We start from the raw sequence: 55,059 nt of genomic DNA, 5'->3' as shown, positions 1-55,059 counted from the left end.
GGCCCCGGGTGGCTCGTCGGGACCGGCGTCGCGAGTTCACTGCACGAGACCGCGCCTCCGACCGAACACATCTCCGAGGCCTGGGTCACGCTCGGCGACGACCTGATCTACGAAGTGGCCGTGGGCACCGTCGAATTCGGGGAGGGTACATCGACCGCGCATGTCCAGATCGCGGCCAACCAGCTGGGGACGACACCGTCACGGATTCGCCTGGTGCAGTCCGACACCGACCGCACGGGATTCGATACGGGCGCCTTCGCGAGCGCCGGCCTCTTCGTATCGGGCAATGCGGTACTCGGAGCGGCCAATGCCGTGCGCGATCGCATTCTTGAATTCGCTGCCGCGCAGACGGGTGTCCATCTCGTCATGTGCTCGATGGACGACGAGGACGTCGTCTGCGGAGATCAGCGCATATCGTTGGCCGAACTCGTCGCACGGGCAGCAGCTCGCGGCATCCGGTTCACCGCCGCCCGCAAGGCCTACGGCTCGCCCCGCAGCGTCACCTCCAATACGCAAGGGTTCCGCATCGCCGTCCACCAGGTGACGGGTGAGATCCGTGTTCTCTACAGCGTGCAGGCGACCGACGCCGCCGTGGTCATCAATCCCGCGCAGGTCCGGGGACAGGTGGAGGGCGGCGTCGCCCAGGGAATCGGCTTCACGCTGACCGAGAATTTCCACGTGGACGCGAACGGTGCCATGGTCAACCCGAACTTCCGCAACTACCGCCTCCCCACGTACGCCGACACTCCCCGAACCGACGTGCTTCTGGTGAACTCGTCGGATTCCGTCGGGCCCATGCGGGCCAAGGGGATGGCGGAATGCTGTATCAATCCGGTGGCGCCCGCACTGGCGAATGCGCTTCATGACGCCACGGGCGTCCGTTCTCGCGCGCTGCCACTGACTCCGGAACGCATTTACAGCCGACTCGGCGAGAACCTGTCGGCGCCGACGAAGGCCTGAGCCCATGACCACCGAAAAGCTGGAGAACGCCGCGGCGACGGTCATCATCGGCCAGAAGGTGCTGCCCGGACGGGAGCGGGAGTTCGAGAAGTGGCAGGAGGGCCTCAACTCGGCTGCCTCCGAGTACGCCGGCTACCTCGGTTCCGACGTCTCCGCACCGACCACCTTGCAACCCGACTGGGTCGTCGTCTACCGATTCGACTCCATCGCCCATCTCCAGGCGTGGATCAACGGCGCGACGAGGCAGAGACTTCTCGAGACCGGCAGCAAGTACTTCGACGGTCCCGCGACCCAGCAGGTCGTCAGCGGCGGCACAGAGCCGATGGATCCGCTGGTGACCGTCGTGGTCACCCACCGCGTCCATCCGGATCATGTCGACGACTTTCTGGCATGGCAGCACCATATGAACGAGGAGGAGCGCAAGTTCGAGGGCTTTCGGGGAACGGAGCTCTTCCGCCCGGTCGAGGGACTTCAGGATGAATGGACCACGCTGTACCGGTTCGACAACGCCGACCATCTCGATGCCTGGCTGACGTCCGGCAAGAGGCAGGAAGTTCTCGCCGAAGGCAGGAAGTTCAGCGACTTCGAGCTGCGCACGATCGACAACTCGTTCGGCAGCTGGTTCGCCTTCGAGGAGAACGGCAAGGAGGCACCGCCGCCCTCGGAGACCAAGACCTCCATAGCGGTCTGGGTCGGCCTGTACCCGACGGTCGTTCTCCTGACCCTCGCCCTGTCCCCACTCGGCATGCCGTTCTGGATCGGACTGCTGGTGGGCAACCTGCTGTCCAGCTTCGTCATGAGCTTCGTGACCATGCCGTACTACGTGAACCCGTTGCTCAAGAAGTGGTTGCGGCCGCCGGTCGACGCGCCGGCGGCCAGGACCAACCTCCTGGGTCTCGGGATCGTCGCCGCGGCGATCGTGTTCTGGGCCGCCCTCTTCTACATCGTGACGACACAGATCTGGTCGCTGCCCTGACCCGGGGGCGTCCCGCCGCCGCGGCGTTCCGGACGCTCTGCCCCGGACCGCAGTACACCGCGTCAGCGCACGCGTCCCCGCGCCTTCAGGGGTGTCGGCGGCAGCGTGGGCGCGGGGAGCGGAGCTCCGTCGTAGCCCTTCACCTCACCGAAGCGGGCGCCCTCCATCCACCCCCGGCGGGCGTCCTCGATCTCCTGCTGGGACCGCCCGATGAAGTTCCACCACATGATGATCTCCTCCTCGAACGGCTCACCGCCGAGCAGCATCAGACCGGCGTCGGACTCGGCGCGCAGGGGGAGTTCGGTGCGGCCGCAGCCGAGATAGAGCATCGAGCCGGGCATGAGGGGCACACCGTCGACGTGAGCCTCGCCGGACATGGCGAGCACGGCGTACTCGAAGTCGGGGTCCAGCGGCAGGCTCGCCTCGGCGCCACGGGTGAGCGCCAGGTCCGCGCCGACGATCGGGCTGTACGTCGTGCCGGGCGAGGTGGCGCCGTCGAGGGAGCCGAGGACGACCGTGGCGGTGAGTCCGGGCGCGGTGACCGTGGGCAGGTCGGTGTAGTGCTCGAAGTCCGGCTCCACCTGGCGGTGGGCGTCCGGGAGCGCCACCCAGAGCTGGGCGCCGTGCAGAAAGCGGGCGTGCGGCCGGGGGCTCTCCTCGGAGTGGCTGATGGCCCGGCCCGAGGTCATCAGGCCCAGCTCGCGCGGCCGGATGGTGGCGAGGCTGCCGGTGCTGTCGCGGTGGAGCACCTCACCGTCGTGCAGCCAGCTGACGGTCTGGAGTCCCATGTGCGGGTGCGGAGGCACCTGCATCCCGGGTTCGTCGGCGATGTCATCGGGACCGTAGTGGTCCACGAAGGCCCACGCACCGACCATCCGGCGGCCGAGGTTGGGCAGCAGCCGGCGTACCTCGGTGGACTCGCCGAGCGGTACACGACGGGGGCTGAGGAGCTCACGGACGGGCTCGGCGACGACGAACCCGCGACCGCCGCAGACGGAGAGGGTGGCCTGACGATCGAGATTGCTCATGACGCTCAACCTATTCCTGTACGAGCGGTGGCGGTCTGCCCCCACGCATCCCAGAGTAGTGGAATGTTCAACCATCTTCGTCTGTTGATCCGACCACAGGCACACGACACAAGGCCCGAGGAGGAGAGCGGATGAACGACACCTACTACGAGTTCGGCACCGCCGCCGAGCGGTGGGACCGTGCGCAGCTGTTCTTCGGCGCCAAGGAGTACCTGACGGCCGCCCGGATCCTGCGGGGGCTCGTCGCCGAGGAGCCGCGGCAGATCGCGCAGCGGCTGCTGCTCGCGCGCTCCTACTACCACTCCGCCCAGCTGCAGCGCGCCGAGACCGAGCTGCGTGCCGTTCTGGAGCTCAACCCGGTGGAGCACTACGCACGGCTGATGCTGGGGCGGGCCCTGGAGCGCCAGGGACGGCCCGCGGACGCGGCCCCGCATCTGCGGATGGCGGCCGCGATGTCCGGGGAGTGAGCGCCCGGGCCCGGCAGGTCAGGCGAGCAGCCAGGTGATGAGGGACAGGGACGCCATCGACAGCAGTGTCGACAACAGGATGGCGTCCCTGGGCAGCTCGGTGTTCAGCCGGTACTCGGACGCGAAGATGAAGGCGTTCTGGGCGGTGGGCAGACCCGCGCACAGCACCACGGCGTACAGCTCGTGCCCGCCGAGCCCGAACACCCAGCGGGCGAGCACGTAGGCGACCAGCGGCTGGACCACGATCTTCAGCGCCACCAGGACCCGGCGTTCGGTCCGGGCGGTCGTGTCGGGCCCGTCCGCCCGGGTGGTGAGCGACATACCGAGAGCGAACAGCGCTGCGGGGACCGCCGCTCCGCCGAGCATCTGCACGGGAGTGATCAGCTGGTCGGGCAGCCGCCAGCCCAGGAGCGCGACGGTCACACCGGCCGCGGAAGCCGCGATGATCGGATTGCGCAGCGGCAGGCGCAGAATGCGCCGCCGGCGATCGCGCGCCCCGCTCCCTGCGTCGAGGTCTATCAGGACGAGGATCACCGGCGTCACGAACAGGGTCTGGAACAGCGCCGCGGCGATGAAGAACGAGGCATCGTCGAGGACGTGCACGGCGATCGGGATGCCGAGGTTCGCGGAGTTGACGTAGGCCCCGGCCATGGCGCCTATGGTCCGGTCGGCCCGGCGCCTGCGGAACACCCGGCGGCCGAGGAGCAGGCCGAGCGAGAACACGAGGACCAGGCTGAGCGCGAAGACGGCGACGCCGGGGCTCACGAGATCCGAGACCTGGGACCGCGAGAGGGTCAGGAACAGCAGCGCCGGCATGGCGAACGTGAACGCGAACCGTCCCAGCACGCTCTGCGCCTGGGTGCCGAGCACCTGGGTCCGACCGGCCGCCCAGCCGACGGCGGTGATCGCCCAGATGGGCAGAAAGCCGGAGAGCACGGTCACCGCGCCAGCATGCCCGACGACGATCACGGGCCCGAGGCCGCCCCCGGGACAGTGCGGGGCGGCCGGCGGCGTGGCACCCGAACCGTACGACGCGCTGGGCACACGGGGTCGAGGTGGGGCGGCGCCACGGGGCTCAGCTGCGGTGGCTGAGCACGTTGACCACCCGTCCGTTGGGATCGCGTACGAAGAAGCGGCGTACGCCCCACTCCTCGTCCCGCAGGGCGTGCACGATCTCCGCTCCCCGCTCGACCATCGCCGCGTGCACGGCGTCCACGTCGTCGACCTCGATGCTCATGTCGGCCTCGACCGGCGCGGTCTCGTCGTGGGTGGCGAACGAGATCTGGGCCGTGGGGTTGCCGGGTGACGCGAGCGTCATGACCCAGCCGAGGTTCATCACTTCTTCCAGGCCGATGAGGCCGTAGAAGTCCCGGCTCTCCGCGAGGGACGCGGTGTGGATGTCGGGCACCACGCGGCGTACGGACATGGGTGGTTCCTCCCTGGGACGAGGTGGGTGCCGGGGCCCGGGCCGGTCACTGGCGCCGGGCCACGTGAGGCGGCGCGCCCGCGACCGGAGGACGGACCGCGGTCGCGGAGCTCGGGCAGGGTCAGCCGCGATAGGTCTCCATCAGCCGCAGCCACACCTCGCTGATCGTGGGGTAGGCGGGCACCGCGTGCCACAGCCGGTCGAGCGGCACCTCCCCGACGACCACGACGGTCGCCGAGTGCAGCAGCTCCGTCACGCCGGGGCCCACGAACGTGACACCGAGAACGATCTCGCGGTCCAGGTCGACCACCATCCGGGCGCGGCCGCGGTATCCGTCGGCGAACAGGCCCGCGCCCGCGACATCGCCGATCTCGTAGTCGACGGCACGCACCCGGTGTCCGGCTGCCTCGGCCTCGGCGAGCGAGAGCCCGACGGCCGCGGCTTCGGGGTGGGTGAACACGACCTGCGGGGCGCCCGCCACGTCGGCGGTGGCGGCGTGCGCGCCCCAGCGGTCGGTCTCCAGCAGCGGCACCTGGCTCGCCCTGGCCGCGATGGCCGCCCCGGCGATGCGCGCCTGGTACTTGCCCTGATGGGTCAGGAGCGCGCGGTGGTTGACGTCACCGACGCCGTAGAGCCAGTCACTCCCCTCGACCCGGCAGGTGTCGTCGACCGTCAGCCACGAACCCGGCTCCAGGCCCACCGTCTCGAGGCCGATGTCCTCGGTCCGCGGTGCCCGTCCGGTCGCGAAGAGGATCTCGTCGGCCTCGATACGCTCCCCGCTGTCCAGCACCACCCTGACGGGGCCCGTACCCCCGGTGCGCTCGACCGACGCGACCTCCACGTCCGTGCGGATCTGCGCGCCGGCCTCCGTGAGGGCCTCCGCGATGTGCTCGCCCACAAAGGCTTCCATCTTGGGCAGCAGTCCGACGCTCCGGATCAGCATCGTCACCTGGGAACCCAGTGCCTGCCAGGCAGTGGCCATCTCCACCCCGACGACTCCCCCGCCGACGACGATCAGCCGTCCCGGCACGGTGTGGGAGCTGGTCGCCTCACGGCTGGTCCACGCCTTCGCGCCGGCCAGGCCGGGCACATCGGGCAGGACCGCGCGGCTGCCGGTGCACACGGCGACCGCGTACCGGGCGGTCAGGACATGGTGCTCGCCCTCGGGCCCGTCGACCACGACCTTCTTGGGGCCGTGGAGGCGGCCCTGGCCCCGGTAGAAGCGGGCGCCCGTCGATTCGAGCCAGCCGACCTGGCCGTCGTCCTTCCAATGTGCGGCCTTCTCGTCCCGGTGGGCCAGCACGGCATCGGTGTCCAGCGGCCCCTGCACCGCCTGGCGCAGACCCGGGACCTGGCGCGCCTCCGCCCGGGCGGTCACCGGGCGCAACAGCGCCTTGCTGGGCATGCACGCCCAGTACGAGCATTCGCCGCCGGCCAGTTCACTCTCCACCACCGCGGTGCTCAGGCCCGCGGCCCTGAGCCGGTCCACCACGTTCTCGCCGGTGGGGCCCGCGCCCAGCACGACGACGTCGAATTCCACAGCTTCCGTCATGAGGGCCAGTCTGGTGGTGGGTGTGCGTCCTGGCCACATGGGCAGAGGCAGGAATAGCAAGGCCCCGGGCACGGTTGTCCGGGGCAGCTGACGGACCGGGGTGTTCCTCCGGGACGACACACCAGCGAACATCAGGGAGAGGTAGTACGTCATGAGCACTGTTGAGCTCACCAAGGAGAACTTCGATCAGGTCGTGAGCGACAACGACTTCGTCCTGATCGACTTTTGGGCGGACTGGTGCGGCCCCTGCAAGCAGTTCGCTCCGGTGTACGAAGGTGCCGCCGAGCGTCACTCCGACCTGGTCTTCGCCAAGGTCGACACGGAGGCCCAGCAGGAACTGGCCGCCGCGTTCGAGATCCAGTCCATCCCGACGCTGATGATCGTCCGTGACAACGTCGCGGTCTTCGCCCAGCCCGGCGCTCTCCCCGAGGCCGCTCTGGAGGACGTCATCGGCCAGGCGCGGGCCCTCGACATGGACGAGGTCCGCCAGTCGATCAAGGCCGCCGAGGCCAAGGCGGCGGGCGCGGACGGCGCGGCCGAGGCCTGACGCGGCCCCTGCCCCGTACGAGGCGCAGCCTCATCTGTGGTCCCGGCCGGACGGCCGGGACCACAGTCGTGTCCTGGGGCGGCGGGCGGGCATTTCCTCGGCTGTGCGGCATCACCGCCGGCGCCGGGCCGCCCACAGCGCCGGCAGCGGTTCGAGCGGCGTCGTCGGGAATCGTGCCGTCAGAGGCTCTTCGGCTCGACGACGCGCGCCGAGAGGCCGTAGTCCAGCTCCGCGCCGTCGATCAGCAGCGCCTCGACGGTCCGCGTGGCGGGGTCGATGTCGGCCTCTACCCCCTGGCCCACGTACCGCGGATAGCCGGACTCTCCGTGGTCGCCCGTCGCCGCGACGATGGCCGACCGGATGGCGGCCCCGGCCAGGGAGGCATGATCGTCGCCCTCGATGTGCTCGGGCACCACCAGGATTTCGAAGCGCTGCGGATCGCTGGTCATGCACGTGACGCTAGCCACCCGCCGCCCCGCGCGCACGTCGTCCGCCGGTCTGCCGGGTACGCCGGAAGGACGGCGCCGGGTCAGCTGGATTCGCGGTGCACGGCCCTCGCGCCCATCAGGTCGTGGATCTCCGGCTCGTCGCCCGGCTCACGGACCATGCCGTCGACCAGTTCGGCCAGCCGGCGGCCGGTCACCATGTCGATGTGCACCGTGCTCAGTCGCGGACGCAAGAGCCTGCCCAGCAGCAGATCGTCCGCGCCGATGACGGCCGTCGCGCCCGGGACATCGATGTCTGCGTCCTGGAGGGCGCGCATCAGAAGCTGGGCGTGCTCGTCGTTGTACGCGTACACCGCGTCCAGCTCCAGCTCCCGCCAGCGGGCGGCGAGCGCGGCGGCCGACTCCTCGTCGTACGACAGGGGCAGCGGCTCGATGCGGGCGCCGGTGACCGAGGCCGCCCTGCGGGCGCCTTCGAGCCGCGGTTCGGAGAACAGCTCCAGGCCCGGCTGCTCGGGCATCACGACCCCGATGGCCCGTCGGCCGCGTGCGACGAGGTGCGACACCGCGCAGCTTCCGATCTCGCTCTGGTCCATGACGAGCGAGTGCGCGCCCTCGACCCGTCGCGGGCCGAGCGTTATGACGGCCTTGGCGCCGGAGCGTTTGAGTACGTCGACGCTGTGGCGGGTCAGAGCCACCTCGCCGAAGGAGACGACGGCAACCGGCCGCAGCTCCGCCCAGGCCCTGGCCGCCTCGTCGCCCTCGAGTCCCAGGCTGCCGTACTGAACGACCGTGTAGTCGAGTCGGCGCAGCGCCCACTGGAGTTCGTTGAAGAACTGGCTGTAGAGGGGCCCGACGGGGACGTGAGCGGTCGGCAGCAGCACCATGCGGGTGTGCCCGGCGCGCAGGCTGCGGGCGGCGGCGTGGGGGACGTATCCGAGTTCTTCGGCGGCCTCGCGGACACGTCGGCGGGTGGGCTCACTGATGCGCACGGCCGAGGTGTTGTTGAGCACGTAGGAGACGGTGGCCCGGGAAACTCCGGCCAGCCGGGCGACATCGGCGCTGGTGGGAACGGGGCGTTCTGCGGACTGCTTGGGTGTCTGGCTCATCGCCCTCGGCATCCTTCCAGAACGGTGCCGAACGCCGTCCGGTGGATGGCCGGAAACGAGCGCCAGAAAGGGTTTACACGCGTCAGTGACACGCGCCATCCTCGGTCGGCACCCCCGCTTCCTCACCTCGTCCGGAGGGCAGTGTGGCCGCTCGGTCTCCCGGCGCCGCCGGCTCGGCGGCCGGCATCGGCCGGACGTCTCCGCAAACCCCTCGAAACCGGACCGCCGAAATCCGCCGGGAGCCCGTGGCCGCGGCGGGCCGCTATGAGCACCGCGATGTAAGCGCTCTCGGGCGGCTTGTCGGCGGTCCGCCACGGCCTGCCCGCCGGGGAGATCGATCCGCCCCGGAACGTGGCCGAGTTCGGTCTGATCTTCGGCTCGAACTCCGGCGTCCTGACGCCCGGTTCACGGTCCCGGCCCGGCGGCGGGCGGCGGATGGCAGGCGGCGGATCGACTCAGGTCCGGCCCGGCGGCGGGCGGCGGCTCGGGTCCGGCCCGGCGGCGGGCGGCGGCTCGGTCCGGCCCGGCGGCCGGCGCCGCATCGGTGCACTGGCGCCGGATCGGGAAGCCGCCGTACCGCCGCGCTGTTCTCGACCACAGCGCTCCGCCCGAGCCGCACCACGCGACCCGCCGGATCCACCCGAACTGCCCGATCCGCTCGACCGGTTCGACCCGTCCGACTGCCCCCCGCACCGCACCGGAAAGGCATCACTGTGCAGCTCCACACCACGACCTGGGGGACGGGCGACCGTCTCGCGCTGCTCGTCCACGGCATCATGGCCGATCACCGCACCTGGCGGCGGGTCGGCCCCGCACTCGCCGCCCGCGGCTACCGCGTACTCGCCGTCGATCTGCGCGGTCACGGTGCGAGCGGCCGCGCCGACCGCTACACGCTCCAGGACCACGCCGACGATCTCGTGGAGACGCTGCCCGCCGGCGCGGAGGTGGCCCTGGGCCACTCGCTCGGCGGTCTGGCCCTGTCCAGGGCGGTACGACAGCTGGCACCGGAACGAGCCGTGTACGCGGATCCCGCCTGGCACCTGCCGGACGGCGAGGACGGCTACCGTCCCGACCTCTTCGCCCAGGCCAAGACGCTGACCCGGGAGCAGATCCGGGCCGCCGGGCCGCGCTGGGACGAGGTGGATGTCGGCATCGAGCTGGAGACCCTGCGGGTCTGGGAGGAGGGGACGGCCTACGGTCTGACCGGTCTCGTCGGCACGGATCTGCTGCCGGCCGAGCCTGTCGTACCGTCGCTCGTCGTCCTCGCGGACCCGAGTCTGCTCGTTCCCGCCGAGCGGGCGGAGCTGCTCGCCGCGCGGGGCTTCGAGGTGCGGACGGTCCCCGGGGCCGGCCACACCATCCACCGCGACGACTTCGACGGCTTCATGGCGGCGCTGGACGGCTGGGTCTGACGCGCTGCGCAGGCGGGTTCCCTGCGGCGGGCCGCCGCGGACCGCAGGTCCGCACGACTCCCGGCGACGGCGGCCGCCTGCGCCACCCGCTCGCACAGCTCCCCGCACCCGCCACGGACCCCCGCGTCGGCGAGGCCCTACCGTGGGGCGCGTGACGATCTTCCGCGGTTCCTTCGACTCCTCCGACGATCTCGCCCAGCCCGGCCGCAGCGGTCCGGGAGCGACGGCCGAGGCCGACCCCGCCGATGTGGGTCCGGTCCGCACGTCGTACGCGCCGGACCGCGACGGTGACCCCGACCCCGGCGAGATCGTGTGGACCTGGGTGCCGTTCGAGGAGAACGACGGGCGTGGCAAGGACCGCCCGGTGCTCGTCGTCGCCCGGGAACCCGGTGGCACGCTGCTCGCCGTACAGCTCTCCAGCAGGCGGCACGACCACGACCGCGAGTGGGTGCCGATCGGCGTCGGCCCGTGGGACAGCGCGGGCCGGGAGTCGTGGGTCGACCTGGACCGCGTGCTGCGCGTCCACGAGAGCGGTATGCGCCGCGAGGCGTGCGCGCTGGAGCGGCCGCGGTTCGATGCGGTCGTCGCGCGGCTGCGGGAGCGCTACGGCTGGAGCTGACCGGCGAAGACCCGGCGGAAGGCCTCCAGGGTCGACCCCTGCGGCGTACGGTCGAGGACCGCGAGGACGACGTGCTCGAAATGACCCGCGAAACGGCCGTCCTCGGTGAGCAGCGCGTGGAACGCGTCCGCCACCGTGCCCGGGTCGTTGCGGAAGACTCCGCAGCCCCAGGCGCCCAGCACGAGCCTGCGGTACCCGGCCGCGGCGGCCGTCTCCAGGACCCGTTCGGCGCGGGCCGCGAGGGCGGCCGGGATGCGGTGGGCCTGCTCGGGTGTGCGACGGGTGATGACCCCGGCGTTCGGTGCGGGCGAGGTGAGGAAACCGGCGGTGTACGGGGTGTCGAGCAGCCGTCCGCGGTCGTCGCGGAAGACCGGGACGCCGGGGGAATGAATGACCCGGTCGGAGTAGAACGGATCACGGTCCGCGCGGTGGTGGGCGTAGTACTCGGGGGCGCGCAGCAGCGTGCTGTAGAGGGCGGAGGCCCGGCACAGCGCCTCCTCCTGGGCCTGGGCGCCGTTCAGATAGCCGCCGCCGGGGTTGCGTGCCGAGGCGAAGTTCAGCACGGCGACCGGTGCGGTGTCCGCCGCGGTGAGGCGCTGGGCGGCCTGGGTGCTGCTCTCGCCGGTGACGTCGAAGACCGTCGTACGGCCGCTGTCCGGGGTGACGGGCACGCTCTCGGGCCCGTACATCCGGGTCCCTTCCAGGGCGGCGGCCAGCTCCGGTGCGATCACCACGCGGCGTCCGTCGGACGCGAAGTAGTGACCGATTTCAACGATCTCCTGGGTGTGCTTGGCGATCCCCCGCAGTCGTGCACTCATGCGCCACATCGTGGGTGAGCGGCGACAGGTGGGGCAATCGGATTTATGTGCGCCACACGGGCCCCAAGGGCACTCTTGTGCGAACCAGCGGCGCTGGCCTTAGGTTGGCAGAGTGCCTTCGACGGAGGAGCGGATCATGCACCCACCAGATCCCGGCGACTACGGCCGGCCGATGGACGAGGGAGAAGCAGAAGATCTCCTTCGATGTATCTGCTTCAAGAACGGCCCGCCCAGCACGGTCGGTGTGGAACTGGAATGGCTCGTACACGACCTGGACAGACCCCATAGCCCAGTCCCGGCCGACCGCCTGATGGCGGCATACGACCGGGTGCGCTCTCTGCACCTCGACTCGCTCCTGACCTTCGAACCAGGCGGCCAGCTGGAGCTCAGCTCGCTCCCCGCCGCCTCCCTGACGGAGTGCATCGACTCCGTCGCCGCCGATCTGGACGCCGTACGCGCGGTGCTCCGGCCGGCCGGCCTCACCCTCGCCGGATACGGACTGGACCCGTGGCAGACGCCGCGCCGGCTCCTCCACGAACCCCGGTACGAGGCCATGGAGGCCTTCCTCGACCGCACCGGCCCCGCCGGCCGCGCCATGATGTGCACCTCCGCCTCCGTCCAGGTGTGTCTGGACGCGGGCAACGAGGAGCCCGGACCGCTCGGCCACGGCAGACGCTGGCAGCTCGCGCACCTCCTCGGCGCGGTGCTGACCGCCGCGTTCGCCAACTCCCCCGCTCAGGCGGGCCACTACACCGGCTGGCGCTCCACGCGTCAGGCCGTGTGGGCCGAACTGGACTCCGTACGGCCGCTGTCACCGCCCCTGGACCGGGAGCCGCGGGCGGCCTGGACGGCGCACGCGCTGGACGCACCCGTGATGTGCGTACGGGCGCCCGAAGGACCCTGGGCACGGCCGGAGGGGCTCACCTTCCGCGACTGGCTGCGCTCCGGCGGTCCGCGCCCGCCGACCCGCGAGGATCTCGACTACCACCTGACCACGCTGTTCCCGCCCGTGCGGCCGCGTGGCCATCTCGAACTGCGCATGATCGACGCCCAGCCGGGCGAGGACGGCTGGATGGTGCCGCTGGCCGTCACCACGGCCCTGTTCGACGACGCCGAGGCGGCCGAGACCGTCTACCGCGCCGTCAAACCGCTGGCGGAGTACGCCGGTCCACAGCCCGCCCCGTGCAATCCGCTGTGGACGAGCGCGGCCCGGGACGGACTGACCGACCCCGAACTGCACGCGGCGGCCGTCACCTGCTTCGGCGTCGCCCTGGAGGCGCTTCCCCGCATCGGCGCTTCCACCGCGGTGCAGGAGGCGGTCGCCGCCTTCAACGAGCGCCATGTCCTGCGGGGCCGATGTCCCGCCGACGATCTGCGCATCCCGTCACTCGGGAAGGAACCGAGCTCATGACCGACGACCTCAGGCGACGCGCTCTCGACGCGCTGATCACCGCCCGGGACCGCACCGCCGGTCTCACCACCTGCGTGGACGAGAACGAACTGATCGCCCAGCACTCGCCGTTGATGTCCCCGCTGGTCTGGGACCTCGCGCACATCGGCAACCAGGAAGAACAGTGGCTGCTGCGGACCGTCGGCGGCCGTGAGGCTCTGCGGCCCGAGATCGACTCCGTCTACGACGCCTTCGAGCACCCCCGCGCGCTGCGGCCCACACTCCCCCTGCTCGCCCCGTCCGAGGCCCGCACCTACGCCTCCGACGTACGCGGCCGGGTCCTCGACATCCTCGAGCGCACCCCGCTGGAGGGCACCGACCCGCTGACCGACTCGGGCTTCGCCTTCGGCATGATCGCCCAGCACGAGCAGCAGCACGACGAGACCATGCTCATCACCCACCAGCTCCGCAGGGGCCCGGCGGCGCTCAGCGCGCCCGAGCCCCCGGCGGGCGGTATGCAGGGCCTGGCCGAGGAGATCCTGGTCCCCGGCGGCCCCTTCACCATGGGCACCTCGACGGAGCCGTGGGCGCTGGACAACGAGCGGCCCGCGCACCGGCGCGACGTGCCGGCCTTCCATCTCGACACCGCGCCGGTGACCTGCGGCGCCTACATCGCGTTCATCGAGGACGGCGGCTACGACGACCCGCGCTGGTGGGCCGCCGAGGGCTGGGACCAGATCCGCCGGCACGACATCGGCGCACCGCTGTTCTGGCGGCGGGAGGCCGGCCAGTGGCTGCGCCGCCGCTTCGGCGTGACGGAGCCGGTGCCCGCGGACGAGCCGGTGCTGCATGTGAGCTGGTACGAGGCCGACGCCTACGCCCGCTGGGCGGGGCGGCGGCTGCCGACCGAGGCCGAGTGGGAGAAGGCCGCCCGCCACGACCAGGAGGCGGACCGCTCGCGGCGCTTCCCCTGGGGCGACGCGGACCCTACGCCCGCACAGGCCAACCTGGGACAGCGCCATCTGCGTCCGGCCACCGCCGGAAGCTACCCGGAGGGCGAATCCCCGCTCGGCATACGCCAGTTGATCGGCGACGTGTGGGAGTGGACGTCGAGCGACTTCCTGCCCTACCCCGGCTTCGCCGCGTTCCCCTACCGCGAGTACTCCGAGGTGTTCTTCGGCAGCGCCCACAAGGTCCTGCGCGGCGGCTCGTTCGCCGTCGACAAGGTGGCCTGCCGCGGTACTTTCCGCAATTGGGACCTCCCGGTGCGGCGCCAGATCTTCTCCGGCTTCCGCACCGCACGGGACGCCGCCGGCCACGAGGATGTCTCCTGATGTGCCGTCATATCGCCTACCTCGGCCCGCAGCTGCCGCTCGGGCAGCTGCTGGCCGACCCGGCGCACGGACTGCTGCGGCAGTCGTGGGCGCCCCGCCGCCAGCGGTACGGGACGGTCAACGCCGACGGATTCGGCGTCGGCTGGTACGCCGAGGGCGATCCGGTGCCCGCGCGCTACCGGCGCACCGGACCCATCTGGGCGGACCTGTCGTTCACCGACATCGCCCGGGTCGTCCGCAGCGGGGCGGTGCTCGCCGCCGTCCGGGACGCCACGGAGGCCGGCGCGGACGGCGAGGCCGCCGCGGCTCCGTTCGCCTCCGGGCCCTGGCTGTTCAGCCACAACGGGGCCGTCAGGGGCTGGCCGCGCTCCATGGCGCCGCTCTCCCTCTCGCTGCCCGCCACCGATCTGCTCTCGCTGGAATCGCGCTGCGACTCGGCCCTGCTCTGGGCCCTGGTGCTGCGCAGGCTGCGCGACGGCGACGAACCCGGCCAGGCGATCGCCGAGACGATCTACGAGGCGGCCGGGGCCGCACCGGACTCACGGCTGAACTTCCTGCTCACCGACGGCGAGACGATCGCGGCGAGCGCCTGGGGCGACACCCTGTGGTACCTCGCCGAGCCCGGCCGCAGCACGGTCGTGGCCTCGGAGCCGTACGACGACGATCCGCACTGGCGAGAGGTGCCCGACCGGACACTGCTCGCCGCAACCCGCACCGATGTCCTGCTGACACCGCTCAAGGAGCCCACTTCGTGAGCCCGTTCCTCTTGACCCGCACCCTGCCCGAGGACGCCACCGACGCCGCACTGCGCGGCGACGTCCTGAACGGGCTCACCCGCACACCCAAGACACTGCCGCCGAAGTGGTTCTACGACGCCCGCGGAAGCGAGCTGTTCGAGGAGATCACCCGGCTGCCCGAGTACTACCCCACCCGCGCCGAGCGGGAGATCCTGATCGACCGCTCGGCGGAGATCGCCGCGGCGACGAAGGCCCGGACGCTGGTGGAGCTGGGCTCGGGCTCCTCGGAGAAGACCCGTCATCTGCTGGACGAGCTGAACGACCTGCACAGTTATGTGCCGGTCGACGTGAGCGAGAGCGCTCTGCGGGGTGCGGCCGAGGCGCTGCTGGAGGAGCGCCCCGGGCTCGATGTGCACGCCCTGATCGCCGACTTCACCCACGGGCTCGCGCTGCCCGGCACTCCGGGCCCGCGGCTGGTCGCGTTCCTCGGCGGCACGATCGGCAATCTGCTGCCGGCCGAGCGGGCGGCGTTCCTGAGCTCGGTGCGGTCGCTGCTCGACCCCGGGGACGCGCTGCTGCTGGGCACGGACCTCGTCAAGGACGAGGACGTGCTGGTACGCGCCTACGACGACGCCTCGGGGGTGACGGCCGCGTTCAACAAGAACGTCCTGAACGTCCTCGCCCGGGAGCTGGGCGCGGACGTCGACCCCGCCGACTTCGACCATGTGGCGCGATGGGACCCGCAGAAGGAGTGGATCGAGATGCGGCTGCGGGCGCGTCACGCCCTGAGCGTGAAGATCCCCGAGCTGGATCTCGTGGTCGCCTTCGAGGAGGGCGAGGAGATGCGCACCGAGGTGTCAGCGAAGTTCCGTCAGGAGGGTGTGCGGACGGAACTGGCGGCGGCGGGGATGGAGTTGACGAACTGGTGGACGGACAGGGAGGGCAGGTTCGCGCTGTCCCTGGCGACGGCCCGCTGAGCCGCGCGGGCCAGTGAGCGGCGGTCGGGGAAGCTCCCCGCCGGGATGGCCGGCAGCAGCCGGATCTCGGCGGTGAGTTCACCGGCCGCCACGACCCGCCACAGCGACGCGGGCAGCGAGTCCTCACCGACGAAGGCGGCCGCGCCGGTGGGCAGATAGGTGATGCGGACGGGCTGCACGCTCGCGCCGGCGTCGAGAGCGGCCTGGAAGACGGCGTGCCGGAACCGGCCCTGCTCACGCCCGCACCAGGTGGACCCTTCGGGGAACGCGATGACGCGGGCGCCCCCGTGGAGCGCGGAGGCCATCTCGGCCACGGTCGCGGGGAGCGTCCGCAGCCGGTCGCGCTCCAGGAAGAAGGTGCCGCCGCGGGCCGCGAGCGGTCCGAGGACGGGCCAGTGTCTGACCTCCGTCTTGGCCAGCATCCGCCCCGGCAGGGCGGCGGCTATCAGCGGTATGTCCAGCCAGGAGATGTGGTTGGCGACGACGAGGGAGCCCCGCGGGGCGTACGGCCGGCCGACGATGCGCAGACGCACTCCGAAGGCGCGCAGCACCGCCCGGGTCCAGCAGCGGGTCGCCAGGTGCCGGAACCGGGTGCCCAGCACCAGGGCGAGCAGCGCCACCAGCGGCCCGACGAGGATGCCGGCGAGCGCGGTCAGCAGCCCTGCCGTCAGCCGGGCGACCGCGGTGACCTTGCGGGCCACCGGGCCCTGGTGGATGGCGCAGCCGGCGGGGGTGCAGGGTGCGCCGGGGAGCCAGACGCTCATCGCCCGGGGGCGAGCGAGAGGAAGTGGTTCAGGTAGCGCGGGTTGGTCCGGCGCAGCGAGAGCAGCACGTACAGGTCGGCGACACCGAAGTCGGCGTCGTGGGCGGGCGCGCCGCACACCCAGGCGCCGAGGCGGAGGTAGCCGCGCAGCAGGGCGGGCAGTTCGGTGCGGCCGGTGGGGAGAGCGACGGTGTCGGCGTTCCAGAGCTTGTGGGGGGTGACCCAGTACTCCTCGGGGGCCAGGTTCTTGGCACGGACCGTGGACCAGGTGGCCGCCGCGAGGGTGCCGCCGTCCGCGAGCGGGATCGAGCAGCAGCCGGCCAGCCAGTTGTGTCCGGTGCGGGTCATGTAGCGGGCGAGCCCGGCCCAGATCAGGCCGATGACGGCGCCGTTGCGGTGCAGCGGGTGGACGCAGGAGCGGCCGACCTCGACCAGGTCGTCACGGATGGGGGCGAGCCGGGCCAGGTCGAACTCGGTCTCGGAGTAGAGCCGGCCGGCCGCCCGGGCCCGGTCGGGCGGCAGCAGCCGGTAGGTGCCGACGACCTCGCCGGTGTCCGCCTCGCGCACCAGCAGGTGGTCGCAGTAGGCGTCGAAGGCGTCGATGTCCAGGCCCGGCTCCGGTCCCTCCAGCAGTGCGCCCATCTCGCCGGCGAAGACCTGGTGGCGCAGCCGCTGGGCGGCGCGGACGTCCTCCTGGTTGCGGGCGAGCGAGACGATGTACCGGGGCTGCTCGGCCTCCGCGCCGGCCTCGGGGAGCCGGGTGGGGAGCGCCGTGGGAGCCGGGGCGGGGAGTGGGAGGGGGGCGGCGACGACGGCTGGCGATGCGGGCATGGCTGTCTCCTGTGCCGGACGGAGGGGGACGGACCGCCGGTGCGGCGGCCGGCTCCTTACTTCTTCCGTGGCCGGCTGGATTCGACATGACAGCCCGGCGGAGAGTGGATGTGCGACGGCTGAATGCCGGGGTGTCACCCGCGCGCGAGGACGTCCGTGATGCGCTCGGAGGCCTGCCGCGCCGCGCGTGCGGCGTTCTTCCCCTGGAGAACGGCGGTCATATAGGTCTTGATCGGGTTGTCGGCCTCGACCTCGGCCCACTGCGGCGAGTTGGGGGTCGCGCGGCCCCGCGCGGCTCCGGCGGCCATCGCGGCCGTGCCCTCCTCGTCCTTGAGCACGCCGGCGAGGCTCGTCTTGTTGGGGACGTAGTTCATGGTGCGGGCAAGATCGGTCTGCCAGCGTGTCCCGGCCAGCGCCTTGACGACCTCGATGGCCGCCCCCCGTTGGCGGGCCTTCTCCGGGACGATCAGGTCGGAGCCGCCGGTGAAGACGGACCCGGGTCTCTCGGCCGTCTTGCCGGGCACGGGGAAGTAGCCGAGCTTGCCCTTCAGGTCGGGGTTGGCCTTCTCGATGACGGTCGCGGCGCCGGGGACGGCGATGATCTGGGCGACATTGCCCTGGGCGAAGACCTCCGCCTGGGGCGGGGTCTGCTCGTCGGCGGCCTTGGGTCCGTCGCCGTGTGCCTGGAGTTCCTTGTAGAACGCCATGCCGCGCAGCGCGGCCGGGGTGTCGAGGGTGGCCTGCCAGTCGCCGCCGCGCTCGACGGCCAGGTCCCCGCCCTCGTCCCAGATGAAGCCGGACAGGGTGTACCAGTCCTGGCCGGAGAGGTAGATGCCCTGGACGCCGTTGTCGTCGAGTTGCTCCGAGGCGTCGAGCCACTGCGCCCGGGTCCTGGGGACCGCGGTGATCCCGGCGTCCGCGAAGAGGTCCTTGTTGTAGATGACGACGCGATTGGCCGCGTACCAGGGGATGCCGTACTGGGAGCCGTTGATGCTGCCGGGTTCGGCGAGTCCCGGCAGCCACTGCTCGTTGCCGAGGTCGCGTACGGACTCCAGCGTGAGGTCCAGCAGGGCGTCGCTCTCCGCGTACTGGGCGACCTGGGTGTTGCCGACCTCGATGATGTCGGGCCCCTTGCCACTCTCCAGCGCGGCCATGACCTTCTTACCGATGCCGGTCCACTCCTGGAAGGTGACGTCGAGCTCCACCGACGGGTTGTCCTTCTCGTACGAGGTCGTGAACCGCTTCAGGAAGTCGTCGGAGACGCTGTCCTGCATCAGCCAGATCCGCACGGTCCGTGTGTCCGATCCGGTGCCGGGGATCACCCCGCAGCCGGTGAGCGTGAGCGCGGAGACGAGCGCGACGGACAGGGCACGGAAGTTCTTCACAGCGGTCACCTTCGGCGAGAGGGCACGGGAGCGGACCCGACATGGGGGGAAGCGCGCTCCGCGCTCGCACGGGTGTGTGGGTGGAGTTTGGTATGTACCAATGCCCGGGTCAACCCCCGACGGCCGGCGGGGGGTTCGCACGCGGGGGCGGGCGGGCGACGGCGCCCGCCCCCGCGAGGACGGTCAGCCGGTGCCGGGGACCGTGTCCTCGAAGGCCGTCCCGGCGGAACGGAAGGCGGCCACGCGGGCGCTGACTTGCGCGGGAGTCAGCACCTGGTCCTTCACATGGAGCACGTAGTCGACCTTCTGGTCGTAGGCGCGCGGAGTGGTGCTGGTCTGGCCCGCGAGATCGATGAGCCACTGGTTGAAGTTGATGGACATGGGGCGCTCGGGCAGATACCGGGCGTCGTGCCGGCCGAACAGGGTGCCGTCGACGTAGTAGGTGATGGCGCTGTTGTCGATGGTGACGACGAGGTCGTGCCAGCCGGCGTAGCTGGTGCGGGCCTCCGAGTGCTGGTTGACGGCCTCCCAGGGGTCGGGACGGTAGGTCTCCCACGAGGTCGTGTAGAGGATGTTGGCGGGCTCGCCCCAGCCCCCGTTGGGCAGGTACTCGAAGTCGTACTCGGCGTAGTCGTCCGCCATCGGGGCCTTGAGGTCGTTGATGGTGAAGAACGTCTGGACGAGGCGGTCGCCGTCGGGACCCGACCTCGGGGCGTCGGAGAACCTCACGCGCGCCGCGTAGGTGCCGTTCTTGAACTTCGTGGCCCGGGTGAGGACTTCGGTCTGGCGGGTGGAGGCGGCCGTACCGGCTGTGGAGGTCTCCAGGTTCATGACCGAGTTGGCACCTTCCCTGGCGAAGGTGACGTTCTCGGGTGCCCAGGCCGCGCCCGGCACTCCGGGGCCGCCGGAGTTGGAGCGGACGTTCCAGCCATGGGCGTTGAGCGCCGGGTCGGTGTGCGAGGTGTAGGTGAAGTCGTCGAACAGCGTGGCTCCGTCGCCGGGCGGGTCGGTGGGGTCCGTCGGATCCGGGTCGGGGTCGTTGCCCGCGGGGGCCGTTCCCCAGACCGTCGCGCCACCGACGGCCGCGGTGACCTTGGACCAGTCGCCGTACGCCGTCTGGGAGGCGGCGAAGGAGTAGTCGTCGAGCTGGTTGATCGCCTGCCAGTCGCTGCGGTGGAAGCGCAGTTGAAGGTCACCGGTGTCGGCGCCGGCCGCGAGCGATCCGGCCCCGGCCGTGAAGCCGATCTCCAGATAGCGGTCGGCGTCGGCCGTGGACCGGGTCAGGGTGCCGAAGGTGCCCGTGATGTTGGCGCAGCCCTTCACCGCCCAGGAGCAGGCGAAGCGGTACGAGGCTCCCGCGTCGGCCTTGAAGTAGTAGCGGATCTTCACCTGGCTCAGCGGAACCGCGTTGCTGCCGGTGTTGACCACCTTGAACCAGGGCTCGGCCTGGTCGCTGCCGGTGGCGCTCTGCCGGTACTGGACCTTGACCTGTTCGCCGGCGGCGGCCGCGGGCAACGCGGTCAGCGTCGCGCAGCCGAGGCCGGCCAGCGCCGCGGCGGCCACGGCCGCTCGAAGGCGCAGGGGACTGAGGCTCATGGGGAATCCTCTCGGGACGGGTGGTGCACGGGGGGCCGGTCCGGCACGCCGAGCGCGTCGAGCCGGGCTCTGTGGCGGTGCATACGCGCCTGGAATCCGGGCCAGTCGTGGCCGCCGGACCAGGCGGTGTCGGCGAGCGCGCACAGCCGGGGGAAGGCGAGATACTCGGCGTGCGCGGGGGTGGTGACGTACTCGGTCCACAACTGGGCCTGTGTGCCGAGCACCCGGGCCGCGGCTTCCGGCTCCCAGTGGGCGGGGGCCGGTTCGGTCGCGTAGACGGTCCGCAGGTCGATGACCTGCCCCGGCTGGCCGGGCGGCTCACCGGGCCGTGCGGACTGGGGGTAGTCGAGGTACGTGGAGCGGTACGGCGCCATGATCACCTGCCGGCCGCCTCGGGCGGCGGCGAGGCCGTGCCGCTGGTCCCGCCACGGCAGCACGGTGAAGGTGTCCGGCAGATCGACACCGGTCTCGGTCCAGCCGAGCGGACGGCGGCCGCGCTCCGCGACGAACTCGCCCATGCGGCCCATGAACCAGCCGTGCAGGGCGTCGGGACTCTCCAGACCCTGCTCGGCGACCCGGGCCAGCGCGGCGGGCGACTGATGCCATTCCGTCGTCGGGCACTCCTCGCCGCCCAGGTGGACGTACGGCGAGGGAAAGGTGTCCATCACCTCGTCGAGGACGGTGCGGCAGAAGTCCAGGACCTCGTCGTGGACCCCGAGGACCGTGTCGCACACACCCCATCGGCGCCAGACCTCCAGCTGCCGCCCGGGACGGTTGCCCAGATGCGGGTAGGCGGCGAGCGCCGCGCGCGCATGACCCGGCATCTCGATCTCCGGCACGACGGTGATGCCGCGTACGGCGGCGTGCTCGATCAGCCCGGCGAGTTCCTGCCGGGTGTAGGCACCGCCGTGCGGGGTTCCGCCGACCTCGGTGAGCTTGGGGCGGGCGGCGATCGGCATACGCCAGCCCTGGTCGTCGGTCAGATGCAGGTGCAGCACGTTCAGCTTGTGCAGGGCCAGCAGGTCGGTGAAGCGCCGCAGGAAGGACACGGGCTGGAAGTGCCGGGCCACGTCCAGCATGGCTCCGCGCCAGGCGAACCGGGGGACGTCGGTGATCTGCACACAGGGCACGGACCACGGGGTGCCGCGCACCGGGTTCCCGGACAGGGCCTCGAGAGGCAGCAGTTGACGGATCGTCTGGACGCCGTGGACAAGCCCTTCGGGACGGGCGGCCCGCAGCAGCACCGCGTCGGCGCCCACGGTCAGTCCGTACCCCTCCGCGCCGAGTCCGGTGAGGCCGGCGTCGAGGGCGATGACGACACGGCCGTCCGCGGCGAGGGGCAGCGGCAGTCCCGTGGCGGGGGCGAGGAGGGTGCGCAGGAGTGCGGCCGCGGGCTCGGCACCGGGCGCCGCGCGGACGGCCGTACGGTCGTCGAAGGTGAACCGGCCGTTCATGACCGTGAGGTGGGACGGCCGGGGCACCAGGTCGATGCGAGGGCGGGACAGCGGCATGACGGCTTCTCCTATCCCTTGACCGCTCCGCCGGTCATTCCGGCGGAGACCCGGCTCTGGAGCACCAGGAAGAGCACGAGGACGGGCAGCGCGAAGAGGGTGGAGGCGGCCATGGTGGCGCCCCAGTCGGTGCCGAACACGTTCGAGAACGAGGAGAGCCAGACCGGGAGGGTGCGGTCGTCCTGGTTCTTGATGATCAGCATGTTGGCGAAGGCGAACTCGTTCCAGGCCGTGATGAAGCCGAACAGCGAGGTGGCGAGCAGCCCGGGAGCGAGCAGCGGCAGGGTCACCCGGCGGAAGGCGGCGGCCCGGGTGCAGCCGTCGACCTGGGCGGCCTCCTCCAGCTCCACGGGGATCGCTGTGAGGAAGCTGCGCAGGGTCACGATGGTGAAGGGCAGGGTGATCATGAAGTAGACGAGGCTCAGGGTGGCGAGCCGGTCGAGCATGTCGGTGTCGCGGGCGATGACGTACATCGGGATGAGCAGCGCCTCCCAGGGCGCGACCTGAGCGATGAAGACCATCAGCACGAAGCCGCGGCGGCCCCGCCAGCGCAGCCGGGCCACGGCGAAGGCCGCACCCAGTGCCACGACCAGAGCGAGCAGGACACAACTGGCCGTCACCAGCAGGCTGTTGCGCCAGAAGGACCAGAACCCGTCGGCGTTCACGGCCGCGGAGAAGTGGTCGAGCGTCAGGTCGGTGGGCAGGAAGACGGGGGTCTCGGCCTGGATGTCCCGCGTGGGCTTGAAGGCGGTCAGGATCATCCAGTAGACGGGGAAGACGCTGAGGGCGAAGACGATCAGCGCACCCGCGTTCAGGGGGAGCCGGCGCAGTGCGGCGGGTCCGGGTCGCAGGAGTCTCACAGCTCGGCCTCCTGCCGGAACATCTGTCGGAAGTAGAGGATCAGCGCGGCCAGCAGGATGAGCACCGTCAGGGTGGCCGCGGCGGCGCCGAGGTCGTAGCGGTGCAGGGACTGGGCGACCTGGTAGGCGTAGACGGGCAGGGTGGTGGTCGCACCCCCGGGCCCGCCCTTGGTGACGGCCCAGATCTGGGCGAAGCAGCGGAAGACCCAGATGACTTCGAGGCACAGGACCAGACCGAAGACCGGGCGCAGGACGGGCAGCGTGACGGAGCGGAAGATCCGCCAGCCGCCCGCGCCGTCGATACGCGCCGATTCGACCAGTTCGGCGGGGACGGTGGTCAGGGCGGCGTGCAGGGTGACGGCGACGAACGGCACGGACTGCCAGACGACCAGCAGGACGAGGATGGTGAAGGCCGAACCGCCGTGCGCGAGCCAGGAGTAGTCCCGGAAGGAGTCGAACCCCAGCCTCACCAACAGCCAGTTGACCACGCCGAGGCGTGAGGAGAAGAGCCACTGGAAGACGGTGGTGGTGGCGATGACCGGGCTGGCCCAGGCGAGGACCAGTCCGCTCATCACCAGGATCCGCAGGCCCTTGCGCAGTCGCTGGAGCATCAGGGCGATGACGGTGCCGAGCCCCATGATGAGGACGACGTTGAGGGCGGTCCACCACAGCGTGCGCCGTACGACCTCCCAGAAGGCCGTGTCGCCGAGGATCTCCCGGTAGTTCTCCAGGCCCGCGAAGCCGGCGCCGCCGCGGATCAGCTCCGCCATTCCGTAGTGCTGGAAGGAGATGACCAGATTGCGGACCAGGGGATAGGCGAGGAGGAAGGCCGCGCCGAGGACGGTGGGGGCGATCAGCAGATAGGGCCAGAGGGCGCGTGGGCCGGCCCTCATGAGCCGAGGGTCTTGGTGATGCTGTCGGAGGCTTCCTTCGCCGCCTTCGCGGGGTCGCTGCCGGTCAGGACGGCAGTCATGTACTGCTTGATCGGGTTGGTGGCCTCAACGGCCGCCCACTGCGGGGAGTTGGGCGTGGCCCGGCCCCGGGCGGCCGCCGCCGCCATCGCTGCCGTGCCCTTGTTGTCCTCGATGACCTTGGCGAGCGAGGTCCGGTTGGGGACGTAGCTCATGGTTCTGGCGAGGTCGCTCTGCCACTTCTCCCCCGCGAGGGCCTTCACCACCTGGTAGGCGGCGTCCTGGTGGGCGGAGGCGGCCGGCACGATCAGGTCGGAGCCACCGGTGAAGGTGGCCCCGGGCCTGTCCGCGGTCCGGCCGGGGATCGGGAAGAAGCCGAGCTTGCCGGCGAGCGCCGGATTGGCCTGTTCGACGATCTTCGCTCCGCCGGGCACGGAGATGATCTGGGCCACGTCACCCTTGGCGAAGACGTCGGCCTGGGGCGGCTTGGCCTCGTCGGAGTCCTTGGGCCCCTTGCCGAGCGCCTGGAGCTGTCGGTAGAAGTCCATGCCCTTCAGGGCCTCGGGACTGTCGAGCGAGCCTTTCCAGGTGCCACCGCTCTCCTCGGCGAGTTCGCCGCCGTCCTCCCAGATGAATCCGGCGAGGGTGTACCAGTTCTGGCCCGGCAGATACATGCCCTGCACCGGGCCCGCGTTGAGCTTGCGGGTGATCGCCAGCCACTCGTCGCGCGTCTTCGGCGGCGCGGTGATGCCGGCCTTGCCGAAGAGGTCCTTGTTGTAGATCACCACGCGGTTCGCCGCGTACCAGGGAATGCCGTACTGCTTGCCGTCGACCTTCCCCGGCTCGGCGAGTCCGGGGAGCCAGTCGCCGCCGCGCAGTTCGGTGACCTTGGAGCCGAGGTCGGTCACACCGCCGCTGGCCGCGTACTGCGCGACCTGGGTGTTGCCCACTTCGATGACGTCCGGTGCGTCCTTGCTGGCCAGGGCGGCGGTGACCTTCTCACCGATGCCGTCCCACTCCTGGATCTGGATGTCGAGGGTGGTGCCGCGGTGCTCCTTCTCGAACCCCTTCGTGAACCGCTGGAGATAGGCGTCGGAGACGCTGTCCTTCATGATCCAGACGGTGAGCCGTTCGTCGCCGCTCGCCGATCCGGAGCCGGAGGACGACGTGCTGCAGGCGGTGAGCGCTGTGGTGGCTGCCAGGACGGCGGCAGCGGCGATGAAGCGAGTCTTCACGGATGTCACCTCGGAGATGAGTTGACCAATTGGTCAACTGGCCAACGGCGTGGCTAGAAGGTGGCATGGACCAATGTTGACGTCAAGAGCCTTGAAAAGCTGGGCTGTTCACGGAGTTGTCCCTCGACCCGACGGAGCCTCAGTGGTCAGAACATCGTTTACCATCTGACCAGTTGCCGATGAGGTGGACCACAGCAGAGAGGCCGGGGCGATGGAACGCAGCACTTCGGGTGCCGTACTGAAGCGGGAGCGGGTACGCGAGTTCCTGCTCGCGCTGGTCGAGGACCGCAGGCCCGGCGACGCCATCCCCTCCGAACGCACCCTCAGCGCCGAACTCGGCGTCTCACGCCCCACCTTGCGCGCCGCCGTCGACGAACTCGTCGCCACCGGACAACTCGTCCGCGAACACGGCCGCGGCATGTTCGTCGCCCCCGCCAAAATCACCCAGGAACTCGTCTCCGACGACGCCGCGTTCGCCGTGCCGCGCGCCGCGGGCACCTGGTCCAGCACCGTGCTCGAGCTGGCCACCATCCGGGCGGGCGCCCGCATCGGCCGCAAGCTGCGCATCTCACCGGCCGCCGAACTGGTCTACATCGCCCGGCTGCGACTGGTCGACGGGTCTCCCATGGCCATCGAGCATCTTCACATCCCCGCCGAGCTGGTTCCCACCCTCACCCCCCAGGAGCTGGAGGCCGGCGACCTCTACGACCATCTGCGCGAGCACCACCGCGTCTTCGTCAACGAGGCCGTCCAGTCCATCGAACCGACGGTGGTCAACGAGGCGGAGGCCGCCGTCCTCGACGTCCCGGTCCTCTCCCCCGCACTGCTCGTGGAGCGGCTGACCACGGACACCGCCCACAACCCCGTCGAGTACGTCCACTCCGTCTACCGCGGCGACCGGTACCGCATCGTCTCCCGGCTCGCGCTCGGCACCTCCGTGCCGCGTCCGCGCCCGGAGGGCCATCATCCCGGCATCCCGCCGGGCGACTTCGCGCACGGCGACATCATCAACTCCTCGACCACGGGCGACGCCTACTGAACGGGGCTGGTGCCGACCGGGAGGCCCGCCTCATCGCACCCCGGCCGCACCGCACGTCTGCCGACCGGGAGGCCCGCCGCGCGCACGTCTGCCGACCGGGACGCCCACCGACCCGGCGGTGAGTGCCGCCCGCGGGTGCCCGTAGTGCTGCCCGTATCCTCGAAGGCCCACCGCCGGCTCCGTCCCGGACCGGCCCGCAGTTCAGGAGGGCGAGGATGCCCGACACCCGCTCCCCCAGGACGGTGCTCAAGCGGGAACGGGTGCGCACGTATCTGCTCGCGCTGGTCGAGGACCGCAGGCCCGGCGACGCCATCCCCTCCGAACGCACCCTCAGCGCCGAACTCGGCGTCTCCCGCCCCACCTTGCGCGCCGCCGTCGACGAACTCGTCGCCACCGGACAACTCGTCCGCGAACACGGCCGCGGCATGTTCGTCGCCCCCGCCAAAATCACCCAGGAACTCGTCTCCGACCGCCATCCCGCCTCGGCACCGATGGCAACGGGCGCCTGGTCGAGCCGGGTTCTGGAGTTCAGCACGGTGACCGCGGGCGCCCGGATCGGACGGCGCCTGAAGGTGTCACCCGCCGACGACCTCGTGTATGTGGCGCGGCTGCGTCTGGTCGACGGCACGCCCATCGCCCTGGAGTATCTGCACATCCCGGCGGCCCTGGTGCCCGGGCTCACCGCGAAACAGATGGAGGCGGGCTTCTACACACACCTCCGGGAGGCGCGCGGAGTACGGACCGCCCAGGCCGTGCAGTCGATCGAGCCGACCGTGCTGAGCGAGGACGAGGCCGTACTGCTGGGTGTGCCGGTGCTCTCCCCCGCCCTCCTGTTCGACCGTGTCACCTCCGACACCGGCGGACGGCCCGTGGAGTACGTACGGTCCCTCTACCGCGGCGACCGGTACCGCATCGTCTCCCGGCTCGCGCTCGGCACCTCGGCGGACGACCGTCCTGCTCCCGACGCCTCGCGCACGGCGGCGTGGTGGGGCACGGTGGAGTAACGCATCGAGAGGAGTGCGACACCCATGTCGAATCACACCTACCGGGTCACCGAGATCGTCGGCACCTCCCCCGAAGGGATCGACGCCGCCATCCGCAACGGCATCAAGCGCGCCGGCCAGACCCTCCGAGGGCTTGACTGGTTCGAGGTGACCCAGGTCCGCGGCCACATCGTGGACGGGGAGATCGAGCACTACCAGGTCGGGCTGAAGGTCGGCTTCCGGCTCGAGGAGGGTGCCTGACCGCCCCCCGCATCACCGGTTCGGCGGCGGATCAGGTGCGGCCCTCCCGTTCCTGAGCCTCCTTCATCGCCTCGGTCGTACCGGCCGCCCATACGGCCCGTACGACCGGGAAGCCGGCCTTCCCGGCCGCGTCGCACACCAGCTCGTCGTCGTCCACGAGCATCCGGATCTCCCGGTCCCGGCCGAGCCGCCGCAGGATCTCCACCTTGGTGGTGCGGGCGGGGCGACGGTCGTCGTTGCCCCGCATGTGCACCGGCCCCTCGGGCAGTCCCTGCGCGGCGAGCCACGCCAGCGTGTCCCTGCGGCAGCGTTCCGGCCTGCCCGTGAGGTAGACGATGTCGCACTCCTCGGCGGACCGCAGACACAGCTCGACACCCTCGCTCAGCGGCGGATCCTTCGGCGCGGCGGCGAAGAACGCGTTCCAGTCCCGCGGCTTGCGCTCCAGGAACCGCTGCCGGTGTCCGGAGTCGGCAAGAGTTCCGTCGAGGTCGAATACGGCCAGCGGCCTGCTGTTTCGGGTCACGCCCCCACCCTAGGCTCGCGCTGTCGGACACCGCGCAGGTGTCCGCCCTCCACCGGCGCGGATCAGCGGTCCCCGGAGCCCGCCGCCGTACGCTGCGCCGCGAGCCTCTTCTCGAACCCGTCCAGAATGGCCTCCAGACCGAACGCGAAACTGTCGTCGGGCGCCGCGTTGTACTCGGCGGCCGACGCCTCCTCAAAGCGGGAGCGAAGCCGCGGATATGTCAGGGCGAACTCACGTGCCCGCGCCATGGTGTCGCGCAGCTGCTCCTCGGCGTCGCCGCCACCGCGGTTGAGGCGCCGGGTCAGCGCGATCGTGGCGGAGGCACCCGCGGCGCTGCCGAGGACGAACACGAAGACGGTGGCGGCCGCCTGATCGGCCTCCGCGCCGACGAATCCCGCCTTCTCGTAGACGGCGAGGATGTGGTCGTCGTGGCGCGCCTTCTGGGGACCGTAGAGGAGATGGCCCGCGAGCGCCTGGACCAGCCAGGGGTGCCTGGTCATCATCGCGTGCTGGCCGGCGGCCATCGTCGTGGCGGCGGTCCGCCAGTCGAGCGAGTCCAGGTCCGGCAGGCCGACCTCCTGCCAGACCTCGTCGCCGGCGAGCCTCACCAGGTTGTCCTTGTTCCCGACGTGCCAGTAGATGGCCGTGGCGGCGGAGCCGAGCCGGCTGCCCAGGCTGCGCATGTTGAGGCCGTCCAGCCCTTCGGCGTCCAGCAACTCGATGGCCGCGCGGACGATCTGCTCGGCGGTCAGGGTGTTCCGTGGCATGCGCCCAGCGTAGATGCACTTAGTTCAAGAAGGAGTTCACTGGCCCGGGAAAGGCTCTTGCACTTAGTTCACGTAGGTCACCGGCCTTCACTTGCACTTAGTTCAAGTCGCTTACGTCCTGAGGTCGCACCGCCCGTGCGGCCCAGTGCAGGAGACCGTCATGACCGGAACCGCCGCGGCCCTGCTCCTGCTCATCGCGATGGCGTTCGTCAGCATCCCCATGGCGCGCGCCCGCTATGGAGCGCGGGCCCAGGCGGCCGCCGAGGCCGAACTGGACCGTCAGGGCGTCCCCACCAGGGTGCTGGCCGAGAACAAGCTGCGGTTCGACGCCGGCGGCCATGAGACGGCCGTCCCCGTCGGCGTCGCTCTGACCCTCGCGGTCCTCGCGGCGCTCAACCTCACCGGGAACGCGTGGGGCGCGACGTTGTCCTGGATCGTCCTGCCGGTCGTCCTGCTCGGCAACGTGCTGATCCTGCACAGCCGGTTGACCGCCGTCCGCACGGTGCAGGCCCACTTCGCGAAGAGCGGCGACGCCACCTTGCAGCGCATAGACGTCGTCGCCCTGCTCGACGCCGCCGAGAAGGCGTTTCCCTCCTGGGTGCTGCCCGGCCTGCAGAACGTCCGGCACGCCGTCGTGACGGCCGGGTCGATCGCCCTCCTCGTCCTGCCCGCGCTCGCCTGACCCCGGGAATCCTGACGCCCCCACGGCGTTGCACCCTGTGTGAGCTCAGTGATCGCATCCACCCGGCTGTCCGTACTCGACCGGTCCCGCACCCGCGAGGGGTACGACGGTCCCGCCGCCCTGCGGGACACGGTGTCCCTCGCCCGCGAGCTGGAGACGCTCGGCTACCACCGGTTCTGGGTCTCCGAGCACCACAGCGTGCCCGGGGTGGCCGGCTCCGCGCCGACCGTACTGGCAGCGGCGGTGGCGGCGGCGACCTCCACGATCCGGGTGGGCACGGGCGGTGTGATGCTGCCCAACCACCAACCCCTGGTGGTCGCCGAGCAGTTCGGTGTGCTGGAATCCCTGTTCCCCGGCCGGATCGACATGGGGCTGGGCCGCTCGGTCGGCTTCACGGACGGCATACGCAGGGCGCTGGGCCGGGACAAGACGGACGCGGACGACTTCGCCGCCCGGCTGGCGGAACTGCTCGGATGGTTCACCGGCGAGCAGTCGTCGCATCCCCAGGTGCACGCCCGCCCGGCGGAGGGCCTCCGGGTCCCGCCGTTCGTCCTCGCCACCGGTGAGGGAGCAGGCATCGCGGCGGAGGCCGGACTGCCGATGGTCATCGGCGACCTGCGGAGCCGGGACCGGATGCTGGCCGGCGTCGAACGCTACCGCCGCGACTTCAGGCCTTCCGTCTGGTCCGAGCGCCCCCATGTGACGATCTCCGGCACGGTCGCGGTCGCCCCTACCGAGGCGGAGGCCCGGCGGCTGCTGATGCCGGAAGCCTGGGCGATGGCGTACTCCCGCACGCACGGCGTCTTTCCTCCGCTCCTCCCGCCGGAGCGGATCGAGGCACTGACCATGACCGCGAAGGAGCGGGAGTTCTACGAGTCGGGGCTGCGGGGCCACATCGCCGGGACGGAGGACCAGGTCCTCGACGCGCTCGAAGCCGTGGTCAAGGACAGCGCCGCCGACGAGGTGCTGATCACGACCAGTACGTACGACCGCGTGTCACTGCTCGACTCCTACCGCAGGCTCGCGAGGACGGCCGGTCTCGACAGGCCTGCTCGTGACGGGGAGCGGTGAGCCGTGCCGCGCCGTGCACGACTACTCGCAGATCACTTTGAAGGACTTCGCACCCGGCCGGGCACGGAAGACGACCTCGTGTCCGGCGTCATCGGTGAAGACGGCCCGCGTCGCGGACGTCAGGGTCATCCTGCCGCTCTGGTACGGGTTGTCCCACCCTTCGGGCGGCCCTGCCGAGCCGTCGGAGAGCGGCGTCTCGGCCTCGAAGTAGGCGGAGCCGACACGGGCCTCGTCGATGCCGCAGTGCGTATAGAGCTGGAACGCGATCGTCCGGACGGACGGTGCGGCGCGGGCGGACGGGCTCTCCTGTGAGGCCGGTTCGCCGGTGCCGGTACAGGCCGTCAGCAGCAGCGCCGCCAGCACGATGGTGAACGCGGCCGGTACCGGTTTCTCCGTCATGCCCCTTCGACGCCCAAGCCGTGTCGCCGGTTCCCCGCCAGACGCCTCGGAGCGAGGATGAGCCGGGACGCACGGACCAGCGATACGCGAAGGGCTCAGCCGACATGACAGCACGCCTCCCCCGCCCCTCGGACGTCCCGGGCTCCCGTCCTCCCGTGGTCATGTGCAATGAACCCGGCAGCTTCGCCTGGGGAGTCCTGCACCGGCGCCATCCAGCTCTGATCCAGCAGGTGCGTGACGCCTTCCCCTACCCTCCGCGTCAACAGCGGGCGCTCGATGCCCTGTTGGCCGAGATCACCGACGGAGTCGTCGAACCGTTGGCCGCGACGGCGAAGGACTACTCGCTCTGGGCGGACCGGGCAGAGCCGTACGTCGGACGGTCGTGGTTCGACACCCCCTTCCTGTGGGCGGAGAGTTACTTCTACCGCAAGCTCCTTGCGGCCCTCGAATACTTCGGCGAAGGCCCGTGGCAGGGTGTGGACCCGTTCGGCCCCTTCAAGGACGCCGAACTGAGCAGCCCCGTCGTGGACGAGGAGCTGCGGGCCCTCGACGCACTCGCCGATCTGCCTCCCGGACGACAGGCGTCCGCGCTGCTTCAGGCCTCGCTCTGGGGCAACCGTGCCGACCTCGGCTTCGGCATCACGGCCGACGAGCCCGCCCGGACGGACACCGGTGTCGATGCCGGTGCCGGTGCCGGCCTGGTCTCCGACGACAGTGCTCTGCTGTGGTCGCTGCTGCCCGTGGGGACGCCGGCCACCGTCGCCGTGGTGGCCGACAATGCGGGGCGGGAGCTGATCCCCGACCTCGTCCTCGTCGACCACCTCCTCGAACGCGGTCACGCGACCGACGTCGTCCTGCACGTCAAGCCGTATCCGTACTACGTCTCCGACGCCACGAACACCGATGTCGTCGGCGGTCTCCGGCGGCTCGTCCGGGCGTCCGGCCGGGCCGGCGAGATCGGCAGGCGGCTCTGGACCGCGGCGGGGAGCGGACGTCTGGAGGTGCGCGCGCACCCCTTCTTCTGCGCACCGCTTCCGTACGAGGAGATGCCCGAGGATCTCAGGACGCAGTTCGCGTCCGTCACGCTGACGATCCTGAAGGGCGACCTCAACTACCGCCGTCTGGTGGGCGATCGACTGTGGCCGGCGACGACGCCCTTCGCGGACGTCACGGCGTACTTCCCCGGGTCCCTCGCGGCCCTGCGCACACTGAAGTCGGACGTGATCGTCGGACTGACCGAGGCGATGATCAACGCCCTCGACCGGACGGGCGCGGCCTGGCGAACCAGTGGCACCCATGCTCTGATCCAGGCCCGGCCCGCGCCCGCCGCCGCCTCGGACCGAACGTCGTCGGGGCCGGAGGGCGACACCGAGGGCTCGGTGTAAGCCGACTCCTGCGGATCGTGGCGGCGCCGGGTCCCGGATGGCGGCGTGACGGGGTGGCGGGGACGCTGGAGGCATGCGATGGCGATGGCGTGCGTCCGGTGGTGTGGCGGCCGTGGTGGCCGTGGTCCTGTTGGTCGCGGGCACGCCCGGGGCGCCTGGCGGGGACACCGAGGAGCGGGTGGATGTCGGCGGCGGGCGAAGCCTGTATCTGCACTGCTCGGGTTCCGGGAGCCCGACCGTGGTGCTGCTGTCCGGACTCCACGAGTCCGCCGACCCGTGGTCTCTGTCCGACGTCACCCCGCCCGTGCCGAAGAAGCCGGTGCTACCGGGCGTCGCCGGGTTCACCCGTGTGTGCACCTACGACCGGCCGGGCACGGTCCGCTACACCCAGCCCCCGACACTCACCACCCGCAGCACACCCGTGCGGGGCACCCGGGCTCTGGGCGCCATGGTCCAGGACCTGGACCGCGTACTGACGGCCGGCCACGTGCCGGGGCCCTATGTGCTGGTGGGGCACTCCTTCGGCGGCATGCTCGCCCTGCGGTACGCGCAGGAGCACCCGGAGCAGACCCGCGGGCTGGTCCTGGTCGACGCGCTGGGACCCGCGCTGAAGCCCGCGATGGGGGCCGATTGGCCGGCGTATGTGGAGGCACTGCGGCATCCCGGTACACCTTTCGACACCGATCCGGACTTCGAGCAGGTGGACATCGACGGCGGGGTGACCGCCATCGAGCGCGGCGGCCCGCTCCCGCCGGTCCCGGTCGTGGTCCTCAGCAAGACAGAATCCTTCGCCGCGCCGCCCACCATGAACAAGGAGTTGCTGGCGAAGCTGGAGACCGCCTGGCCCAAGGCCCAGCAGGCGCTGGTGGCCCTGCGGCCGCAGACTCCGCACCTGCTGGCGACCGGCAGCGACCACTACGTCCAGCTCCACGACCCGGACCTCACGACCGCGGCGATCCGCCTCGTCGCGGACCGCGCCGCCGTCCCCCGCCCGAGCGCGAGCCCCATGAAATGACTCCGGCTCCCGGTCACCCTGCCCACCGAGGGCCGGCCGAAGTCCTGGTGACGGGCCGCGGTCCGTGCTGGTTTGCACGGACCGCGGGATACGCCTAAGCGGCGGTGTCGAAGGTGTAGTGCGGGGTGTGGTCCAGCATGTCGGCCGGGGTCACGTCGTTCCACGGGCGCATGGTGTCGCGCAGGTCGACGACATTCGGCGTGCCGGCGGCGGGAAGGTACGGCGATTCCGGGTGGAGGGTCTGCCAGTCGGCCCAGAGCTTGTCGATGAAGGCGTGGTGCAGCCAGAACACCGGGTCGTTCGGCGAGACGCCGGTCCCCATCTGACCGCCGACCCAGACGTGGACGCGGTTGTGCAGATTGACGCCCCGCCAGCCCTCCAGGTGGTTGCGGAAGCTGTTGGACGCGCTGTTCCACGGCGGTGCGTCGTAGACCGGCATGGCGAGTACGGAGTCGACCTCGGCACGCGTCGGCAGCTGGCGGACACCGACACCGAGGTCACGGCGCAGATAGCCGCGGCCGTCCACTCGGATGCCGACCGGCCAGCGGCCGCCGGAGAAGGCGAACGGACCGTCCATCACCTGGCCGTCCCTGCTGCGGCCGGTGCCGCCGAGGAAGTCGGCCGCCCACAGCGACGAGGCGGTGGTGCGGTCCGCGGTCCAGTCCCAGTAGGGCAGGGCCACCAAGGGATCGACAGACTGAAGGGCCTGCTCGAACTGTATGAGGAATCTTCGGTGCCACGGCAGGAAGGACGGCGAACGGTGCCCCACACGGTCGCCGGTGTCGGTGTCACCCATGATGAAGGCGTTGTGGGTGGTGACGAAGGTGTCGTACCGGCCACTGCGCTTGAGCTCCAGCACGGCGTTGGTAAAACGGCGCTTCTCATCGGTGGAGAGAATCGCCTGGTTCTTGCGTACGGTCATGGCGGGTCTCCTGGATCAGACGAGGTCGAGGGGCACGAGGTCGGCGCCCTGGAGTTCGGCGACGGCGGCGCGGGCCACGGCGAGCGGGGTCGGGTGCGGCTCGTAGTGGTTGACGACGCTGATCCAGGTGCCGTCGGCGTTGCTCATCACATGCAGTTCCTCGCCGTCGATGTGCACGCGGTATCCGCCGTGCCCCTCGTGGCCCCCCTGGCCGGCGCGAGCCTGGTGACCGCCGTGGCCCCCGTGAGCGCCGTGGCCCTCGTGGCCGCCGTGCGCGAGTGCGCCTTGGATACGGCGCCCCAGGTAGACCTCGTCGAAGGGTGCGGGACCGTCGGCCGGGCGCTTGGCCCGGCCGCCGGCCGGGTGCGCTCCGGTGCCGGACGAGGCCCGGGCGGCGCCGGTGATCGCGAGGCCGGCGGCCGCGCCCGTGGCAGCGGTCAGGGCCTGGCGGCGGGTGATTCTGGACATGGGTGTCCCCCCAGATATGGCTGTGCTGTGTCGGACGGCGGCCCGTTGGTCAGGCGGACCGCCGTTGCCATGACTACAGGGCGGGATGCCGTGGACCGAAGTCGGCAGGGACCGGATGGCCACCATGCGGACATGTCCTGATTCGAAGTGCAGCGTTGAACAGTATTGATCTTGTTCCGCGGTGGCCGTCCGTTCGGAGAGGAGGCGAACATTCCGCTGTGAACATGCCATTCTTGTGAAGAATTTGCGGCGGATGACCGGAAGTTGTGCCGGTCCTCACACCTGAAACATGTCCGGAACATATGCCTGCACGGAGCCGTCGCTCCTCAGCCGAACACCACGGACCAGGGCCTCGGCTCCTGTTCCCCAGGCGGCTCCCCGCCCGCCGACGAGCCCTCGCCGTGCAGCACGGTCGTCATGTCCCGCGACAGAACACCGGCCGCGATCTCCCCGAAAGCGCGGGCCGCCGCGTGCGGCGACCGCCTCGGCCGTACGGCACAGATCCGCTGCGCCAGGGGCCGGCCCGCCAGCGGCCGCCAGGCCACCCTGGGCTCCTTGCGCGCCACCGGCCCCTGGTCGAAGGCGACTCCGCAGCCCGCGGTCACCAGCCCGATGAGGAACTCCGGGTTGCGCGCGTGCCGGACGCGCCCGGGTACGAAGCCCGCGGCCCGGCAGATGTCGAGCGTCCGGTCGTACCAACCGGGCGCCGACGCCCGCGGAAACAGCACCAGATCCTGGCCGGCCAGATCGGCGAGTCCCACTTCGGGGAGCCGGGTGAGCGGCGAGGTGCGCGGCAGCACCACCCCCAACTCGACCCGGACCTCGGGGCCCAGCAGCAACTCGGTGGCGTCGACCGGCCGGTGCACGAGCCCCGCGTCCAGCCCGCCGGAGGCGAGCAGCCGGAGCTGCTCGTCCGTCGTCACCTCCTGGAGGTCGACCCGTACGCCGGGAATCCGCTCGGCACACTCGGTGAGCAGCGCACCGAGCGCCGCGGCCGGGGTGTCCGGAGGCACACCGGCACGCAGCGTGCCGAGACCCCCGTCGCGGGCCCGCCGGACGAGCGCTCTCGTACGCTCTTCCCGGGCCAGCAAGTCCCGTGCCTCGTCGAGCAGTACAGCGCCGGACGGTGTGAGCCTCACCTGCCGGTGGGTGCGGTCGAAGAGTTCGGCACCGAGGTCGTCCTCCAGCCGCCGGATCGACCGGCTGAGCGGCGGCTGGGCCATGCCGAGCAGCTCGGCGGCCCGCCCGAAGTGCAGCTCCTCCGCGACGACGACGAAAATACGCAGGTGGCGCAAGAGATCCACGCCATGAGCCTAGTGCGTGTCCGCAGCGTCTCGTCCGGTTCGCGACGCCCTCGGCCGGACGACGATACTTTGCGGACACTCCCTAGGCGAATGAGGGGCCGGATGCCGATCGAGGAGAGACTGCGCACCGTGTTCAGGGGCGCGGGAGCTGAGGGCCGGCTCCATGCGCGAGCCATCGACGAGGACGAGGACGAGGGCCCTGGGGACACGGCCGGAGCCGGGTGCGACGCGGACGAACCGGTCGTCCTCGCTTCGGTGTTCAAGGTGCTGCTGGTGCTGGAGTTCGCCCGGCAGACCGTGGCCGGACACCTCGATCCCCGTGAGCGGATACGGATCACCGCGGAGCACCGGCTCGGCGGCTGGGGCACCGCCGGCTGCCTGGACGACGTGGAGCTGTCCCTGCGGGACCTGGCGCACTTCGCGATGTCGGTCAGCGACAACACGGCGGCGGACCTGCTGCTCGACCGGGTCGGCCGGGACACACCCGGGCTGCTGGCCAAGGAGCTCGGCCTGATGGATACCCGCGTCGTGGGCGGGCCTCGGCAGGTGCTGGAATCCATGCTGGCGGACGTCGGAGCGCGAGACGAGCGGGAGTTCGCCACCGTGTTCCCCACCCTGCCCGCCGACGAGGTGCACCGGCTCGCCGCTCTCGACCCGCGGCGCACGAACTCCAGCACGCCGCGCGAGATGACCCGGCTGCTGCGGATGATCTGGCGTGATGCGGCAGGACCGCCCCAAGCCTGCGCGCAGGTACGGATGCTGATGTCACGTCAGGTGTTCCGGCATCGGCTGGCGGCGGGTTTCGGCGACGGCGTACGCGTGTCCGCGAAGACCGGCACCCTGCCCGGGCTGCACAACGAGGTGGGCGTGGCCGAGTATCCGGACGGCGGGCGGTACGCGGTCGCGGTGTTCGCTCGTACCCCGGGCCTCGCGGCGAACAGCACCGGCACGGACGTGGCGATCGGTACCGCGGCGCGCGCCGCGGTGGAATTCCTCCGCTCGACGGCCTCCCCGCGCCCGTCCTGACCTGGCCTCATACGTCAACGGGTATGGAAGGCCGCCGTTCCCGGTCTTGGACGGGCGGAGCGAGGTGCTGATCTTCTGCGTCGTATGAGCGAATCCATGAGTGACCGAGAGACCGGCTCACGGCGTGAGGTCGTCCGGCGGACCCTGCTGCGGGGCGCGGCCCTGGGCGCGGCCGCACCGCTGCTCTCCGCCACCGGCGCCGGCGCGACGGGACCGGGCGGAGCGCCGGCGTCCCGGGCCGCCTCCACCCCGCAGGCGGGCGCGGCCGTGCTCCGGTGGCTGGGCACCTCCGGCTGGCGCATCGGCATCGGCGCCCGGACCGTGCTGTTCGACCCGTACATCACCCGCTTCACCACGGGACTGTTCGGTCCGAAGGGCAGTTTCGACGCGAAGACGAAACTGACGACGGACCCCGGACTCGTCGACCGGCACGCCGGCCGACCGGAGGTGGTGCTGGTCAGCCACACGCACTGGGACCACATCAACGATGTCCCGCACATCGCGAAGTCGACGGGCGCTCGGGTCATCGGCACCGAGACGACGTACCACGTGTTGCGGGCGCTCGGTGTCGACGCGGCGCAGATCAGCGTGGTCAAGGGGGGTGAGGTGCTGGCCTTCGACGGCTACAGCGTCGAGGTCGTGTCCAGCCGGCACAGCCGCAATGCCTCCTACTCCTACTTCGCCCCCGGCACCCTCAACGCCCTGCCCCACCGCGCTCCGCGGACGATCTCCGACCTGCCGGAGGGCGACACGCTCGCCTTTCAGGTGACGGTGGACGGCGGCCCCTCGTTCTTCCTCATGGGTGCGAGCGACGTCGACGGGCGGTCGGCACAGGGCCTGCGGCCGGACGTCCTGATGGCCGCGACGCCCGCGTCCACGTCGACGTACCGCTATCTGCCCCGGCTGCTGGAGGCTCTCGACCACCCGGCGACGGTCGTGCCCGTGCACTGGGACAACTTCGAGAAGCCGCTCGCCTCTCCGCCCCAGCGTGACCCCTCCATCGACCTGGACGCCTTCGTCGCCGAGGTCCGGCGGCTCAGTCCCGCGTCGAGGGTGGTCGTCCCCGACTACGTGACGGACTTCGGAGGGGACATGCGGGCCCTGCCGCCCACGGGCTGATCCGCACCCCGGCAGGCGTTCAGCGCCGGACCTTGCGGTTCGCGCGCAGCCACTCCTTGTTCATGGCGGCGATGGACGGCAGCGGAATGCCCTTGGGGCAGGCGGTCGCGCACTCCCCCGTGAGGGTGCAGCCTCCGAAGCCCTCCTCGTCCATCGTCGCCACCATGTCCAGCACCCGGGTCTCACGCTCCGGCGCACCCTGCGGCAGCACATTGAGGTGGTTGATCTTCGCGGAGGTGAAGAGCATCGCCGAGCCGTTCGGGCAGGCCGCGACGCAGGCGCCACAGCCGATGCACTCGGCGTGCTCGAAGGCGAAGTCGGCGTCCGGCTTGGGCACCGGCGTGGCATGCGCCTCGGGGGCGGCGCCGGTGGGCGCGGTGATGTAACCGCCGGCCTGGATGATGCGGTCGAAGGCCGAGCGGTCCACCACCAGGTCCTTGACGACGGGGAAGGCGGAGGCGCGCCACGGCTCGACGTCGATGGTGTCGCCGTCCCGGAACGAGCGCATGTGGAGCTGGCAGGTGGTGGTGCGTTCCGGCCCGTGGGCGTCGCCGTTGATGACCAGGGAGCAGGCACCGCAGATGCCCTCCCGGCAGTCGTGGTCGAAGGCGACCGGGTCCTCACCGCGCAGGATGAGCTCTTCGTTGAGGGTGTCGAGCATCTCCAGGAACGACATGTCCGGGGAGATGCCGTCGACCTCGTAGGTGGCCATGGCGCCGGGTGCGTCGGCGCTGTGCTGACGCCACACGCGCAGGTTGAGCTTCATGCGTAGCTCCGCTGAGTGGGGTGGACGTAGTCGAAGACGAGGTCTTCCTTGTGCAGGACGGGCGCCCGTCCGGTGGCCGTGAACTCCCAGGCCGCGGCGTACGCGTAGGCGTCGTCCCTGCGCTCCGCCTCACCGTCGGCGGTCTGGGACTCCTCGCGGAAGTGACCGCCGCAGGATTCGGCGCGGTGGAGGGCGTCGAGGCACATCAGCTCGGCGAGTTCCAGGTAGTCGACGATCCGGTTGGCCTTCTCCAGCGACTGGTTGAACTCTTCGCCGGTGCCGGGCACCTTGATGCGGCGCCAGAACTCCTCACGGATCTGCGGGATGCGGTCGAGCGCCTTGCGCAGCCCCTCGTCGGTGCGGGCCATGCCGCAGAACTCCCACATCAGCTCGCCGAGTTCACGGTGGAAGGAGTCGGGGGTGCGGTCGCCGTCCACGGAGAGCAGCAGGTTCAGCCGGTCCTCGGTCTCGGCGAGTGCCTCCGCGACCGCGGGATGCGACGCGTCCGGCGTGCCGTCCAGGGGTGTGCGTGCCAGGTAGTCGTTGATGGTGGACGGCAGGACGAAGTAGCCGTCGGCGAGGCCCTGCATCAGGGCGGAGGCGCCGAGCCGGTTCGCGCCGTGGTCGGAGAAGTTGGCCTCGCCGATGGCGAACAGCCCGGGCACGGTGGTCTGCAGGTCGTAGTCGACCCACAGTCCGCCCATCGTGTAGTGCACGGCGGGGTAGATCCGCATGGGGACCTCGTACGGGTTCTCGGCGGTGATCCGCTCGTACATCTCGAAGAGGTTGCCGTACTTCTCCTCGACCTTCGCCCGGCCCATGCGGCCGATGGCGTCGGCGAAGTCGAGGTAGACGCCCTGGCCGCCGGGGCCGACGCCGCGGCCCTCGTCGCAGACGTTCTTCGCGGCCCGTGAGGCGATGTCACGCGGGACGAGATTGCCGAAGGCGGGGTAGATCCGCTCCAGGTAGTAGTCGCGCTCGTCCTCGGGGATCTCGTTCGCCGGCCGCTGGTCACCGCGTGCCTTCGGGACCCAGATCCGGCCGTCGTTGCGCAGCGACTCGCTCATCAGCGTCAGCTTGGACTGGTGGTCGCCGGTACGCGGGATGCAGGTGGGGTGGATCTGGGTGAAGCAGGGGTTGGCGAACAGGGCGCCGCGCCGGTGGGCGCGCCACACCGCGGTGGCGTTGGAGTTCATGGCGTTCGTCGACAGATAGAAGACGTTGCCGTAGCCGCCGGTGGCGAGGACCACCGCGTCGGCGAAGTGGCTGGTGATCTCGCCCGTGATCAGGTCCCGGGCCACGATGCCGCGGGCCCGTCCGTCGATGACGATCAGATCGAGCATCTCGGTGCGGGCGTGCAGGTTCACCGTGCCCGCGGCGATCTGCCGGGACAGTGCCTGGTACGCGCCGAGCAGCAGTTGCTGGCCGGTCTGGCCGCGGGCGTAGAAGGTGCGGGAGACCTGGACGCCGCCGAAGGAACGGGTGTCGAGCAGTCCGCCGTACTCCCGGGCGAACGGCACGCCCTGGGCCACGCACTGGTCGATGATCTCCACGGAGATCTGCGCGAGCCGGTGCACGTTGGACTCGCGCGCCCGGAAGTCACCGCCCTTGACGGTGTCGTAGAAGAGGCGGTGGATCGAGTCGCCGTCGTTGCGGTAGTTCTTGGCCGCGTTGATGCCGCCCTGCGCGGCGATGGAGTGAGCCCGGCGGGGCGAGTCCTGGTAGCAGAACTGCTCGACGTGGTAGCCCTGTTCGGCGAGTGTCGCACCGGCGGCTCCGCCGGCGAGGCCGGTCCCGACGACGATGACGGTGTGCTTGCGGCGGTTCGCGGGGTTGACCAGCCGGGCCTCGAAGCGGCGGCGGTCCCAGCGCTCGGCGATGGGTCCTTCGGGTGCCTTGGTGTCGGCGATCGGATCGCCGGTCGTGAAGGCCGCGTAGTCGATGGAGTTCATGGTCAGTTCACCACTCCGGTCATGACGCCGACGGGTACGGCGATGAAGCCCGCGGTCAGCACCAGCGCGAGGCCGCCTGCGACGGTCTTGAGTGCGCGGTCCCGGGCGGCGTTGCCGACGCCGAGCGTCTGGGCCGCGCTCCAGAAGCCGTGCCTGATGTGCAGGCCGACGGCCAGCATCGCGACGATGTAGATGACGTTGCCGTACCAGGTGGAGAAGGTGGCGACGACGTTCTCGTAGGGGTGTCCGGGCTGTGCGTGTTCGTTGACCGTCAGAGTGGTCAGGTCGAGGAGGTGCCAGACGATGAACAGCGCGACGATGATGCCGCCCCAGCGCATGGTGCGCGTGGCGTAGCTCGCGCGCTTGCGGCGGTGGACGTAGCGGTCCGGCCGGGCCTTGATGTCGCGTCTGCTGAGCTGGTACGCGGAGACCGCGTGCGCGACCACGGCGGCGACCAGCAGGAGCCGGACACCCCACAGCGCCCACTCGTAGTGGAGCAGGGGCTCTCCCAGCGTGCGGAGCCAGTGCGCGTAGCCGTTGAATTCGCCGGGCCCGAAGAAGACCTTGAGGTTGCCGAGGACATGGGCGACGAGATAGCCGAGCATGATCAGGCCGCTCACGGCCATGACCGTCTTCTTGCCGATCGTCGATCCCCAGAAGGTGCGCGGGGGCGACGGTTTTCGGTCCGTCCGCGTTGCCAGAGCCATGCAAGGAAAGCTACGGCCGAGGGCGTCCAGAGGTCCAAGACATGATCCCGCTGATCTCCATAGGCGTCGCCTATCATGGGCCCATGCAGTTCCAGCAACTCCTCTATTTCGTCGCGGTCGCCGAGACACGGCACTTCACGCACGCCGCCGAGCGCGTGCATGTGTCCCAGCCCTCGCTCTCCCAGCAGATCCGGGCGCTGGAGAAGGAGCTGGGCGCGACCCTGTTCAGCCGCGCCCGTGGAAACATCGCGCTCACCGAGGCCGGCGAGGCGCTGCTGCCGCTCGCCCGCCGCATCCTCGCGGACGCCGACACGGCGCGGCACGAGGTGCAGGAGCTGGTCCAGCTGCGGCGCGGCCGGGTGCGGCTGGGGGCCACCCCCAGTCTGTGCACGGGCCTCCTCCCGGACGTCCTGCGCGTCTTCCACGACCGGCATCCGGGGATCGAGCTGCTCATCGAGGAGGGCGGCTCGCACGATCTCGTGCGCGAGCTGGCACGCGGCGCTCTCGATCTCGCACTGATCGTGCTGCCGCTGCCGCCTGCCTCCCCCGCCCTGACCACCGTCGAGCTGCTGCGGGAGGACCTGGTGGTGGTGTCGGCGGCCTCGGCGAAGCCGCCGCGCAGCCCCGTGCGCATCGCCGATCTGCGGGATCAGCCGTTGGTGATGTTCCGGCACGGCTACGACCTGCGGGAGCTCACCGTGGCCGCCTGCCGCGCCGAGGGCTTCGAGCCGGCCTTCACCGTCGAGGGCGGCGAGATGGACGCGGTGCTGGGTTTCGTACGGGCGGGTCTCGGCGTCGCCGTGGTGCCCAGCATGGTGGCCGGCCGCGCGGGTCCGGACCTGCGGGTCACCCCGCTGGCCCCTCCCGGGCTGCGCCGCACCATCGCGCTGGCCCACCGCAGCGACGTGGCACCGCCGCGCGCGGCCCGTGAGCTCCAGAAGGTGCTGTTCGGCTCACGGGCGGCGGTGCTCTGACGGGCGGGATCCCGGCGGGGCGCTCGGGCGAGTCCGAATCAGTGTGCTCGGGCGGGACCCGGCGCATACGGTCGGGCGGGCCCGGCCGACGGCGCCGACCAGGTCCCGCGCGTGCCTCATCCGGTCCCGGCCGGCGCTCCGACCGGTACCCCCGCTACACCGCGTCGGCCATCGACAGCGCGTGCAGCTTGTCCGGTGGCCCCGGCCTGGCGTAGTACCAGCCCTGGGCCGTGTCGCAGCCGAGCTCCCGCAGCTGTTCCGCCTGCGCCCCGGTCTCCACGCCCTCCACCGTCACGGCGAGCTCCAGGCTGTGCGCCAGCGTGACGATGCCCTCGACGATCTTCAGGTCGACCGGGTCGGCCGGATGGCGCTGCATGCCCTGGGTGAAGGACCGGTCGAGCTTGAGGACACTGACCGGCAGCCGGCGCAGATTGGCGAGGTTCGAGTAGCCCGTACCGAAGTCGTCGAGCGCTATGTCGACGCCCATCTCGGCGAGTTGGCGCAGCGGCTTCAGCAGATCCTCGTTCGCGCCGATGAGCGCGGACTCGGTGACCTCCAGGCACAGCGCGCCGGGCTCCAGCCCGGAGCGTTCCAGGACGTCGACGGTGTCGGCGACCAGTCCCGGGTGATGGAGCTGGGTCGGCGACAGATTGACGTTGATCCGCAGCGGGCCTCCGTCGCTGTGCCGCTCCTGCCAGTACCTCGCCTGGCGCACGGACTCCTGGAGCACCCAGCGGCCCAGCGGCACGATGAGACCGGTGTGTTCGGCGAGCGGGATGAACTGGTCGGGACCGAGGACCCCGTGCTGCGGATGGCACCAGCGCACGAGCGCCTCGGCCCCGTGCACCGTGCCGTCGCCGAGGTGCACCAGCGGCTGGTACTCGATGAAGAACTCGCCGCGCTCCAGCGCCGCGGGCAGCGCGGTCGTCAGCCCGTGCCGGGTGATCGCGCGGGCGTCCGCCTCCGGGTCGGCGATCTCGAAGCGGTTGCCGCCCGCCGACTTGGCCCTGTACATCGTGATGTCGGCGCTCCGGAGCACCTCGGCGGTGGTCCGCTCGCCGGCCGGTCCCTCGACGATGCCGATGCTGCCGCGGACCGTGAACTCCCGGCCGTCGACACGGATCGGCGAACCGAGGACGGCGAGGATGCGGGCCGCGAGTTCGTCGACCTGGCTCTCGGTGTCGGGCCCCGTGGTCAGTGCGACGAACTCGTCGCCGCCGAGCCGGGCCACCATCTCGCCCGGCGCGGTGGCGCAGCTCTGCAGCCGGTCGGCCACCTCCACCAGCAGCCGGTCGCCCGCCGCGTGGCCCAGGCTGTCGTTGATGGCCTTGAAGCCGTCGAGGTCGAGATAGCACAGCCCGAACCGGGAACCCTCGCCCGCCGCGAGCGCCTTCTCCAGCCGCTCGAAGAACAGCGTCCGGTTCGGCAGGCCGGTGAGGGCGTCGTGCGTGGCCTCGTAGCGCAGCCGCAGATTGAGCAGCCGCCGCTCCGTGGTGTCCTCCATCAGCGCGAGCTGGTACTGCGGACGTCCGTCGGGGTCGCGCAGCAGAGAGACCGTCAGATTGGTCCACAGCACGGTGCCGTCGTTGCGGTAGAAGGGCTTCTCGACGTGGAAGTGCTCACGCTCGCCCTTCACCAACTCCCGGTGCAGCTGCCAGACATGCGGCCGGTCCTCGGGGTGCGACCAGTCGGTGACCTTCTTGCCCCGCACATGGTTCTCGAGACCGCCGAACATGCGCAGCAGGGTCCCGTTCACCTCGAGGACGTTGCCTTCGAGGTCGGCGATGCCGATACCGATCGCCGCCCCCTCGAAGACCGCGCGGAACCGGGTCTCGGTGGCGTGCAGCGCCTCGACCGCGTCCGTGCGCGCCTGGAGCGAGGAGCGCGCGATGGCCTCCTGCTCGGCGAGTGTGCGCTCGCGAAGGCCCTGCGCGAAACCGGCGGCCAGCGCGTGCTGGAGCCGGGCGCAGCGTGCCCGGCTCTCCTCGGCCGACTGCTCGATCTCTCCGCTGCCGCAGTAGAGCACCAGATAGGAGTCGATGACGCCGAGGGTGCGGCTGAGCGCTTCGGGATCGGTGCAGTGGGCGTCGACAAGGGCGACACCGATCCGCTGAGCGGCCTGCGGATCGAAGGTGCGGCCGTGCAGCGACTCGCTCAACTGCCGTGCCAGCGGCAGCAGATGCTGCTCGACCTCGACACGGGTCAGCGAGGTCGCCGTCACGGGGAAGACGGCGCGGCTCCATATCGTCGCGAACCTGCGGAGTCTGTCCTCGAGACCGTCCGGGTCCGCCGCGGAACCCGCCGCCTGCGACGGTGCCATCACGCCCTGCGCCCTACCCCGGCGAAGCCAGAAAAGGCGTATGGGTCCTCCTGCTCGGCGGGGGCGTCGGGGCGCCAGAGGGGCATGGACACCAGACCGGGCTCGACCATCTCGTACCCCTCGAAGAATCGCGCGATTTCCTCGCGCGAACGCATGACCAGCGGATTGCGTATGTCCCGGTAGACGTCGACGGCGCCGACCGCCCGCTCCTCGGGCACCGGGACTCCGTCGTACGAGGCGTGGGTGAGGATGAGGAGGCTACCGGGCGCCAGCGCCTCCCGCAGCTCCGTCACCGCGGCGATCGGATCGTCCGCGTCCTCGATGAAGTGGAGCACGGCGACCAGCAGGAGCGCCACCGGCTGCCGCAGATCGAGCATCGAGGAGACCTCGGAACTGTCCAGGATCTGCCGCGGCTTGCGCAGATCGGCGGAGACCACGGTCGCCCGGGTGTTCCCTTCGAGCACGGCCCGGCCGTGGGCGACGGCGACCTGGTCGTGGTCGACGTAGAGCACGCGTGCCTCGTCGGAGGCGCTCTGGGCCACTTCGTGGACGTTGCCGAACGTCGGAATGCCCGAGCCGATGTCGAGGAACTGTGTGACGCCCTCGTTCACCGCGTATCGCACGGCCCGCCGCATGAACGCCCGGTTCGCCTGCATGATCTTCGGCAGTCCCGGAAGGAACTCCATCGCCTTGCGGGCGGCCTCCCGGTCGACCTCGAAATTGTGCGAACCGCCCAGGTAGTAGTCGTAAATGCGGGACACGCTCGGCACCGAAATGTCGATGCCCTGCGGGGCCCAGGCGGGACGCTCCATCGATGTCTCCAACAAGTCGCCACGGGGGAAGTCGGCCATGTCCATGGCCAGTTGTTCGAGCCGAGGCTACTGATCGCCCGCCAAGAGGGCGAGCCCAAACGGAAATTCGCGGTCCGTTCTTGGTCACACAACAACGCGACGACAACCGGCCCGCCATCACGCGGGGGGCGTGAGACGGGCCGGCTGAGGCCGGAGGCGCTGCGTGGGGACTACTTGGGCGCTCCGACCGGCTTGCCCTCGGGGCTCACCACGTACCAGGTACCGCCGACACCCTGTCCGTTGGTGTCTCCGGGCTTGGCGTCACCCGCGAAGGTGTAGATCGGCCAGCAGTCGATCGTCTGCTGCTTGACGCCGTCGGGGCGGTCGAAGGTGACAAAGCCCTTCTTCAGGATTCCCTTGGTGTCGTTCTTGGAGACGGGGGCGACAACCGGCCACTTCTTGAGGCATTCGCCGGTGCAGGCCGTCTTCATCGGCCATGCGCTGTCCTTCATGAACCGGTAGACCGTCATACCGTTCTTGTCGATGACGATCTCACCGAGCTTGGCGTCCTTGCGGGTGGACAGTCCCGCCTGGTCGGCGGGCTGACCGCCGGCCTCGGCGCCGCCGTCCCCGTAGTCCGCACCGCCACCGGAGCCGGCCGCCGCGCCGCCGCCCGCCTTCTTGCCGTCGGGGGCGGAGGCGTACCAGGTGCCGCCGACGCCCTGGCCCTTGGCGTCGCCCGCCTTGGTGTCCTTGGCGTAGCGGTACATCGGCCAGCCGCCGATGGTGAGCTGCTTGGAGCCGTCGGACCGGGTGACCTCACCGATCAGCGCGGCGTCGATCCCGGGAGCGGCGGAGGCGCCGCCGGCCGCCACCACGGGCCAGGTCTTGGCGCACTCGCCCTCGCAGCTGGACTTCGGCGGGGAGGCGGTGTCCTTGTCGAAGCGGTAGAGCGTGAGACCGGCGCTGTCCGTGACGACCTTGCCGAGTTGCTTGCTGTCCCAGACGGCGAGCTGGCCGGCCGGCTTGGCCGCCGCTCCCTGAGCGTTCGAACCGGCGCCGGAACCGTAGTCGGATCCGTATCCGCCGCTGCCGGGCTGCTGACCTGCCGGGTTGGCCGCACCGACGGCCTGACCGTTGGGCGTCTGCGTACCCTGTTCCTGACCGCACGCCGTCGTCAGCGCGAGTACGGCCGCCGCAGTCACCGCGAGCGAGGCGTTACGCCAGGTGTTCATGTCCACTCCTGTTGTCCTCTGAGCCTGTTGCGACGCCTGGGTGCGCCGTTCATGGCTCTAGGTACGGACAGGGAGCCGCTCAGTGTTCAACGAGGCTGAGAAAATCTTCCGGAGCGCCGATGTGAACGTCCGCGTTCCGCGGGCGGCGGGCATGCGTCCGCGCGGAATGGCTCGATCTCATCCGCCCCACCCGCTGCACCTGTCACACCGTGATGCCCCGCACCGGCGGCCGCACGGAGCGGGAGCTCCCTTCCCATCCGGCACCGGCCCGGACCGCGCGACACGCCCACATGTCCTCCAACCGGGGGAACGAATAACCCATTCGCCGGACAGCGATCGCGTCGCGCACCCCTGACTCCTAGCGTTTCGCCCATCGAGGGGCATTCTCTGCCTTTTGTGGAAATCGGTTCCGCGCCTGCTCCTCGGGGACCGGAGGATTCACCATGCGCGCGATACGTGCCGCAACAGCCACTCTGCTGGGAGCGGCTTCTCTCGCCCTGACCGCCCCCTTCGCGGTGGCCGACGACGACGCCAAGCAGACCTCGCCGCTTTTCACCGTCAGCCCCTCGACGGTCTCCGCGGGCGGGCGTGTCAATCTGTCCGCCAGCGGCTGCGACACCACGGCCTATGCCTCGTCAGGCGTCTTCGACGCCGTGACCATCCAGCCCGGCACCTCCGCCTCCGCCGTGGTGGACTCCGACGTCAAGCCGGGTGCCCAGTACTCCGTCCAGTTCAACTGCGGCAATGACCGGGGCACCTTCAACCTCACCATCGCGGGCGGCCGCTCCACCCCGACGACCGGCTCCACCGTCACCACGACGCCTCAGGGTGTCCAGGGCGGGCTCGGCGGCAGTGTCGGAGGCCTGGACCGCGGCGAGATCGCCGCGGGCGCCGGACTCGTCCTGGCCGCCGCCACCGCGACCGTCTTCGTTCTCCGCAGGCGGGTGTCCGACCGCCGGCACTGACCGGCACGCCACTCCCCCGTACCGTCAACGCCCGTCGCCCCGAGTCCTGGTCAGGACTCGGGGCGACGGGCGGTTCCGCTCGACCGGGGAGGTCCGGCCGGTCAGGCCTTGCCGCTGATCGTGCGGCGGCGACGGGCGATGAACAGCGTGCCGCCGACGGCCGCCGTGACGACGAGGCCCGCTCCGACCGCCATCTCGGCCGAGCTGGGCGCGACCGAGCCGCCGAGACCACCCTGCGCGCCCCTGCCCGTGAGAACGGTGAACTGCGCCGTCGCCACCGTCTGATTGTTGTTGTTGTTGAAGTTGTTGTTGTTGAAGTTGTCGTTGTTGTTCTGGTTGTTGCCGCTGTTGTTCTGGTTGTTGCCCTGGTTGTTGTGGTTGTTGTTGTTCTGGTTGTTGCCCTGATTGTTGCCGTTGTTGTGGTTGTTGTTGCCCTGGTTGTTGTTGCCCTGGTTGTTTCCGTTGCCGTTGCCGTTGCCGTTGCCGTTGTTGTTGCCGTTGCCCTGGTTGTTGTTGCCGCCGTTGTCGTTGCCATTGCCGCGGTCGTTGTTGTTGCCGCGGTCGTTGTCGTTGCCGCGGTCGTCGTTGCCGTTGTAGTTGTTGCTGCTGCCCTTGTTACCGACAGCGTTGTTGCACCGGACGGCCAGGTTGTACTGGCCCGGCGAGGCGTTGTCGTTGATCCGGGCGATCGCCGTCGCGACACCGCCCCGGTTCTCCGAGAGGTTGACCTGACGGAAGGCGTTGGACGTCACCGTGCCGCCCCGGTTGCAGCCCCGGACGCTGATCGTCAGCGTGCCGCCCTGGTGGACCGACCGCGGGTTGACGGAGACGCTGATCGGGCTGTTGCCATTGCTGCTGTCACCGCCGGCGGCGGCCAGCGGGGCAGACAGCCCGACGGCCACGCACGCGGCCGCGGCCACTGCGAGAGTGCGTGAAGCACGCATCGTGAACCTCCAGCGGAAGACGCTCCGAAGCGGCGCCCCGGGAAATTCGACGAGTACGCCTTCCATGACGAACCCTCACCGTGTGCACCTTTCTCCGCATTTCGACGCTGGTCCACCCCGGTGAGACGACACGCCGACGACACACCCTCGCGACTGACGGACCCGCAGGTCACAGACCGTCAGAAGTTTTATCGGCCCGGTGACACGGATGGGTCACCCCGACTGGCCCTCGCCACCCGTTCGCCCTTCCCTCCTCGCCAGTCCCGTGACGCTCACTTAGCGTGCCTAGCAGGCGCCTGGAAAAGATGACAAGAGGGAGAATCATGGGCGAGGACTACAACGGCTCGGCGTCGAGGAAACGCTCGCCCTGGGGCGTGGTGGCCCTGGTGATGCTCACGGGGATCGCGATGATGAAGAACGGCATCGACGTCGGCCTGGGTCCGCCCCAGCCGGCCGCGGCGGCGTCACTCGCCCGGCCCAGCGGCGAGACGTTCACCCCGCTCCTCACCCCGAAGGCCCTCAGCTACGCCCCCGCGGCCCGGGTGCACATCCCCTCGATCGAGGTCGACGCACCGATCATGAACGTCGGCCTGGATTCCGACGGCTGGATCGAGGCACCGCCGCCCGAGGACCCGAACATGGCCGGCTGGTACCAGAACGGTGTCGCCCCGGGCCAGCGTGGGACCGCGGTCGTCGTCGGCCATGTCGACAACCTCTCGGGCCCGGCCGTCTTCTACGGCCTCGGTTCGCTCGAGAAGGGCGGGCGGATCGAGGTGAGCCGGTTCGACGGCAAGACGGCCGTCTTCGAGGTGTATGGCGTGGAGGTGTTCTCCAAGGAGGACTTCCCCGGCAGCCGCGTCTACGGCGACACCGGCTACGCCGAACTGCGGGTCATCACCTGCGGCGGCGGCTACTCGAAGACGCAGGGCTACGACGGGAACGTCGTCGTGTTCGCACGGATGGTCAAGTCCCTCTGACCTCCGGCGCCCTGCGCTTCGGGCAGCCGCCACCGGCCGCTCAGCGCCGGGGGACGGTGATCCGGTACCCGTCGTCCAGCAGCTTCGGCAGATAGCTGCGCAGGGCCGCCACGCTCTGCGCGCGGTCGCCGCCCGCGTCGTGGGAGAGGACCACCACACCGGGCCCGGCACCCTCCATCACCCGGCGCACGATCGTCCTCGTGCCGGGCTCGGTCCAGTCGAGCGTGTCGACCGTCCAGGCCAGCGGCTCCATGCCGAGTTCGGCGCCGATCTCGAAGGAGTGCTTGTTCCAGGCCCCGAAAGGGGCCCGGTACCAGAGCGGCGGGGTGCCGAGCACGTCCTCGATCACCTCGCTGGTGCGGCCCAGTTCACTGCGGATGCCGGACGGCGGCAGCTTCGTGATCAGCGGATGGGACCATGAGTGGTTGCCCACCACATGACCGTCGTCGGCCATCCTGCGGAGCAGATCACGGTTGTCGGTGGCCATCTCGCCGCAGACGAAGAACATCGCGCGCACGTCGTACTCGCGCAGGGTGCGCAGGATGTCCGGGGTGTAGCGCGGGTCGGGGCCGTCGTCGAAGGTCAGGACCATGGTCCGGCCGGCCTCCGACATCCTGAGGAAGGGGCGCTGACGCACCGGCGGGAGGGCCCGCCGGTACCTCGGCGGGGCGTACGCCGTCATGGGCTGCAGCCGGTACCCGGATGCCCGGACGGACGGACCGGCGGCCGCCCGGGGGCCGGAGGCGATCTGGGGGCCGCCCGCCGGGCGGGTGGCGGCCGCCCCGCCCGATGTCCCCGACCGTTCGGTGACGAGCAGCCCCGCCGTGGCGGCAGCGCCGAGACAGGCGACGATGCGGAGCGCCGACCGACGCCCCGGAAGCATCTGATCCTTTTTCATGACCAACTGCTCGCACGGCTCTTGGGCGGCACGCTGTAGCAACACGCGAGCGGTCGCGAAAGTACCCGTTCGAGGCGGGCTGTACGGACAGACGGACGAGATCAGTTCCGGCGTACGAGAGGGAACGGTAGCGTCTCGCGAATGGTCAGTCCGGTGAGGAACATGACGAGCCGGTCGACGCCGATGCCCAGTCCCCCGGTCGGCGGCATCGCGTACTCCAGCGCGTCCAGGAAGTCCTCGTCGATCTCCATGGCCTCCGGGTCGCCACCCGCCGCGAGCAGGGACTGAGCGGTGAGCCTGCGCCGCTGTTCCACCGGATCGGTCAGCTCCGAGTAGGCGGTGCCCAGTTCCGTACCGAAGGCGACCAGGTCCCACCGCTCCGCGAGCCGCGGGTCGCGCCGGTGCTGCCGGGTCAGCGGCGAGACATCGGTCGGGAAGTCCTTGTAGAAGGTCGGCATCAGGGTCCGCTCCTCGACCAGGCGCTCGTACATCTCCAGCACCACGTCGCCGCGGGTGTCGTCCGGCGTGTGCGGCACTCCCGCTCCGTCGCACAGCCGGCGCAGCTCGGTCTCCTCGGTGTCGGCGTCGATCTCCTCGCCGAGCGCCTCGGACACCGCTCCGTAGAGCGTCTTGACCGGCCACGGGCCGGAGATGTCGTGTTCGACGAGCTTGCCGTCGCGGTCCGCCTTGTGGGCGACGGGCGAGCCGAAGGCGGCGGTCGCCGCGCCCTGGATGAGTTCCCGGGTCAGATCGAGCATCACGTCGTAGTCGGCGAAGGCCTGGTAGGCCTCCAGCATCGTGAACTCGGGATTGTGCTTGTAGGAGACGCCTTCGTTGCGGAAGGTACGGCCCATCTCGAAGACCTTCTCCATGCCGCCGACGCACAGCCGCTTCAGATACAGCTCGGGCGCGATACGGAGGTAGAGGTCGAGGTCGTAGGCGTTGATGTGGGTGGTGAAGGGGCGGGCGTTGGCGCCGCCGTGGATCTGCTGGAGCATCGGGGTCTCGACCTCGAGGTAACCGCGCTCCAGGAGCCCCTGGCGCAGTGCCTGGACCGCGGTGGAACGCCGGCGTACGACGTCCCGTGCGTCCGGGCTCGACACCAGGTCCAGATAGCGGCGGCGGACACGGGCCTCGGGGTCGGCGAGACCGCGCCGCTTGTCGGGCAGCGGGCGCAGGCACTTGCCGGTCAGCCGCCAGTCCGTCACGAAGACCGACAGCTCGCCCTTGTCGCTGGCGCCGACCTCGCCGGTCGCGGTGATGTGGTCGCCGATGTCGATGTCGGAGGTGAAGGACCCCAGCACCTGTGCCCCGGTGCCGTCCCGGGTGAAGGCGAGCTGGAGGTCACCGGACCAGTCGCGCAGTACGGCGAAGACGACGCCGCCGAGGTCGCGTACGACCATGACCCGGCCCGCGACCGTCACCGTGGTGCCCGTCCGGCTTCCGGGTACCGGAGCGGGATGAGCGGCGCGGATCGCGGCGAGGGTGTCGGTGCGCGGGGGGACGCCGACGGGGTACGGATCGGTGCCCGCCTCCCGCAGCCGCTCCAGCTTGCTGTGGCGGACGCGCACCTGGTCGGGCAGCCGCCTTTCCCTCTCCTCCGCGGGTGAGTCCGGGCCCACGAGCCCCAGCGCCTCGATGGCGGGCAGGCCCTCCGTGGTGACCGGCTTGGTGACGCCGGCGCGGGCGCCCGGCCGGCCTCGGCCGAAGCGCTTGCGCAGGCTCGGGACGGAGACGAAGCCCTCGGCGATGCCCGAGGCGAGACCGACCCGGGCGAGCGAGCCCGCGTCGCCGAAGCAGAGGAAGCGCGGGAACCATTCCGGCTGGTACTTCACGTTCGACCGGTAGAGGGCCTCCAGCTGCCACCACTTGGAGAAGATGAGCAGCAGTCTGCGCCACATCCGCAGGACGGGGCCCGCACCGATGCGGGCGCCCTCCTCGAAGGCCGACCGGAAGACGGCGAAGTTGAGGGAGATGCGGCGTACGCCGAGCTTCGCGGCCTCCCCGCAGAGTTCGGCGACCATGAACTCCATGACGCCGTTGGGTGCGGTGCGGTCGCGGCGCATCAGGTCGAGCGAGATGCCGTCCCTCCCCCAGGGCACGAAGGAGAGCAGGGCGGTCAGGCGGTCTTCGCCGTCGAAGGCCTCGACGAGCAGACAGTCGCCGTCGGCGGGGTCGCCGAGCCGGTCGAGCGCCATGGAGAAGCCGCGTTCGGTCTCGGTGTCCCGCCACGCGTCGGCCTTGTCGACGACGCGGCGCATCTCCTCGTCGGTGAGGGTGGAGTGCCGGCGGATGCGCGTGGTCGCCCCGGTCCGCTTCACCCGGTTGACGGCCTGCCGGGTGACCCGCATATCGCGGCCGTTCAGGTCGAAGCGGGCGACCTGGAGGATCGCCTCGTCACCGAGCTGGATCGCGCCGAGCCCGGCGCGGGCGAACATCTTCGCGCCGTCCTCGGACGCGCCCATCACGGCCGGTGCCCAGGCGTGGCGCTTGGCCACCGCCAGCCAGGCGTCGATGGCCTGCCGCCAGGCGCCGTGGTCCCCCACCGGGTCTCCGCTGGCCAGCGCCACGCCCGTCTCGACGCGGTAGGTGACCGCGGCCTTGCCGTTGGGCGAGAAGACGACGGCCTTGTCGCGGCGGGTGGCGAAGTAGCCGAGCGAGTCCTGGGAGCCGTAGGCGCCGAGGAGGGCGCGGATCCGGTCCTCCTCGTCGCCGTGCAGCGCGGCTTCCATGCGCTGCGAGCGGAAGAGCGTGGCCGCGGCGCAGAGCAGGGCGATCGCGCCGAACAGACCGAGCAGGAAGGAGAGCCCGCGCGGTGGGGTGCCGTCGAACTGGCCGGCGGAGGCAAGCCCGCCGAGCACCCGGTTGGCGGACCAGACCAGCCGCTGGGACTGCGGCAGGGAGCCCGGGAACAGCTCGACCAGTCCCCAGCCGGCGAGAATGCCGGCGGCCAGCCCGAGGACGAGGACCATCAGCGCCCGGCGCAGGGAGCCGCGTCTGGTCCTGGCGTAGAACTCTCCGCGGGCCGCGACGAGCACGCCCAGCGCGAGTGCGCACAGCACGAGGTTGGCGACCCAGCCCCATTCGCGGTCGAAGGCCACGCCCAGGATGTCGGTGAGCAGCACCAGCGACAGATAGACGACCACCAGCCACCAGGCGGTCTTCTTGCGGGCGCCGACGGCCGCGGCGAGCAGCAGCAGGAAGACGGCATAGGCGAGGTTCGCGCTGACGGGGACGGCGACCTGGTCGATGAAGCGCGAGACGGGCGAGAGCAGGCGACGCAGGGGCGGGATGAGTGAGATGAGGATGCAGTACACACCCAGCAGGCCGAAGAAGATCGCGAACGCGTTCGGGACCCGGCTCAGCAACGAGCCGCGTGCCTGAGAGGGCTCCTGCACGGTGACACTCATGATCAGACTGTACGGAGACCGGCCACGGCCCGCCTCTCGGGAGCGGATAGCCTCGGCTGTGTGACTGAGCAGCGACCTCACCGTTTCGAGCGCGGCACCGACGGCCCGAAGGTCATCGTCGCCGGTGTGGACGGTTCCGACTCCTCCCTGCGGGCAGCGGCTTACGCCAGTGGTCTGGCCCGCCGCCAGAACGCCCTGCTGGCGGTCGTGTACGTCCAGCCGGTGATGTCGACCGGCGCGGCGCTGGGGGTGCCGATGGCGGACACCACCGAGGAGATAGCGCAGGGGCTGGTGGCCGAGATCCGGTCGGCCGCCGAGCGCGTCCGGGAGATCTGGGAGGTGCGCTGGGAGTTCCACACCTTCCGCGGCGATCCCTACAGCGGTCTGGTGAGGGCCGCCGACGAGCTGAAGGCGGACGCCGTCGTCGTCGGGGCGTCGGAGTCGGCCGGTCACCGCTTCATCGGCTCGGTGGCTCTGCGGCTGGTCAAGGCCGGACGCTGGCCCGTCACCGTTGTTCCCTGACCTCCCCCTCGACCGTCCGGTGGTCACTGCGGAGTGCTCGGCTCCGGATTCCGCCCGGCGCCTTCCGTCCCTGCCGGACCTGCACCATCATGAGCCGCCATCGGTCCCACCAGACCTTCGGAGAGGTGAGTCATGGCAGGCCTGTGGTCAGGACAGGGCGTACTGCGGCGCAAGCCCATCGACCATATCGAGGAAGGCGGCACGGCCGAACAGCTCACCAGAACGCTCGGCCTGTGGCAGCTGACCGCGATCGGTGTCGGCGGCATCATCGGAGCCGGCATCTTCACCCTCGCGGGCACGGTCGCCAACGGCACGGCGGGTCCCGCGGTCCTCATCTCGTTCCTGATCGCCGGTGTGGCGAGTGCGGCTGCGGCCTTCTCCTACGCCGAGTTCGCGGGGCTCATCCCGAAAGCGGGGTCCGCGTACACCTACGGCTATGCGGTACTCGGCGAACTGGCGGGCTGGTTCATCGGGTGGGATCTCCTGCTGGAATACACGGCGATCGTGGCGGTCGTCGCCATCGGCATCTCGGGCTACTTCAACTTCCTGCTCGGCGAGACGGGTGCCGAGCTGCCGAACTGGATGCTGGGTGCGCCCGGCACGGGTGACGGACACCGGATCGACCTGTTCGCCGCGATCCTGTGTCTGCTGATCGCCTGTCTCCTCAACCTCGGCATCAAGAACGCGGCCCGCTTCGAGACGGTCGTGGTGGTGCTGAAGGTCCTGGTCGTGCTGCTGGTGATCGGT

54 protein-coding genes (2 of these 54 only partly in view) are annotated in these 55,059 nt (G+C 70.8%); 24 read left to right on the top strand and 30 right to left on the bottom strand.

The features are described 5' to 3' along the window. Together ACQPWZ_RS31945 and ACQPWZ_RS31940 are read left to right on the top strand one after the other, a co-directional pair. Positions 1–960, top strand: the end of a protein-coding gene (locus ACQPWZ_RS31945) for a molybdopterin-dependent oxidoreductase (RefSeq protein ID WP_433573101.1). 1,761 nt of this gene lie to the left of the window's left edge; the window shows 960 of its 2,721 coding nt (coding positions 1,762–2,721); its start codon lies off the left edge, out of view; the stop codon is at positions 958–960. 4 nt (positions 961–964) lie between these two features. Continuing rightward, the gene (locus ACQPWZ_RS31940) at positions 965–1,936 is read left to right on the top strand and encodes an antibiotic biosynthesis monooxygenase (protein WP_405574519.1); all 972 of its coding nucleotides are present in this window, start codon (positions 965–967) and stop codon (positions 1,934–1,936) included. A gap of 62 nt (positions 1,937–1,998) precedes the next feature. Here the strand turns inward: ACQPWZ_RS31940 and ACQPWZ_RS31935 are convergent, their stop codons facing one another. Continuing rightward, a complete protein-coding gene (locus ACQPWZ_RS31935) occupies positions 1,999–2,964 on the bottom strand; it encodes a pirin family protein (protein ID WP_356700667.1) in 966 nt (321 codons plus the stop codon). Positions 2,965–3,095: 131 nt separating this feature from the next. Between ACQPWZ_RS31935 and ACQPWZ_RS31930 the strand changes: the two genes are divergently transcribed. Next, positions 3,096–3,431 (top strand): tetratricopeptide repeat protein, encoded by a 336-nt coding sequence (locus ACQPWZ_RS31930; protein ID WP_340476738.1) that lies wholly within the window; start codon positions 3,096–3,098, stop codon positions 3,429–3,431. Positions 3,432–3,449: 18 nt separating this feature from the next. On the opposite strand, the gene ACQPWZ_RS31925 is transcribed toward ACQPWZ_RS31930, so the two are convergent. From ACQPWZ_RS31925 to ACQPWZ_RS31915, 3 genes are all read right to left on the bottom strand, one after another. Further along, positions 3,450–4,373, bottom strand: coding sequence for an AEC family transporter (locus ACQPWZ_RS31925; protein WP_433573100.1), 924 nt, complete (start codon positions 4,371–4,373; stop codon positions 3,450–3,452). A 133-nt stretch (positions 4,374–4,506) separates the two neighbouring features. Next, entirely contained in the window at positions 4,507–4,857 is a 351-nt protein-coding gene (locus tag ACQPWZ_RS31920; RefSeq protein ID WP_313942719.1) for a VOC family protein, read from the bottom strand. 121 nt (positions 4,858–4,978) lie between these two features. Then, entirely contained in the window at positions 4,979–6,409 is a 1,431-nt protein-coding gene (locus ACQPWZ_RS31915) for a dihydrolipoyl dehydrogenase family protein (protein ID WP_433573099.1), read from the bottom strand. A 151-nt stretch (positions 6,410–6,560) separates the two neighbouring features. On the opposite strand from ACQPWZ_RS31915, the gene trxA reads away from it, so the two are divergent. Beyond that, complete coding sequence (gene trxA / locus ACQPWZ_RS31910) at positions 6,561–6,956, top strand: thioredoxin (RefSeq protein ID WP_340476734.1); 396 nt, start codon at positions 6,561–6,563, stop codon at positions 6,954–6,956. Positions 6,957–7,135: 179 nt separating this feature from the next. Here the strand turns inward: trxA and ACQPWZ_RS31905 are convergent, their stop codons facing one another. Together ACQPWZ_RS31905 and ACQPWZ_RS31900 are read right to left on the bottom strand one after the other, a co-directional pair. Further along, positions 7,136–7,405: a hypothetical protein gene (locus tag ACQPWZ_RS31905; RefSeq protein ID WP_340476733.1), complete on the bottom strand. Its 270-nt coding sequence runs from the start codon at positions 7,403–7,405 to the stop codon at positions 7,136–7,138. A gap of 80 nt (positions 7,406–7,485) precedes the next feature. Beyond that, positions 7,486–8,508: a LacI family DNA-binding transcriptional regulator gene (locus ACQPWZ_RS31900; RefSeq protein WP_340476732.1), complete on the bottom strand. Its 1,023-nt coding sequence runs from the start codon at positions 8,506–8,508 to the stop codon at positions 7,486–7,488. A gap of 713 nt (positions 8,509–9,221) precedes the next feature. Here ACQPWZ_RS31900 and ACQPWZ_RS31895 point away from each other — a divergent pair. Then, positions 9,222–9,920 carry an alpha/beta fold hydrolase gene (locus tag ACQPWZ_RS31895; RefSeq protein WP_433573098.1) on the top strand — a complete coding sequence of 233 codons (699 nt, stop codon included), beginning with the start codon at positions 9,222–9,224 and terminating at the stop codon, positions 9,918–9,920. A 151-nt stretch (positions 9,921–10,071) separates the two neighbouring features. After that, positions 10,072–10,539 (top strand): type II toxin-antitoxin system PemK/MazF family toxin, encoded by a 468-nt coding sequence (locus ACQPWZ_RS31890; RefSeq protein WP_383243696.1) that lies wholly within the window; start codon positions 10,072–10,074, stop codon positions 10,537–10,539. Here ACQPWZ_RS31890 and ACQPWZ_RS31885 read toward each other — a convergent pair. Further along, a complete protein-coding gene (locus tag ACQPWZ_RS31885) occupies positions 10,524–11,357 on the bottom strand; it encodes a TIGR02452 family protein (RefSeq protein ID WP_433573097.1) in 834 nt (277 codons plus the stop codon). The genes ACQPWZ_RS31890 and ACQPWZ_RS31885 overlap by 16 nt on opposite strands. 136 nt (positions 11,358–11,493) lie before the next feature. Between ACQPWZ_RS31885 and egtA the strand changes: the two genes are divergently transcribed. From egtA to egtD, 4 genes are read left to right on the top strand one after another with little or no spacing between them, the layout of a single operon-like run. Next, the gene (gene egtA / locus ACQPWZ_RS31880; RefSeq protein WP_433573096.1) at positions 11,494–12,768 is read left to right on the top strand and encodes an ergothioneine biosynthesis glutamate--cysteine ligase EgtA; all 1,275 of its coding nucleotides are present in this window, start codon (positions 11,494–11,496) and stop codon (positions 12,766–12,768) included. Further along, positions 12,765–14,081 (top strand): ergothioneine biosynthesis protein EgtB, encoded by a 1,317-nt coding sequence (gene egtB / locus ACQPWZ_RS31875; RefSeq protein WP_433573095.1) that lies wholly within the window; start codon positions 12,765–12,767, stop codon positions 14,079–14,081. Before egtA ends, egtB begins: the two co-directional genes overlap by 4 nt. Continuing rightward, the gene (egtC, locus tag ACQPWZ_RS31870; RefSeq protein ID WP_433573094.1) at positions 14,081–14,836 is read left to right on the top strand and encodes an ergothioneine biosynthesis protein EgtC; all 756 of its coding nucleotides are present in this window, start codon (positions 14,081–14,083) and stop codon (positions 14,834–14,836) included. The genes egtB and egtC overlap by 1 nt, the downstream gene beginning before the upstream one ends. Further along, positions 14,833–15,795 carry an L-histidine N(alpha)-methyltransferase gene (egtD, locus tag ACQPWZ_RS31865; protein ID WP_433573093.1) on the top strand — a complete coding sequence of 321 codons (963 nt, stop codon included), beginning with the start codon at positions 14,833–14,835 and terminating at the stop codon, positions 15,793–15,795. The genes egtC and egtD overlap by 4 nt, the downstream gene beginning before the upstream one ends. On the opposite strand, the gene ACQPWZ_RS31860 is transcribed toward egtD, so the two are convergent. From ACQPWZ_RS31860 to ACQPWZ_RS31825, 8 genes are all read right to left on the bottom strand, one after another. Further along, a complete protein-coding gene (locus ACQPWZ_RS31860; protein WP_433573092.1) occupies positions 15,690–16,559 on the bottom strand; it encodes a lysophospholipid acyltransferase family protein in 870 nt (289 codons plus the stop codon). The genes egtD and ACQPWZ_RS31860 overlap by 106 nt on opposite strands. Continuing rightward, entirely contained in the window at positions 16,556–17,389 is an 834-nt protein-coding gene (locus ACQPWZ_RS31855; protein WP_433573091.1) for a GNAT family N-acetyltransferase, read from the bottom strand. The genes ACQPWZ_RS31860 and ACQPWZ_RS31855 overlap by 4 nt, the downstream gene beginning before the upstream one ends. A 134-nt stretch (positions 17,390–17,523) precedes the next feature. Next, positions 17,524–18,774: an extracellular solute-binding protein gene (locus ACQPWZ_RS31850; RefSeq protein WP_340476724.1), complete on the bottom strand. Its 1,251-nt coding sequence runs from the start codon at positions 18,772–18,774 to the stop codon at positions 17,524–17,526. A gap of 183 nt (positions 18,775–18,957) precedes the next feature. Further along, entirely contained in the window at positions 18,958–20,370 is a 1,413-nt protein-coding gene (locus tag ACQPWZ_RS31845) for a cellulose binding domain-containing protein (RefSeq protein ID WP_433573090.1), read from the bottom strand. Further along, complete coding sequence (locus ACQPWZ_RS31840) at positions 20,367–21,881, bottom strand: beta-N-acetylhexosaminidase (protein ID WP_433573089.1); 1,515 nt, start codon at positions 21,879–21,881, stop codon at positions 20,367–20,369. The genes ACQPWZ_RS31845 and ACQPWZ_RS31840 overlap by 4 nt, the downstream gene beginning before the upstream one ends. 11 nt (positions 21,882–21,892) lie before the next feature. Further along, the gene (locus tag ACQPWZ_RS31835; RefSeq protein WP_433573088.1) at positions 21,893–22,741 is read right to left on the bottom strand and encodes a carbohydrate ABC transporter permease; all 849 of its coding nucleotides are present in this window, start codon (positions 22,739–22,741) and stop codon (positions 21,893–21,895) included. Further along, a complete protein-coding gene (locus ACQPWZ_RS31830) occupies positions 22,738–23,634 on the bottom strand; it encodes a carbohydrate ABC transporter permease (RefSeq protein WP_433573087.1) in 897 nt (298 codons plus the stop codon). Before ACQPWZ_RS31830 ends, ACQPWZ_RS31835 begins: the two co-directional genes overlap by 4 nt. Continuing rightward, complete coding sequence (locus ACQPWZ_RS31825) at positions 23,631–24,887, bottom strand: extracellular solute-binding protein (protein WP_433573086.1); 1,257 nt, start codon at positions 24,885–24,887, stop codon at positions 23,631–23,633. Before ACQPWZ_RS31825 ends, ACQPWZ_RS31830 begins: the two co-directional genes overlap by 4 nt. A 211-nt stretch (positions 24,888–25,098) precedes the next feature. On the opposite strand from ACQPWZ_RS31825, the gene ACQPWZ_RS31820 reads away from it, so the two are divergent. From ACQPWZ_RS31820 to ACQPWZ_RS31810, 3 genes are all read left to right on the top strand, one after another. Beyond that, positions 25,099–25,926: a GntR family transcriptional regulator gene (locus ACQPWZ_RS31820; protein WP_340476719.1), complete on the top strand. Its 828-nt coding sequence runs from the start codon at positions 25,099–25,101 to the stop codon at positions 25,924–25,926. A 215-nt stretch (positions 25,927–26,141) separates the two neighbouring features. After that, positions 26,142–26,930, top strand: a complete 789-nt coding sequence (locus ACQPWZ_RS31815) for a GntR family transcriptional regulator (RefSeq protein ID WP_433573085.1) — start codon at positions 26,142–26,144, stop codon at positions 26,928–26,930. Positions 26,931–26,954: 24 nt separating this feature from the next. Then, a complete protein-coding gene (locus tag ACQPWZ_RS31810) occupies positions 26,955–27,170 on the top strand; it encodes a dodecin (protein ID WP_313942740.1) in 216 nt (71 codons plus the stop codon). A 31-nt stretch (positions 27,171–27,201) separates the two neighbouring features. Here the strand turns inward: ACQPWZ_RS31810 and ACQPWZ_RS31805 are convergent, their stop codons facing one another. Next, complete coding sequence (locus ACQPWZ_RS31805) at positions 27,202–27,693, bottom strand: LNS2 domain-containing protein (protein WP_433573084.1); 492 nt, start codon at positions 27,691–27,693, stop codon at positions 27,202–27,204. 62 nt (positions 27,694–27,755) lie between these two features. Then, the gene (locus ACQPWZ_RS31800; RefSeq protein WP_433573083.1) at positions 27,756–28,460 is read right to left on the bottom strand and encodes a TetR/AcrR family transcriptional regulator; all 705 of its coding nucleotides are present in this window, start codon (positions 28,458–28,460) and stop codon (positions 27,756–27,758) included. Between the two features lie 160 nt (positions 28,461–28,620). Here ACQPWZ_RS31800 and ACQPWZ_RS31795 point away from each other — a divergent pair, with 160 nt between their 5' ends. Next, positions 28,621–29,142 carry a hypothetical protein gene (locus ACQPWZ_RS31795; protein ID WP_433573082.1) on the top strand — a complete coding sequence of 174 codons (522 nt, stop codon included), beginning with the start codon at positions 28,621–28,623 and terminating at the stop codon, positions 29,140–29,142. A 39-nt stretch (positions 29,143–29,181) separates the two neighbouring features. Beyond that, positions 29,182–30,213, top strand: a complete 1,032-nt coding sequence (locus ACQPWZ_RS31790; protein ID WP_433573081.1) for an LLM class flavin-dependent oxidoreductase — start codon at positions 29,182–29,184, stop codon at positions 30,211–30,213. Between the two features lie 21 nt (positions 30,214–30,234). Here the strand turns inward: ACQPWZ_RS31790 and ACQPWZ_RS31785 are convergent, their stop codons facing one another. Further along, positions 30,235–30,612: a hypothetical protein gene (locus ACQPWZ_RS31785; RefSeq protein WP_340476713.1), complete on the bottom strand. Its 378-nt coding sequence runs from the start codon at positions 30,610–30,612 to the stop codon at positions 30,235–30,237. A gap of 104 nt (positions 30,613–30,716) precedes the next feature. Here ACQPWZ_RS31785 and ACQPWZ_RS31780 point away from each other — a divergent pair, with 104 nt between their 5' ends. Beyond that, positions 30,717–31,997: a damage-control phosphatase ARMT1 family protein gene (locus ACQPWZ_RS31780; RefSeq protein ID WP_433573080.1), complete on the top strand. Its 1,281-nt coding sequence runs from the start codon at positions 30,717–30,719 to the stop codon at positions 31,995–31,997. A 73-nt stretch (positions 31,998–32,070) separates the two neighbouring features. After that, positions 32,071–33,012 carry an alpha/beta fold hydrolase gene (locus ACQPWZ_RS31775; protein WP_433573079.1) on the top strand — a complete coding sequence of 314 codons (942 nt, stop codon included), beginning with the start codon at positions 32,071–32,073 and terminating at the stop codon, positions 33,010–33,012. Positions 33,013–33,106: 94 nt separating this feature from the next. Here ACQPWZ_RS31775 and melC2 read toward each other — a convergent pair whose 3' ends face one another. The 3 genes from melC2 to ACQPWZ_RS31760 form a co-directional block, all read right to left on the bottom strand. After that, positions 33,107–33,934, bottom strand: coding sequence for a tyrosinase MelC2 (gene melC2, locus ACQPWZ_RS31770; protein WP_433573078.1), 828 nt, complete (start codon positions 33,932–33,934; stop codon positions 33,107–33,109). 15 nt (positions 33,935–33,949) lie between these two features. Then, positions 33,950–34,402 (bottom strand): apotyrosinase chaperone MelC1, encoded by a 453-nt coding sequence (gene melC1, locus ACQPWZ_RS31765; RefSeq protein WP_433573077.1) that lies wholly within the window; start codon positions 34,400–34,402, stop codon positions 33,950–33,952. A gap of 326 nt (positions 34,403–34,728) precedes the next feature. Beyond that, positions 34,729–35,706, bottom strand: a complete 978-nt coding sequence (locus ACQPWZ_RS31760; RefSeq protein ID WP_433573076.1) for a LysR family transcriptional regulator — start codon at positions 35,704–35,706, stop codon at positions 34,729–34,731. Positions 35,707–35,808: 102 nt separating this feature from the next. Here ACQPWZ_RS31760 and ACQPWZ_RS31755 point away from each other — a divergent pair, with 102 nt between their 5' ends. Together ACQPWZ_RS31755 and ACQPWZ_RS31750 are read left to right on the top strand one after the other, a co-directional pair. Further along, positions 35,809–36,732 (top strand): serine hydrolase, encoded by a 924-nt coding sequence (locus ACQPWZ_RS31755; protein WP_433573075.1) that lies wholly within the window; start codon positions 35,809–35,811, stop codon positions 36,730–36,732. Between the two features lie 96 nt (positions 36,733–36,828). Beyond that, positions 36,829–37,851 carry an MBL fold metallo-hydrolase gene (locus ACQPWZ_RS31750; RefSeq protein WP_433573074.1) on the top strand — a complete coding sequence of 341 codons (1,023 nt, stop codon included), beginning with the start codon at positions 36,829–36,831 and terminating at the stop codon, positions 37,849–37,851. Positions 37,852–37,870: 19 nt separating this feature from the next. Here ACQPWZ_RS31750 and ACQPWZ_RS31745 read toward each other — a convergent pair whose 3' ends face one another. The 3 genes from ACQPWZ_RS31745 to ACQPWZ_RS31735 are packed head-to-tail and all read right to left on the bottom strand — an operon-like array spanning position 37,871 to position 41,276. Further along, the gene (locus tag ACQPWZ_RS31745; protein WP_313942753.1) at positions 37,871–38,617 is read right to left on the bottom strand and encodes a succinate dehydrogenase/fumarate reductase iron-sulfur subunit; all 747 of its coding nucleotides are present in this window, start codon (positions 38,615–38,617) and stop codon (positions 37,871–37,873) included. Next, positions 38,614–40,569 (bottom strand): fumarate reductase/succinate dehydrogenase flavoprotein subunit, encoded by a 1,956-nt coding sequence (locus ACQPWZ_RS31740; protein ID WP_433573073.1) that lies wholly within the window; start codon positions 40,567–40,569, stop codon positions 38,614–38,616. Before ACQPWZ_RS31740 ends, ACQPWZ_RS31745 begins: the two co-directional genes overlap by 4 nt. Before the next feature lie 2 nt (positions 40,570–40,571). Beyond that, entirely contained in the window at positions 40,572–41,276 is a 705-nt protein-coding gene (locus tag ACQPWZ_RS31735) for a succinate dehydrogenase (protein ID WP_383242473.1), read from the bottom strand. Positions 41,277–41,359: 83 nt separating this feature from the next. Between ACQPWZ_RS31735 and ACQPWZ_RS31730 the strand changes: the two genes are divergently transcribed. After that, positions 41,360–42,250 carry a LysR family transcriptional regulator gene (locus ACQPWZ_RS31730; protein WP_383242470.1) on the top strand — a complete coding sequence of 297 codons (891 nt, stop codon included), beginning with the start codon at positions 41,360–41,362 and terminating at the stop codon, positions 42,248–42,250. Between the two features lie 154 nt (positions 42,251–42,404). Here ACQPWZ_RS31730 and ACQPWZ_RS31725 read toward each other — a convergent pair whose 3' ends face one another. From ACQPWZ_RS31725 to ACQPWZ_RS31715, 3 genes are all read right to left on the bottom strand, one after another. Beyond that, complete coding sequence (locus ACQPWZ_RS31725; RefSeq protein ID WP_405574450.1) at positions 42,405–44,570, bottom strand: putative bifunctional diguanylate cyclase/phosphodiesterase; 2,166 nt, start codon at positions 44,568–44,570, stop codon at positions 42,405–42,407. Continuing rightward, a complete protein-coding gene (locus tag ACQPWZ_RS31720; protein ID WP_433573896.1) occupies positions 44,570–45,382 on the bottom strand; it encodes an SAM-dependent methyltransferase in 813 nt (270 codons plus the stop codon). The genes ACQPWZ_RS31725 and ACQPWZ_RS31720 overlap by 1 nt, the downstream gene beginning before the upstream one ends. A 209-nt stretch (positions 45,383–45,591) precedes the next feature. Continuing rightward, positions 45,592–46,596 carry an SCO0930 family lipoprotein gene (locus ACQPWZ_RS31715; RefSeq protein ID WP_433573072.1) on the bottom strand — a complete coding sequence of 335 codons (1,005 nt, stop codon included), beginning with the start codon at positions 46,594–46,596 and terminating at the stop codon, positions 45,592–45,594. Positions 46,597–47,039: 443 nt separating this feature from the next. Here ACQPWZ_RS31715 and ACQPWZ_RS31710 point away from each other — a divergent pair, with 443 nt between their 5' ends. After that, on the top strand, positions 47,040–47,561 hold the full coding sequence (locus ACQPWZ_RS31710) for a hypothetical protein (protein ID WP_340476699.1): 522 nt from the start codon (positions 47,040–47,042) through the stop codon (positions 47,559–47,561). Positions 47,562–47,662: 101 nt separating this feature from the next. Here ACQPWZ_RS31710 and ACQPWZ_RS31705 read toward each other — a convergent pair whose 3' ends face one another. After that, positions 47,663–48,505, bottom strand: a complete 843-nt coding sequence (locus ACQPWZ_RS31705) for a hypothetical protein (RefSeq protein ID WP_433573071.1) — start codon at positions 48,503–48,505, stop codon at positions 47,663–47,665. A 323-nt stretch (positions 48,506–48,828) separates the two neighbouring features. Here ACQPWZ_RS31705 and ACQPWZ_RS31700 point away from each other — a divergent pair, with 323 nt between their 5' ends. Further along, positions 48,829–49,482 carry a class F sortase gene (locus ACQPWZ_RS31700; RefSeq protein ID WP_433573070.1) on the top strand — a complete coding sequence of 218 codons (654 nt, stop codon included), beginning with the start codon at positions 48,829–48,831 and terminating at the stop codon, positions 49,480–49,482. 40 nt (positions 49,483–49,522) lie between these two features. Here ACQPWZ_RS31700 and ACQPWZ_RS31695 read toward each other — a convergent pair whose 3' ends face one another. Then, on the bottom strand, positions 49,523–50,380 hold the full coding sequence (locus ACQPWZ_RS31695) for a polysaccharide deacetylase family protein (protein ID WP_383242502.1): 858 nt from the start codon (positions 50,378–50,380) through the stop codon (positions 49,523–49,525). A 101-nt stretch (positions 50,381–50,481) separates the two neighbouring features. Further along, positions 50,482–53,790, bottom strand: a complete 3,309-nt coding sequence (gene lysX, locus ACQPWZ_RS31690; RefSeq protein ID WP_433573069.1) for a bifunctional lysylphosphatidylglycerol synthetase/lysine--tRNA ligase LysX — start codon at positions 53,788–53,790, stop codon at positions 50,482–50,484. 60 nt (positions 53,791–53,850) lie between these two features. On the opposite strand from lysX, the gene ACQPWZ_RS31685 reads away from it, so the two are divergent. Beyond that, on the top strand, positions 53,851–54,312 hold the full coding sequence (locus tag ACQPWZ_RS31685; protein ID WP_340476695.1) for a universal stress protein: 462 nt from the start codon (positions 53,851–53,853) through the stop codon (positions 54,310–54,312). Positions 54,313–54,444: 132 nt separating this feature from the next. After that, on the top strand, positions 54,445–55,059 hold the 5' end (the start) of the coding sequence (locus ACQPWZ_RS31680; RefSeq protein WP_433573068.1) for an amino acid permease. 822 nt of this gene lie beyond the right edge of the window; 615 of the gene's 1,437 nt are visible here — the first part of the coding sequence; its start codon is at positions 54,445–54,447; its stop codon lies off the right edge, out of view.

Origin of the sequence: Streptomyces sp. CA-251247 (assembly GCF_050952975.1) — a bacterium.
Taxonomy (GTDB): domain Bacteria; phylum Actinomycetota; class Actinomycetes; order Streptomycetales; family Streptomycetaceae; genus Streptomyces; species Streptomyces achmelvichensis.
This window is presented reverse-complemented; position numbering and strand designations above follow the sequence as displayed.

Excerpts from the sequence above, each read along its gene's own strand:
- ACQPWZ_RS31940 (WP_405574519.1), top strand. The coding sequence starts at position 965 with ATGACCACCGAAAAGCTGGAGAACGCCGCGGCGACGGTCATCATCGGC.
- ACQPWZ_RS31935 (WP_356700667.1), bottom strand. The coding sequence starts at position 2,964 with ATGAGCAATCTCGATCGTCAGGCCACCCTCTCCGTCTGCGGCGGTCGC.
- ACQPWZ_RS31930 (WP_340476738.1), top strand. The coding sequence starts at position 3,096 with ATGAACGACACCTACTACGAGTTCGGCACCGCCGCCGAGCGGTGGGAC.
- ACQPWZ_RS31920 (WP_313942719.1), bottom strand. The coding sequence starts at position 4,857 with ATGTCCGTACGCCGCGTGGTGCCCGACATCCACACCGCGTCCCTCGCG.
- ACQPWZ_RS31915 (WP_433573099.1), bottom strand. The coding sequence starts at position 6,409 with ATGACGGAAGCTGTGGAATTCGACGTCGTCGTGCTGGGCGCGGGCCCC.
- trxA (WP_340476734.1), top strand. The coding sequence starts at position 6,561 with ATGAGCACTGTTGAGCTCACCAAGGAGAACTTCGATCAGGTCGTGAGC.
- ACQPWZ_RS31905 (WP_340476733.1), bottom strand. The coding sequence starts at position 7,405 with ATGACCAGCGATCCGCAGCGCTTCGAAATCCTGGTGGTGCCCGAGCAC.
- ACQPWZ_RS31900 (WP_340476732.1), bottom strand. The coding sequence starts at position 8,508 with ATGAGCCAGACACCCAAGCAGTCCGCAGAACGCCCCGTTCCCACCAGC.
- ACQPWZ_RS31885 (WP_433573097.1), bottom strand. The coding sequence starts at position 11,357 with ATGAGTGCACGACTGCGGGGGATCGCCAAGCACACCCAGGAGATCGTT.
- egtA (WP_433573096.1), top strand. The coding sequence starts at position 11,494 with ATGCACCCACCAGATCCCGGCGACTACGGCCGGCCGATGGACGAGGGA.
- egtB (WP_433573095.1), top strand. The coding sequence starts at position 12,765 with ATGACCGACGACCTCAGGCGACGCGCTCTCGACGCGCTGATCACCGCC.
- egtC (WP_433573094.1), top strand. The coding sequence starts at position 14,081 with ATGTGCCGTCATATCGCCTACCTCGGCCCGCAGCTGCCGCTCGGGCAG.
- ACQPWZ_RS31860 (WP_433573092.1), bottom strand. The coding sequence starts at position 16,559 with ATGAGCGTCTGGCTCCCCGGCGCACCCTGCACCCCCGCCGGCTGCGCC.
- ACQPWZ_RS31855 (WP_433573091.1), bottom strand. The coding sequence starts at position 17,389 with ATGCCCGCATCGCCAGCCGTCGTCGCCGCCCCCCTCCCACTCCCCGCC.
- ACQPWZ_RS31845 (WP_433573090.1), bottom strand. The coding sequence starts at position 20,370 with ATGAGCCTCAGTCCCCTGCGCCTTCGAGCGGCCGTGGCCGCCGCGGCG.
- ACQPWZ_RS31840 (WP_433573089.1), bottom strand. The coding sequence starts at position 21,881 with ATGCCGCTGTCCCGCCCTCGCATCGACCTGGTGCCCCGGCCGTCCCAC.
- ACQPWZ_RS31830 (WP_433573087.1), bottom strand. The coding sequence starts at position 23,634 with ATGAGGGCCGGCCCACGCGCCCTCTGGCCCTATCTGCTGATCGCCCCC.
- ACQPWZ_RS31820 (WP_340476719.1), top strand. The coding sequence starts at position 25,099 with ATGGAACGCAGCACTTCGGGTGCCGTACTGAAGCGGGAGCGGGTACGC.
- ACQPWZ_RS31815 (WP_433573085.1), top strand. The coding sequence starts at position 26,142 with ATGCCCGACACCCGCTCCCCCAGGACGGTGCTCAAGCGGGAACGGGTG.
- ACQPWZ_RS31810 (WP_313942740.1), top strand. The coding sequence starts at position 26,955 with ATGTCGAATCACACCTACCGGGTCACCGAGATCGTCGGCACCTCCCCC.
- ACQPWZ_RS31800 (WP_433573083.1), bottom strand. The coding sequence starts at position 28,460 with ATGCCACGGAACACCCTGACCGCCGAGCAGATCGTCCGCGCGGCCATC.
- ACQPWZ_RS31795 (WP_433573082.1), top strand. The coding sequence starts at position 28,621 with ATGACCGGAACCGCCGCGGCCCTGCTCCTGCTCATCGCGATGGCGTTC.
- ACQPWZ_RS31785 (WP_340476713.1), bottom strand. The coding sequence starts at position 30,612 with ATGACGGAGAAACCGGTACCGGCCGCGTTCACCATCGTGCTGGCGGCG.
- ACQPWZ_RS31780 (WP_433573080.1), top strand. The coding sequence starts at position 30,717 with ATGACAGCACGCCTCCCCCGCCCCTCGGACGTCCCGGGCTCCCGTCCT.
- ACQPWZ_RS31775 (WP_433573079.1), top strand. The coding sequence starts at position 32,071 with ATGCGATGGCGATGGCGTGCGTCCGGTGGTGTGGCGGCCGTGGTGGCC.
- melC2 (WP_433573078.1), bottom strand. The coding sequence starts at position 33,934 with ATGACCGTACGCAAGAACCAGGCGATTCTCTCCACCGATGAGAAGCGC.
- melC1 (WP_433573077.1), bottom strand. The coding sequence starts at position 34,402 with ATGTCCAGAATCACCCGCCGCCAGGCCCTGACCGCTGCCACGGGCGCG.
- ACQPWZ_RS31755 (WP_433573075.1), top strand. The coding sequence starts at position 35,809 with ATGCCGATCGAGGAGAGACTGCGCACCGTGTTCAGGGGCGCGGGAGCT.
- ACQPWZ_RS31750 (WP_433573074.1), top strand. The coding sequence starts at position 36,829 with ATGAGTGACCGAGAGACCGGCTCACGGCGTGAGGTCGTCCGGCGGACC.
- ACQPWZ_RS31745 (WP_313942753.1), bottom strand. The coding sequence starts at position 38,617 with ATGAAGCTCAACCTGCGCGTGTGGCGTCAGCACAGCGCCGACGCACCC.
- ACQPWZ_RS31740 (WP_433573073.1), bottom strand. The coding sequence starts at position 40,569 with ATGAACTCCATCGACTACGCGGCCTTCACGACCGGCGATCCGATCGCC.
- ACQPWZ_RS31735 (WP_383242473.1), bottom strand. The coding sequence starts at position 41,276 with ATGGCTCTGGCAACGCGGACGGACCGAAAACCGTCGCCCCCGCGCACC.
- ACQPWZ_RS31730 (WP_383242470.1), top strand. The coding sequence starts at position 41,360 with ATGCAGTTCCAGCAACTCCTCTATTTCGTCGCGGTCGCCGAGACACGG.
- ACQPWZ_RS31725 (WP_405574450.1), bottom strand. The coding sequence starts at position 44,570 with ATGGCACCGTCGCAGGCGGCGGGTTCCGCGGCGGACCCGGACGGTCTC.
- ACQPWZ_RS31720 (WP_433573896.1), bottom strand. The coding sequence starts at position 45,382 with ATGGAGCGTCCCGCCTGGGCCCCGCAGGGCATCGACATTTCGGTGCCG.
- ACQPWZ_RS31715 (WP_433573072.1), bottom strand. The coding sequence starts at position 46,596 with ATGAACACCTGGCGTAACGCCTCGCTCGCGGTGACTGCGGCGGCCGTA.
- ACQPWZ_RS31710 (WP_340476699.1), top strand. The coding sequence starts at position 47,040 with ATGCGCGCGATACGTGCCGCAACAGCCACTCTGCTGGGAGCGGCTTCT.
- ACQPWZ_RS31705 (WP_433573071.1), bottom strand. The coding sequence starts at position 48,505 with ATGCGTGCTTCACGCACTCTCGCAGTGGCCGCGGCCGCGTGCGTGGCC.
- ACQPWZ_RS31700 (WP_433573070.1), top strand. The coding sequence starts at position 48,829 with ATGGGCGAGGACTACAACGGCTCGGCGTCGAGGAAACGCTCGCCCTGG.
- ACQPWZ_RS31695 (WP_383242502.1), bottom strand. The coding sequence starts at position 50,380 with ATGAAAAAGGATCAGATGCTTCCGGGGCGTCGGTCGGCGCTCCGCATC.
- lysX (WP_433573069.1), bottom strand. The coding sequence starts at position 53,790 with ATGAGTGTCACCGTGCAGGAGCCCTCTCAGGCACGCGGCTCGTTGCTG.